This is a genomic window from Chryseobacterium sp. Tr-659, assembly GCF_011752975.1.
Classification (GTDB): Bacteria; Bacteroidota; Bacteroidia; order Flavobacteriales; family Weeksellaceae; genus Chryseobacterium.
Genome location: NZ_VWWP01000013.1, coordinates 57,672 through 103,819, shown reverse-complemented (window position 1 = coordinate 103,819; position 46,148 = coordinate 57,672). Strand labels below are relative to the sequence as shown.

The following is a 46,148-nucleotide window of genomic DNA, read 5'->3' as shown; positions in this document are numbered from 1 at the left end:
AAGTAACCTTAAGCTCTCTCTTAACCCTCAATCTCCTACTCCTGCGCTCCCATTATTTGGGACTGCAAAGATACAAACTCTTTTTTATCTCACAACTTTTATTTGATAAAAAGTTAAAGTTTTTTTTCGCCTGTTTCTTAAAGTAGACTCATGTTTTTGCTTATTTAAAAGCCTCTTCTGCGCTTACTGATAATCTCTCGTTTTCAGTGGGGCAAAGATAATAACTTATTAACACGCAAAACAAGTTTTGTTAACTTAAATTTCATATTACAACGCATTTTAAGCCTAATCCACTGAAACGCAGAAACAAAAATTTTAAACATTTGTTTGGAGGAAGGGCTCGGGCGTGGGCGGGGTGGGGGGAGAATAGGAAGAATGGTTATTAATGAGGTATGGCTTACGGCTTATTAACCTCCTCTACTCTAGCCCTGATAGAAATGGTTACCCCGCAGTAAACAAGGGACAGCTCTTGGTCTTGATGCGGGAACAACGGCGCGAGGAGTAGAAATGGATAGCAGGAAATAGCTCCTGAATAAAAAAGGAAAGGTGAAACCACACAATTAGAACATACTATTATTATATGTATCGATTATCAATCAAATAATCTTAATTGCTGATCTTTGGCTCCGGTAAAGTTTGCAGTGGAAAGCTTGGGAAATTCTTTTCCTTCAAAAAATTTCTTTCTTCCTATTTTAAATGTTGTATGAATCATCTCTGCAATATTCCCCTCTCCTCTTTGTCTCTCGAAATATCTTTTGTCACCAAGTTTCCCCCCACGCATAGAACGGATTAGGTTTAAAACCTTCTGAGCTCTGTCTGGAAAATGAGACTCAATCCAATTGACAAAAACCGGTTCAACCGTATCATTTAACCGTACCAACGTATATCCAAATCCTGAAGCTCCTGCATCGGAAATGGCTTTCAAAATATTCAAAGGCTCATCACTATTAAGCCCGGGAATGATAGGAGCTACCATAACATGTACCGGAATATTATGTTCTGAAAGAATTTCTATAGCTTTTAGTTTATTTTTTGCAGAACTCGTCCGCGGCTCCATCTTTCTTCTCAGCTCTTCATTGATTGTAGGAATGCTCAGTGAAACTGAAACCAGGTTTTGTTCTGCCAGGGGTTTTAAAATATCAATATCTCTCAGCACCAGAGCATTTTTTGTCAGAACATTGACAGGATGTCTGTAATCAAGACAAACCTGCAGTAATTTTCTGGTAATTTCAAACTGTCTTTCTGCGGGCTGGTAGCAATCTGTGTTTCCGGATAGTAAAATTGGTGCAGCTTTGTATCCTCTCTTCTGAAAAAATTTTTCCAATAACTCAGGAGCATTTTTTTTCACCATGATCTTTCTTTCAAAATCAATTCCTGCACTATACCCCCAATATTCATGAGTGGGTCTAGCAAAGCAATAAGAACAACCGTGTTCGCATCCTTGATAAGGATTCATGGAATATTCCATGGGGAGATCTTCGCTTTTCACCTGGTTTACAATTGTTTTTGGAAAAACTTCCGTAAAAGAAGTCTTTACCGTTTCGAAATCTTCATCATCAGGCTCATAGGTATACCTGTCGAAACGATTGATTACATTTCGCTGAGCACCCTGACCTTTTATGAAATTTTCGTTTTGCATTCTGATGTAAAATTAGACTGGAATTTTCATATAATAATGAGTTTTAACATTAAAGTTTTCCACAAAAAAAATCCAACACTTTCAAAAGCGTTGGATTTAAACATAATTAAATATATTTTTTTACTACTTCACTGCGTATAGTTCCACTCCGTGGTTTTCATCTTCGTGGTTTTTTTCATCAAAGTGTCTGTGATAATCCGAATAGGAATCACTATATTTTTTATTTTTTTTTGTCAATATCTTTTTTATACTTATTAAACTTAATACTGCCAAAAGACCAACTCCCCCTGCCAGTAAAACTCCAACTTCTTTTTTCATATTTTCTTTGATTTATTATTGATACCATTGCAAAAAGTATACCTATTTAATTTTTTTAAATTATAAATTTTGTTAACATTAAACTTTATCTTTAAGAAAATTATAATCTGTTATTTTTCTTATATTTAGAAACGCAATGGTGTAATTATTGTACATATTAAAAAAATATTATTATGGAAAATCCAGAAAACATCGACGGAATGACCACCTTAAGCCAAGTCATGCAAACGCTTTCTGAAAGAGGAATACACAGGGAATTCAGAATGAATTCAAATTCTGAAATGAAATTTGAAAATTCGGATAAAATTTACCTGCCAACTGAGCTGATCATTTTGAAAACATATCGTTTTGAAGGAGACAGTAATCCTGATGATAGTGCTGTGCTGTATGTAGTGAAAGATACAGTAGGAAACCGAGGTATGATTATAGATTCTTATGGAGCAGACAGTAATTATCCCGGTGAAAAGTTTGACGAATTCTTAAGAAATATTCCTGTACTGGAAAGTGATGAATTCAATTTTTAAATTCAAATATCTATATAGATTCTCTAAACCATTACTTCTGTTCGAATAAAATTCAATATATCAGCAAACATTTTATTCCTTAATGGTTTAGAGAGTTATTTTTTTATACTATCTTTTTCCTTTTTCTTAAATATATTATTCAAAAATCCTTTCTTCTCTTTTTTTTGCTCTTCTTCCGGCTTTGGAGCTTCTTTTTTATTTTTAATTTCCTGTTTAATCTCCTGGACAGAGTGCTTCATTTCTTTTACAGAGGAGACTGCATTTTTTACTGTTTTCTCAGTTTTCTCCACATTTTTACCAATCAAGGTTTTCTTTAAGCCTTGTTCAATTCCTTTCCAGAAAAGGTTAAAGAACGATTTTGTAGGATCGCGCTCTACATTTTCTACAGCAACTGACTCAGGAAATCTCCCGGAATCTGACTTCAGGAAAACATTAGCAACAGCAGTCAGAAAACCTTTCTTTTCATGGTTATGTTTATTTAAAACGGCAATTTTTAAATCTTTATGCTTAAGATTGAAGGTCCCATGCAATCCGGCAGGGTTTCCTTTAAAACTGAAAACCATTTCCTGAATAGTTCCGGCAGTCGCGGTAACGTGAAGATAAGGCCTGATAAAAGGGTTGATTCCGCTCGCAGGGAGATTAGAGGTTCTTCCTGAAATAACAAACGCATCTTTCTGATCAGCCACATCAAAGCTCCAGTTTACGGAAAGCGGAGACAAATTCATAAAAGAACAATTGATTTTGATATCCACTTTCGTGGGTTTTCCTTTTGTTTTGGCAGAATTCAGGTTTTTAACATTCATATTAAAATTACTGAATGTTAGTTTCCCCGGTCCCATACTCTCCGGGGTATCTTCTTCATATACCAGAATTGAATTTTTCAGATCAAGATTACTAACGGTCATTGGAATTTTGATGGAACGGAGCATTTTTGAATACAAAGCTTTTACTTTGGGATCATCTTTTGGAACTTTACTTCTGAAAATATTAGCATCTGCAGATTGAATCTCCACTCGGGAAGCATTGATAGATTTATTCCGGGAAAACAAGTCCCAGTATCCTTCTGCGGTAATCTGTGCTGCTTTCAAATCAAATAAATCTCTTTCAACGGGTATCATTTTGATAAACTGAGCTCTCGAAACAAGAGGTTTCATGGCAAAATTATTGATCTGAACTTTATTTTTATTCAGCTTCAGAAGCCCCACACTCATATTATAGAACTGTGTTTTGTAAGCAAAATTTCTGGTGGTAAGGAAATAATCTTTTACTTTAAAGGATAATCCCTGATTATTGGATTTTGGAGACAGTTCAATATTATTAAGTGTAGCATTGAGGTCATGAAAAGCCAGCGGTTCTTTTCCTTTATCATAGATAATATCAGAATTTCTCAAGGTGGTTTTTCTGATAAGAACGGATTGTATAATGCCTGAAGTTGAAGTTTTATCCGACTTTTTTTCTCCAGCCTTTATTGTCCCTTTTATATTTTCAACGAGAAGATCTTTAATATCCAGATTTAGTTTTTTATTGATGAATTCAAGCTTATTAATATTAAAAGCGATATGATCAGTTTTTACATCCATTGTTGTTTTACCATCAGCCGGAGTTTCTGATGTCATTGAGACATTTCTAATTTCTCCACTTTCAGGGCTTAAAGCCATACTTTCAACGGATATATTCTGATGGCTGGAATATTCAATACCTTTTCCTGAAAATAAGAAATCTTTATAACCAACAGGGATTACCTGCTCTGATGTTTCTTTATTAAACACCAATTGACTGATACTTAAATTAAGACTTCCGGCAGATAAAAGCTTATTTCCATCCGGTTTACTGATTTTAATAACTGCATTCTTGAGTTGAATATTTTGTAAATCGAGTTCAAAGTTTGATTTTTTCTCTGTTTTCTTGCCTTTTACTCCAGTATTATACACCGTTAAAACAGGATTTTGAAAATCCGCATTGGTAAGGGAAACTTTATTCTTATTCAAAGCCACACCTTTGAAATCCATTTTAGGAATAGAAAATTCAAACAGTTTACTTTTCTGAGGATAAAACTTTTTAAACTGCAGGAATGATAAAAGAGGAATCAATCTGAAATTTTCGACTGACATCTGCCCATCTGCTGTATTGATTGTACTGATCGTTATCGCATACGTTTCATTGGGCCGAAAAAAGAAATCTTTCCCTTTAATACTGTAACTGTCGAAAACTACGGGTAATTTATTTTCCAGAGACTCTTCTGTCATCTGTAAATTCTCTACCAACAGATCTAATTGCTGTACAGATAGAATTTTTTGTTTGGTGTGCCTGAAAATGGCAATCTTCCCTCTATTAATGCGGATATTTTCAAATAAAAACGGATTTCTTTTTTTTCCTGTTTTACGATCTACTGGTTTTGCAAGAATCACATTTAGATTAGGGCTGGCTAATAAGAGATCTGAAGAACTTATCCTTTTATTGAAAATAGCATCATAAATTCCAAAACGACTGATCTTTAAAGTATCAATAGTTCCCTGAAGACCTATTACGTTTGTATTTTGTGGATTTTTGCTGTTGACGGAAATACCGGAAGCCAAAATATTTCCGGTTCCAAGATCTACATCTAAGGTTTTATAAGAAATTTTATAATCCGTATTCTTTTTGATAAAGTCAGGAAGCTGGGTTTTAAGCCATATGTTCAGTCCGAAATTTGTAGCAAGAAGAACTCCCGCCAGGATTCCGAAACTTATCAATAGCCTTTTAACCCATTTTTTCATATTGTGATTTTAGTTTTACACACCTTAAATATAAGGATTTATCAGGAGACATTTTAATTCCACTCATGCTCTCGATGTTAAATTAACAAGAATCCATAAAATAATACTTTTATCGATATTCATTTTATACCGTTTTACTGATTAATAAAACAGGCTGCCTTTATTTTAGACTGCCTGTTTTTTAGAAATTAAGTCTTAATTCTACCAACTAGTCACTCTTAATAATCTTCTTGGAAATGATTTCATTTTGTTTGTTATTAACAACGACCATATATGTTCCGGAATTAAGTCCAGAAATATCTATTACCTGTTTTCCTTTTTTTAATTCTCCTTTTATTATTCTACGTCCTTCCATGTTATATAATACATAAGAAACATCTTCTTTGGAAGCAATCTGAATATTATTCTGGACAATTGTTGTGGGAATTTCTACAAAAAGATTTTTTTCCTTTTTTACATCAGCGACTGTTAAGACTGCATTAGGATCATATCTGTAGGTAAATGTTACAGGAGTACCATATTCACTATTAAAAGAGTCCACCGTATAATATTTTATTACATAATCAATAGGGAACGCTCCTGATCCGGCATCTAAATTCCACATGGTATACCCATTGGAAACTTCCGAATTGGCTCCTATATTAATTGCAGGCTTTGTATTAGCCGGATATATACCATTTGCCGAAACAAAAGGCAGACAGGTAGTCTGGTAGCAAAATTGAAAATCGCTTCCCGTTGCATTAACAATGCTTACCACCTTTATACGAACATTTACAGGAGAAGACGATATATTCTTAATTTTATAATGCAGATTTGCAGGCACTTCATTTGTTGTATTGAAAGTAATGACCTGTCCGTTATTTATGGGGGTACCATCTTCTTTTGCTAAAGCAATCTGGGCCTTTCCATAAAAACACAGAAAAGCGCACACTATATATATAAAATGATTTTTTTTCATAAGCTTTTTATAAATTCAGGAAGATCTTAAACAGTTCTCCCTGAATTTTGAAATTGTTATTTAATAATTAATTTTTTAGTTATTGGCTCTGAACCTTTTTCTTTTAAAGATATCAGGTAAACCCCTTTTATTAAGCTTTGTGTAGAAACAGAAGTATCAGGCTCTACTCCGGCTTTTTCCAAAACAATTCTTCCATTAGCATCAAGGATCTTTAAATCAACTTTTCCTTTTGCCTGTACTTTGATGTAATCTTTTGCCGGATTAGGATATATTGTGATCTCTCTGTTTTCTGCTTCATTAGTTTTTACACCTAATGAACCTGTAATAGCAAAAGGTCCTGCTGCATTAGCGATCTCGCCTGTTGCACTATCGATGAGAAGCAATACCGCCTTCATTTTATTTAGATTATAATTTGCCGGGATATCGGCTGTAAATGTATAATTCACAGTTTGCCCATCAGTAATCACAGCTGGTATTGAGCCCACCTGTCCGGCATAGCCTCCCAATAACATTCTTCCTACATGATCATAAACCATATCTGCAGCAGGCACTGGGTTAGGTTTATTTTCATATCCTCCCATAGGTCCCATAGCATTTCCCGCATAGTAATTAACCTGATTGTAAGCAGCAGTTGTACCTGTAACTCCGTTTTCTATCATTACTACTGCAAATCTATAGCTGGCGTTGGTGAAGTTCGATCTGAAAACTGCCGAAGCATTTAATGTAAGGGTTTGCCCTGCCAGTGTAGAAGTTGCACTTAACGCAGCTGGTACTATTAAAGTTTTTCTTGCATTAACTACAGGTGAAAAATCAGTAGAAACATCTTCTCCTAACAAGGTTCTGTCTACATTTAAGGTTGGAAAGCCCGGAAAGTTTGCGGCATCCGCATATTCCGTCACTTTCATTGGCTCACTATTACTTCCTCCATGCACTGCAATTCCAATAAAATCGTTAGGAAAATTATTAGTAGCATTCTGCATTGCGATCGCACCTCTAGGGCAATACCCGCACCATGTTCCTGTTCCCTCTTCAATCACAACTTTTTTAGGGGAATTCTGGCTTACAGTGGCAAATTTTGTAGCCATCGCATTATCCGCAGGAGAAGAATCTGACAACCCGTTTACCTGAGTAATAGTAAAATTGATATTTCGATCCGCAACTGAAGCAAAATTTACAGCAATCGGATGGCTAACTGTAATTTCCTGCCCCGTACCTAGTGGGGATGCTAATGGAATGGTAGAAAGATGATCCCCTGTTCCGTCAGTCCAGTTAACAGCCATATTGTTAACACTTTGTGCTCCATTATTTTTTACAGTTGCTTTGATGGTATAATTTGCATTGGCAAGCCCATACCGGTCTAAAGCAATTTTTTTAACCGTAATATCATTATCTCCAACAGTTTTTACCTTAACATTATCTATGATTAGATAGAAATTATCAGTACAGTCATAATGTCTAAATGAGACATACACCTGCTGTCCTATATAGGGAGACAGATTAATTGATTTGTTCTGTACCGCTCCTGAAGCAACCGTTTCAGTGTAAACCGGGGTAGAAGCAGTAATGGTAGCAGGAACATTGGATGAAGTTACGTAAACAGAATATTTCTCTGCTGGATAATTCGGATTTGTTGCCTGATCATAAATAAGATAAACATTACTTGCAGTAACCGTGCTTAAATCAATTAATGGCGAAGTAATTAAATTATTGGGAGTAAGTGCCTGATTATTTTGATAGGAAAAGGAAACCAAGGATCCACTTCCCAGGTTAGGGTCTATACTTGAGGCATTCAAGTTTGCCCATTGTTGTCCATCCCCGTCGAGATCTGTACTCACCCAGCCATTCAGTCCTGTTGTATTAAAATCCTGACTATAATAAGTCTGTGATTGATGTATTCCGAAGATCAGAATACATGCCATAAATAGAATCTTTTTCATTTAGTAGTTTTTTAAGTTGTTAATATTTAATGAAGTAAGTTTTATAAGAATTCATAGTTGTTGGTTATACCAATCTTTTCTTCTCTAACATTCAAAACGGAACCGCTTCCATCCAGTATCATCACGATTACTTTAAGATGATTGCGATTATAATCTGTAGGGATAGAAAATTGAAATGATCTTGAGTATTCATTTGAAATTACAGTTTCATTACCCGGGATATTTTCTCCCGCAATTGAAGAAGTCAATCTATTACGCAAAATATTATGATGGACATAGTCATAAATAGTAGGAGGTCCTAATGCCGGAATATAATTTTTTTGTTTACCGACCAGTTCATCCTCTACCATAAAGGCAGCAATTTTAAGACCTGTAAAATCCTGAGCAAATGAGATTTGCGCATTAATATTCAGCAAATTCCCAGAAACTACAGAACCTATTTTAATTCCTACTTTACTGAATGCTTTCAGCTGGGACAGCGGCACCGACATATCCGTATAGTTTTCTGTATCCTCCCACATTGTATTTCTGTTGATAAACATTGTTGGCCAGCCCAGATCCGCACCGGTAACATTCTTAAAAAGCTCAAGCTCTGTACTTGTTGTATTAGACCATGGATCTTGCCCGCTGGGACCATGAACCCCCATAAAAACAAAACCGTCATCAGTTTGTAATGCTAAGTTTTTAGCTCTTGCACCGGCACGGGTACAGTTTCCACACCATGTACCTGTAAAATCCTCATATAAAATTCTGTGTTTAAAATTTATACCTTCATTAATGAGTGCATTTACCAAGATGGGATTTACAGGGAGTTCCTGATATTTTGCATTCACAGTATAGACCCCTTTCTCTGGTGGAGTATATTGATTTCCGTTGATTAACTGTCCATTGATATAAATCTCCGTCATTGTAGTAATATCATGGTTCAGATTATCTTTTACTTTAAATGTAAATGTTTTTCCTAATAATTTCTCGTTACCTCCTTCCGAAGATATAATGATATAAGTTGCTACAGTATCACCTTCATCACTCTCAGATCCTTTGCACGAAAGGATTGACAGCATAAAAATAATCACCACGAAATGAAATAATAATTTTTTTTGCATTTTTTTATAAATTATTTAGTTAGAAAAGAGTGTTTTTAAAATTTTATAAAGTCAACATTAATAAAAAGTGTAAAATTTTCTCATTTTCATTGAAAATAAATCAATAAAAATGTGTTTTTGGAATGTTTTTCACAACAAAACTATAAATTTATTTTGATAATAGCAATAAAATAATATATTTGTAATCAAAAAAACAAACAATTATGTTGAAAATAATTTTAGCTGGATTTTTAATTCTAAGTCTGGATTTCTGTCTTGCTCAGGAAGTACCAAATGTATCTGTTAATACTTTAAATGGTGAAAAACTCAATGTTTCAAAAATTGATTCTTCAAAACCTGTTGTTATGAGTTTTTGGGCGACATGGTGTCTGCCGTGTATGGAAGAATTAACAACCATTAATGAGAAATATGAAGACTGGCAGAAAGAAAGCCAATTTAGTATGTATGCTGTTTCAACGGATGATGCACGTACTACTTCAAAGGTGAAAACTGTTGCAAAAAGTAAAGGCTGGCCCTATACCATACTTCTCGATCCTAATCAAACCCTAAAGCGGGCTCTTAATATCAATAGCATACCTCATGTTATTATTCTACACAAGGGAAAAATTGTTTATTCTCATGTAGGCTATTCTCCAGGGGATGAAGATGAACTGATAAAAAAAATCAAAGAATATAATACAACACCTTAATTGTTATGCAGAACAAGTTTATTACTGTAATAATGCTTTTTTTCAGTATTAAAGTCATTTGCCAATTATCCGTAAATCTGGAATCAAATTCACAATATTATGTTGATGACAACAAAATAAAACTTTCTGAAAGCGAAGCTGATCAAAGATTAAGATCAAACAATTACCTGAATATTAATTATAAACTCAACAGCTTTACAATTGGTGCCCAGCTCGAATCTTACGAGCCAAAAGCTCTCCTTAATTACTCTCCTGCATTAAACAAAACCAATCTGGGAACCTATTTTGTGAATTACAATAATGAAAAAGCAGGAATAGATGTTACTTTAGGACACTTTTATGAACAATTTGGAAGCGGTCTCGCACTTCGTGTGTGGGAAGATAAGCAGCTAGGGATTGCAAATTCCTTATTGGGAGGAAAAATAAAATATAATGATCCTGATCAAATTATAACTATAAAAGCCCTACTAGGAAGACAAAGATTAGGATTCAATCTTTCAAATGGGCTTGTTGCAGGATTGGATACAGAACTTAAGCTGGATTCTCTGACAAAAATGAAAAACTTCACATCAAGCATAGGGTTCAGCTATGTAAATAAATATGAAAATAATCAGGAAAATCCTTTATATCCCAAAAATGTAAGTATCTATTCTTCACGCATTAAAATGGAATATTCTAAGTTCGCTTTGGAATTTGAATACCTCTATAAGACCAAAGATAATATCAAGCAGGTTTCAGCATTGGATCCTAGCAATATATTTCCCGGAAATGCTTATCTAATCAACCTTTCTTATGCAACGGAGCGGTTTGGGATTATTGCCAGTTTAAGGAGACTCGAAAATTTTAATTTCTATTCTCAGAGAGATCAAATCGGAAACATCTATCATAACGCTGTTCTTAATTATGTTCCGGCTCTCACTAAACAATATGATTACAGCCTGGCTAACATTTATGTATATCAGGCTCAACCAAGGCTTGCCTTTCTTCCACAAAAAAAATCCGGAGAGATAGGTTCTCAGTTTGATATTTTTTACAAAATAAAAAAAGGAACATTGCTTGGTGGAAAATACGGAATGGATTTATCCTTAAATATTTCCAACTGGTATGGATTGAAAGGAACCTATCGTTCTTATATCAATAACGTCAGAGATTATACAACAGCCTTTCTCGCATTAGGAGAAAAATACTATTCTGACCAGAGTCTGGATATCAGAACCAGACTTAAAGACAACTGGAAAATCGCTTTAGTTCTTATTAATCAATTCTATAACACCTACAGAACAGAGGAAACTTCGGGTAAAGTAAAAGCACAAACTCTAGTTTTAGATAATATTTATAAATTCTCTAAGAATTCAGTAAAATTAGAACTTCAACATCAATGGGCAAATGGATATCATGGAAATTGGGCAGCCGGACTTTTCGAATACAATTTCAATAAAAACTGGTCCTGCTTTATCAATGACCTTTACAATTATGGTAACCCTGATAAAGAAAAACAAATACATTATTATACCGGAGGAGTGGTTTTCAGAAAAAACAGCACCCGGATTCAGGCTTCATATGGCAGACAAAGAGGAGGTTTACTCTGTGTAGGAGGAGTATGCAGATTTGTACCTGAAAGCGCCGGCTTTTCTCTCGGAATCAGTGCAAGTTACTAAACTTTTTATTTCTACCCCATATTTTAGCTGCATCAGTATTTTAGATTGCTTTATATACCCTAAACTTCAATTATTAAGTGAAATTCGCTCAATTGAATATTCAGCACTTTCATAACAACATGAATTATAAAAAAGCATTAGAGCTTTGGCTCTAATGCTTTTTTTATTGTATTCCTAGTTCTATCACATATCCTTCATGTCCTCTTACATTAATAAAGTTTCCTCCTTCAAATCCGAGATACTGCCCTTTGATCCCGACAAGCTTACCTGTAAATTCAGGCTTTTTATCTAAAGTAAACGAGCTTACTTTCTCAGGTTTTTCAAAAGGATAATCAAACATCCATAATTCTTCTCCTTCACTATAGAACTTCTGGAAATCTTCAGGAAAATATTCTTTGATCTTTTGTCTGAAGTCTGCAAGATCGATTTCTCCTTCGAAATCATCCTGAAGCATCTTTCTCCAATTTGTTTTATCTGGTAAATGGTCTTTTAAAGCAACTTCTATCATTCCGGCTTCGTACCGGTTTTCCGTTCTGGCAATTGGTAAAGCAAAAGTAGCTCCCTGATCAATCCATCTTGTCGGGATTTGTGTATTTCTGGTTACTCCTACTTTCACATCTCCGGTATACGCCAGATAAACCGTGTGCGGCTGAAGCTGAATTTCTTTTTCAACCTCAAGATCACGTTCTGCCACCCCTAAATGAGCGGTTGACAGCTCCGGACGAATGATAGTATCACTTGCATAAGGACTTTCAAAAAAGCAGCTTTTGCAAAAGCCCATTCTGTAAATAGGTTTATTTTCGCCACAGTTCACGCATTGAAATCCGATATGTTTTATACTGAGCTCCTTTCCAAATAACTCATTCATATGGATCAGATCCCCTGAAAGATTGAGATAATATTGGACCGGCTTTGCATCGTAGCTCGTCATTTTTAAAATTTGCCCCTGAAACTGCATATTATATTTATATTACTTTTTTAAGTAAATTTAATGATTATATTTTTCCAAAGGTAAAATTTATATTTTTGTGTTAATAAAAACTACAGATGATTTATCTTATAACAGGTGGCAGTGGATTTATTGGTTCCCATTTAATTGAACAATTATTAAGAAATGGACATTCTGTCATAAACATTGACAATTTTGATGATTTCTATCCCTATCAGGTAAAAATTAAAAATACTTTAGAGTCTATCGGGAAAATTTCGGATTTTGAATTCTCCGATAAAACCAAGGATATCAACCGTTTAATTTCTCTCTCTAACACCGGGCAATACACTCTTTATTATCAGGACATCCGGGATAAAAACGGACTTGAAAACATCTTTAAAAATCATTCCATCGATATGGTGATTCATCTTGCTGCGCTTGCAGGTGTCCGCCCATCTATTGAAAGACCTTTGGAATATGAAGAGGTAAATGTACGAGGAACAATGAACCTCTGGGAGTTATGTAAAGATTTTAATATTAAAAAATTTATTTGTGCTTCCTCTTCAAGTGTTTATGGAAATAATGAAAAAACTCCTTTTTCTGAAACAGATAATGTAGACAATCCTATTTCTCCATACGCATCAACTAAGAAAAGCGGTGAAGTAATAGGGCACGTTTATCATAAGCTTTATCATATAGATATGATCCAGCTTAGGTTTTTTACAGTTTATGGCCCAAGACAAAGACCCGACCTTGCCATTCATAAATTCGCAAAACTAATTTCCAATGAACAAGAGATCCCTTTCTATGGTGACGGAAATACCGCGAGAGATTATACTTATATAGATGATATAATTGACGGAATACTCCGATCCATCCTTTATCTTGAAAAGAATAACGGAGTTTATGAGATCCTTAACCTTGGAGAAAACGAAGTAGTCACTTTATCCGAAATGGTAACAACGCTGGAAAATGCTTTGGGAAAAACTGCCAATAAAAAAATTCTGCCAATGCAGCCCGGAGATGTCATAAAAACCAATGCCGATATTACCAAAGCGAAAGATTTAATAGGATATCACCCTGGCACAGACTTCCAAAATGGCATAAAAAAATTTGTGGAATGGTTTTTGAGAAAACGACATTAAGTAAATTGATGACATAGCTGCCATCCGGTTATGACAGTCATTTATAAGAAAAAATTATAAAAAGAATTGAAAATCAAGTATAAAAAAGTTTATTATACAACCTATTTTTATACTTTTGCAAAAAATTAGAAAATTATGTACTGGACATTAGAATTAGCTTCATATCTAAGTGACGCACCTTGGCCAATGACAAAAGCAGAGCTTATTGACTACGCAATCAGAACTGGTGCACCAATGGAAGTAGTTGAAAACCTTCAGGCTATTGAAGATGAAGGAGAAATTTATGAATCTATCGAGGAAGTTTGGAGCGATTATCCAACAGATGAAGACTTCCTTTGGAACGAGGACGAATATTAATAAAGCGATAAGCTTTAGGCTGCATGCTTAGAGCTTTTTTGCCCTTTTTTATATATTAATTTACACGATAAGCGTGTTATTTAAAACGCTTAAAGCATTTTGCATTAAGCATAAAGCAAATAATTTATGAGTTTTTTAAACAAAGTTCTTAAAGGGTTTTTGGGAGACAAAAAAGCGCAGGACCTAAAAGAAGTAAAAAAAGTTGTAACAAAAATCAAAGCTGTAGAACCTAACATTCAACAATTGTCGGATGATGGGTTGAGACAAAAAACGGCTGAGTTTAAAGAGAATATAAAATCTTCAACCAGCAAGATCACAGCTCAAATAGAACAGATTAAAGAGCAGATAAAAAATTCAACAAACGTTGACGAAAAAGAAGCTCTTTTCTCAAAAATTGAGTCTCTAAAAAAAGAATCATATGAGATTGAAGAAAAAGTTCTGATTCAGGTTCTTCCCGAAGCTTTTGCATTGATAAAAGAAACGGCAAGAAGATGGGCTCAGAATGGAGAAATCCGTGTAACAGCAAGTGACTGGGATAGAGAACTCGCTGCTGCAGGGAAAGATTTCGTTGAAATTCAGGGAGACCAAGCTGTTTGGAAAAACTCATGGGACGCAGCCGGAACTCCTGTAGTTTGGGATATGGTCCACTATGATGTTCAGTTTATCGGAGGTATTATTCTTCACAGCGGTAAAATTGCCGAAATGGCAACCGGTGAAGGTAAAACTTTGGTAGGAACATTACCTATTTACTTAAATTCACTTCCTGAAAGAGGAGTACACGTTGTAACCGTGAACGACTATCTTGCGAAGAGAGACTCGGCATGGATGGGACCTCTTTACCAGTTCCACGGAATGTCTATCGATTGTATCGATAACCACCAGCCTAACTCTGACGGAAGAAGAAAAGCATACAACTCAGATATTACTTACGGAACGAACAACGAATTCGGTTTCGATTACCTGAGAGATAACATGGTAACTTCACCTTCAGAACTGGTACAAAGAGAACTTAACTTTGCTATCGTGGATGAGGTTGACTCTGTATTGGTAGATGATGCAAGAACACCTTTGATTATTTCCGGTCCGGTTCCTCAGGGAGACAGACAGGAGTTTGATGTTCTTAAGCCTTCTATCGACAGAATCGTTGAAGTACAAAAGAAAACAGTTTCTGCCATTTTCAATGAAGCGAAAAAATTAATCGCTGCAGGAAATACCAAAGAAGGAGGATTCAAATTGCTTCAGGCATACAGAGGTCTTCCAAAAAACAGACAATTAATCAAATTCTTATCGGAAAGCGGAAACAGAGCATTGCTTCAGAAAGTTGAAGCGCAATATATGCAGGACAACAACCGTGATATGCCGATCGTAGATAAAGATCTTTACTTCGTTATCGAGGAAAAGAACAATCAGGTTGACCTTACAGACAAAGGTGTTGAATACATGTCTCAAGGAAACTCTGATCCTAACTTCTTCGTACTTCCGGATATCGGAACTGAAATTGCTGAAGTGGAAGCTAAAAACCTTTCTAAAGAGGATGAATTTGAAGCTAAGGAAAGACTTTTTGCTGATTTTGCTGAAAAATCTGAACGTGTTCACACGATGAGCCAGCTATTGAAAGCTTATACATTATTTGAAAAAGATGATGAGTATGTAGTTATTGATGGGGAAGTAAAAATCGTTGATGAGCAGACAGGTCGTATCATGGAGGGACGTCGTTATTCAGACGGTCTTCACCAGGCGATTGAAGCGAAAGAAAATGTAAAAATTGAAGCGGCTACCCAAACTTTTGCTACCATTACCCTTCAGAATTACTTCCGTATGTACAACAAACTTGCGGGAATGACCGGTACTGCCGAAACTGAAGCAGGAGAACTTTGGGAAATCTATAAATTAGACGTAGTGGTCATTCCTACCAACCGTCCTATTTTAAGACATGACAGACAAGATTTAGTGTATAAGACTAACAGAGAAAAATATAATGCCGTAATTGAAGAGGTTGAAAAATTAACAGCAGCTGGAAGACCAGTATTGGTGGGTACCACTTCTGTTGAAATTTCTCAGTTACTTTCAAAGGCACTTCAATTAAGAAAAATTCCACACCAGGTACTGAACGCGAAACTTCACAAAAAAGAAGCAGAAATCGTAGCAGGTGCAGGACAACCGGGAGTAGTAACGATAGCAACAAACATGGCAGGTCGTGGTACCGACATTAAGCTTTCAAAAGCAGTAAAAGATGCGGGAGGTTTAGCTATCATCGGTACAGAAAGACACGATTCAAGACGTGTTGACAGACAGCTAAGAGGTAGAGCGGGACGTCAGGGAGATCCGGGAAGTTCTCAGTTCTATGTATCTCTTGAAGATAATTTAATGCGTTTGTTCGGTTCTGAGAGAATCGCTAAAATGATGGACAGAATGGGTCATAAGGAGGGAGAAGTTATTCAGCACTCTATGATCAGTAAGTCTATTGAAAGAGCTCAGAAGAAAGTAGAAGAAAACAACTTCGGAACAAGAAAGAGACTTCTTGAATATGATGACGTAATGAACAAACAACGTGATGTTATCTACAAGAGAAGAAAGAACGCTTTATTTGGAGACCACCTGAAATATGATATCACGAATATGATTTTCGATGTTGCTAATTCTATCGTTGCGAAAGGAAAGGCAAATGGAAATTATAAAGATTTCGAATATGAGATCATCAAGACTTTCACCATGGAATCTCCTGTTTCTGAAGACGACTTCAAGAGCAAAACGGTTCAGGACCTTACCAATATCCTATTCAAAGCTGCTCAGGAAGACTACAGAATGAAATTGGACCTATTGAAAGAAAAATCGTTCCCAATCATTGAGAATGTATACCAGAATCAGGGTTCAATGTTCAAAATGATTCAGGTTCCTTTCACAGACGGGCACAAAACAATGACTATCGTAGCTGATTTAAAAGAAGCTTATGAAACGCAGTGTGAAAGCTTAGTAAACGATTTTGAAAAGAATATCACATTATCAATCATTGATGAAAACTGGAAACTTCACCTTCGTGAAATGGATGACTTGAGAAGATCTTCTCAGGGAGCCGTATACGAGCAGAAAGATCCATTAGTGATCTATAAGCAGGAATCTTTCCACTTATTCAGTGAAATGATCGATAAATTAAATAAAGAAATCATTTCTTTCTTATACAAAGGAGAAATTCCAGCGTAAGGAAAAATTAACAATACTACACAAAACCCGCTTCAGCATTGACTGGAGCGGGTTTTTACTATTCAGTATATAATAATTTCATGATAAATATCAATTTGATTATTTATTTAGAATAGTTAAAAATAATATATTTGCAGAAAATTTGACTTTCATGAAAAATGTACTGATCTGTGCTTCCGCATTGGGAACAATGCTGGTTTCTGCCCAAAAAAAAGATTCTTTAGCCACAAAAAGCATTGACGAGGTAGTCATCAATACATATGTCAAGAAGGATAGTGATTATTCTAACAAAATGCCTCTGAAGGCGATAGAAGATCCGCAGGTATATTCTTCAATCGGGAAAGGAATTTTAGAAAACCAGCTTTTATTCACAGTAGATGATGCTTTCAGGAATGTTGCCGGAGCTCAGAAAATGTGGAGCGCTACTAACAGAGCCGGAGATGGAGGAATTTATATTAACTTAAGAGGTTTTGTAGCTGGAAACTCCATCAGAAATGGAATGGTAGCTCCTATTACCACCTCAATGGATGCGATAAACATTGAACGAATAGAAATCCTAAAAGGTCCATCAGCCACTTTGTTCGGAAGTAATGTAACCTCTTATGGAGGGGTTGTGAACAGAATAACAAAAAAACCTTATGAAACTTTTGGTGGAGCGGTTTCTTTAGCGGGAGGAAGTTATAACTATTACAGAGTTCAGGCCGATGTAAATGCTCCCCTTACTAATGATAAAAAGTTATTATTCCGATTAAATACCGCTTATACTAACCAGGGAACTTTCCAGAAGACCAATGCTAAAAATTCATTCTATGCATTCACTCCTTCCCTAACCTATCGCCCCACAGATAATTTAGAAATTAACACTGAGCTGGAAATGTTCGAGACGAACGCTTACCCGGAAACTGCATTTTTCTTCTATTTTCCGGGCTCTCAATTAGGAGCAGACAGCATGGATAAAATGGAAAAACTGGGATATGATTATAAACAAACGTATGCGGGTGACGGTCTTAAAACTACGGCCAAAGCAAGAAATTTTTTCGGACAGGTTAATTATAAAATCAATGAGCATATAAAATCATCAACTAATGTAAGTACGTCATACTCTTATTCAGATGGTTTCAATCCTTATTTCTATTTTGCTCCCAATCCGAATAATTCTGCAGAGATAGGAGTACAAAGAGCTGACCAATCTACGAAAGACAGCAAAAGAACTTATTTGCAGCTGCAACAGAATTTCAATGCTGATTTTAAAATCGGAAGTGTAAGAAACAGAACAGTAGCCGGGTTTGATTATATGCGGGTGAATGATAATCAATATTTCATGTTTACTGATTTTGACTGGGTTCCGTTTGGAGGAAACTATTCAAATTTAAATGGACAAACACTAGCAGAGAAATACAAAACTTTACAAAGCCAATCAGGTTTCGCCACTAATAACACTTATATAAACGTAGGAAAAAAAGACATTTACAGTGCCTATATTTCCAATGTTATAACTCCCTTCACCGGATTGAATATCCTTACTTCCTTACGTTATGAAAATGTAGATTTCAAAGGTGGCCAGACTGGGCAAATCGTTACTTCAGCATATACGCAGGGAGCATGGTCTCCAAAACTTGGAATTGTATACCAAATTATTCAGGATAAGATGTCTGTCTTTGGAAATTATCAGAACAGCTTTACGAGCAACGGATACTATGTTTCCGATACGGATTCAAATCTTACGCTTTCTGATCCTGAAAGAGCCAACCAGTTCGAAGGAGGGTTCAAAGCCAGCCTTATTAAGGGAAGAATTAGTACGACTTTAAGTTATTACAATATCAAAGTAAAAAACACCCTTCTTAATATTGGATATACAACTCAAGGGAGAGCCATCCAAAGACAGGCCGGTTCATTAACCAGCCAGGGAGTTGAACTGGAAGCAAATGCTTATCTGATTAAAGGGTTCTCCGTAATTGCCGGGGTGAGCTACAACGATATGAAATATACAGAAGCTGATGATTCTGTAATTGGCAGAAGACCTGCAACAGCATCATCTCCATGGTTAGTTAACTTCAATGCCAGCTACCAGTTCTTAGATGGGAACTTAAAAGGACTCGGATTCGGTGTGGGAGGAAATTACGCCAGTGATAACAAGATCGTAAATTCTACAACGATGGGAACATTCATTCTTCCAAAATATCTGGTTATGAATGCCAATGTATTCTACGATGCTCCAAAATTCAGAGTCGGAGTAAAAGTAGACAACTTTACGAATGAAAAATACTGGAACGGATATACAACTGCGAATGCTCAGCCTCTTGCCAACGTAGTCGGAAGCTTTACTTATAAATTCTAAACTGTTAAAATAATTACTTCCCCCTTTATAAACAATGAAAAAAATAACAATAGGAGCTGCCTTATTAACTTCAATATTAAGTTTTGCTCAAAAAAAGGACAGTATCAAATCTAATGACATAGAAGAAGTTGTTGTCAGCGGAAGGTATTATCAAAAATATAAACTGAATGAAGTTTCCGGATCATTAAGAATCCAGACTCCGATACTTGAGCTTCCTCAAAACGTACAATCTGTAAGTTCTCAGGTTCTTGCGGATCAGCTTACACTCAATATGTCTGAAGGTATTGTTCGTAATGTAAGCGGAGCCAGAAAAGTGGAACATTGGGACAATGTTTACTCTAACGTTTTCATGAGAGGAGCCAGTATAGCCACTTTTATGAACGGAATGAATGTATCATCTACCTGGGGACCTATTAATCCTGATGCTTCCATCATTGACCGAGTAGAGTTTGTAAAAGGCCCTGCCGGATTTATGGGCTCTATGGGAGATCCTGCCGGATTTTATAATGTGGTAACCAAAAAACCTACCGGAAAGTTTGCCAATAGTGTACGCTTCACCACTGGAAGCTACAATCTTTTCAGAGGAGAAGCTGATCTGGATGGAGTACTTATTAAAGACGGAGTTTTAGACTACCGTATCAATTTAATGGGAAGCTCCAATAAATCATGGGTAGAAAATGATAAAACGAGCAAAATAATAATTGCCCCTTCCATTACTTTCAGGCCTACAAAAACAACAACGTTTACTGCTCAGTACAATTACCAGCATTTAAAGTTCAACCAGCCCGGGGCATACATCATGTCAAAAGAAGGATATGCAACTTTAGGAGTTCATACCAACTTCAATGATCCGAATTTCAAAGAAACTAAGGTGAAAGATCAAAGTTTATTCTTAAGCCTGGATCAGAAACTTTTCAAAGACTGGGTATGGAGTACGCAATATGCTTATATGGACTTGAATTATGACGGAGGTTCATGGTGGGGAGATTTCAGAACTCCGGGTAACCCCAACTTATTTTCAAGAGACCTTAGCAACTGGCAGGCTGTAGGGAAAAACCATATTTTCCAGACGTATTTAAGAGGAAGTCTGAAAACAGGAAACATCGTACACAAAATCATTGCCGGATTCGATTACGGAGATAGAAAATACAATGCAGATTTTTCTGCCATGGGAAGCGGCGGTACTATCAATATTCAAAATATTGTTTATGGAGTTGATCCAAGCACACTTCCGCCTCAAAATGCATATTATCTGAACAGAAATGCCGCATTCTATGATGATGAAGGTGTAAAATATACTTCGTACTATGCTCAGGATCAAATAGAAATGTTCAATAACAAGCTTCGTGTTACTTTAGCAGGAAGATATACCAGTGGTACAACGTATGCAGGATATCCGAACCTTGGAGTAGTGAAACCGGATACTGCGGGAGAATTCACACCAAGAGTTGGTGTTAGCTATTCCATTAATGAAAACTTCTCAGCCTACGGGATATTTGATAAAACATTTACTCCACAGTCAGCCAATACTATTTCAGGTTCTATAACAGCTCCTTTAAATGGGCAGAATATTGAATTCGGGTTAAAGAAAGACTGGTTCAACGGAAAATGGAATACGACCTTCGCAGTATATGAAATCAGAAGAAAAAACATTCTTACCAAAGATTTTGTAAACAGTACTCCTTCGCAAACCTTTTATTATGCTTCCGGAGAACAGAGAGCCAGAGGATTTGAAGCAGATCTGAAAGGTGAAATTGTAAAAGGGCTTAATGTTATTATCAATTATGCTTACACCGATGCTAAAACAATTAAAGACAATGACCCTCAGCTTATTGGAGCAGCATCTCCGGGTAATGCCAAGAATGTTCAGAACACCTGGGTTACCTACCAGTTTGGTAACAATATTCTGAAAGGTTTCGGAATTTCAGCCGGATATCAATATCAAGGAGGAAGAGTTTCCTGGTTTGGAACAAATTCAGGCAATCAATCTCTTCCTGATTATTTCGACACCAATTTTGGGATTACATACAGAGCTAAAAAGTTTGATATCAACCTGATGCTCAATAATGCATTCAACAGAAAATTATTCAGCGGTTACTATGATCCGGGTTACAATACACCTAATGACAAAAGTGATGATAAGTATGTATGGATCTATAATGCACCACGTAACTGGAGATTATCAATCGGATATAAATTTTAAAAATAAAGGTTAGCCCTGCGAAGGGTTAACTTTTTGCTATGAAGAAAAAGCATCATCATAAAAAGAAAGTTTCACCCATAAAGAAATGGTCTGCCAAGCTGCATTTGTGGTTTGGTTTGTCTGTTGGTCTCATTGTTTTCATAGTCTCTCTTACGGGGACTTTATATGTTTTTAGGGAAGAAGTACAGGCCAGCCTTCGTAAGGAGGTAATTTATGTAAAAAAAGAAGATACGGATAAAACACCTTTATCCATCAATCTGCTTCGTGAAAAAGTGACACTGGAGCTGAATGAAAATTACCCGCTAAGTTCAGTTGAAATTCCTTTAGACAAGAATAAATCTTACCGTTTTTTATACTATGAAAAAAATAAAAAAGGCTGGAATTATTTTCAGGAAGTGCTCATCAACAAACAGGTATATGTTAATCAATATACCGGTGAGATCATTGCCGTTTACAACGAAAAATATGATTTCTTCAACATCTTAAAATATATTCACTGGGGACTTCTTCTGAATTCGGACTGGGGGAAATACGTAGTGGGAATTCCTACCGTACTTTTCATATTCATGCTGATTACCGGGATCATTATTTGGTGGCCGAAAAATAAAAACGCAAGGAAAGGACGCTTCTGGTTCAGTTGGGAAAACGTAAAAACGTGGAAGCGTAAAAACTATGATCTTCATAATATCTTAGGATTTTATGCATCATTCATCGCTTTGCTGTTAAGCGTTACCGGAATTTATTTTGCTTATCCGTACGTTAAAAACACGTTCAATCTTGCTTTGTCCGGATCAATAGACCTTCCAAAGGAGAAAGAGATCAAGTCCCCGGATTCATTAACGGTAAAAAATGAGGACGTTTTGGATATCGCTGCATTACAGACTCAAAAATTATATGCCGGATCATCCAGCTTTAGAATTTCTTTAAATGGAAAGAACAAAAAAGGAAAAGATCTTAAAAACCTTCCGGTAACCATTTATGGGCAAGATGGAAGATTCAGCGAAAGAAATCTACTGACCTTTGATAAATACTCTGGAAAACTACTAGCCAATAAACCTCATCAACAGCTTAACAACGCAGAAAAATATGCCAACGCCAATTATGATATCCATACAGGTTCTTATTTTGGACTGTTTGGAAAGATCATCTGGTTTATAACCGGTCTTATCTGCACCTCACTTCCCGTAACCGGATTTCTGATCTGGTGGGGAAAAAGAAAGAAACAAGGAAAAAAAATATAATGAAAAAAGCACTTTTATCGGCTGCCTGTCTGGGAACTACTACCATTTTCGCACAGGTTAAAGATAGTTTACAGACCAAAAATGTTGAAGAAGTGGTGATGACTGCTTCAAGAAAAAAGGAAAATATAAAAGAGGTTCCCAGTTCCATTACGGTTGTAGCAGAAAAACAAATTCAGTCTCAGCTTACTGTCAATTCAGATATTACCAGCATTCTGCAATATACCGTTCCCAGTTTAGGAACGAATTCGGGGCAGACCTCCAATACGGGCCAAACTTTAAGAGGAAGACAGGTTTTGGTTTTGATTGACGGAATCCCACAGTCTACTCCACTTCGTAACGGAGCAAGAGATTTAAGAGTAATTGACCCCTCGGCAATTGAAAGAATTGAAGTAATAAAAGGAGCATCTTCCATCTACGGAAACGGAGCCGACGGGGGTATCATCAATTATATTACAAAAAGAAATAAAACAGATAAGAACATCTCCGGAATTTCACAGATAGGTCTTACCGGACAGCCTTATGGCGGGACTTTAGGGGTAAGGGCAAGCCAGCTTTTATCCGGAAAGATTAAGAAATTTGACTATACCCTTTCATTAGCTTATGAAAGAACAGGGTATATGAAAGATGGTGATGGTGTTATGCTGAGCCCTACTTACAGCACAGCAAAGATGGACAACTATAACGGAATGCTGAAACTGGGGTATGATATCAACGAAAACCAGAGAATTGAAGCCTCTTACATTGGATATTCTTCAAGATCAAACCTGAATTTAGGATTAAAAACAGGAAAGTACGGTATTACTCCTACCATTGGAGAAGGTCTGGGAAAAGGACTGGAAACCACTCCACAAGGAACACCAAAGAACCACAACATCAGGGTAAGTTATGACAATAAAAATTTATTTGCCGGAACTTCACTGAATATTAATCTCTATTATCAGGATTTTAAAACCGTTTACGGATACAGCGATACTTTTTTCAATGGCGGACAATCCAATGTTCTTTCCAAAAAAACTGGAGTAAGATTTAATTTAGATACACAACTTTGGAATACTGCCAACTCTCAGGGAGAAATTATCTACGGAGCCGATATCCTGAATGATAAAACCGTACAAAAACTCGAAGACGGCCGTTTCTGGACTCCCAATATGAGTATGACCAATATTGCTCCTTTTGTTTTGGCAAAAATTGATCTGTTCAAAAAACTGACTATCAAAGGAGGCCTTCGTTATGAAAACATTAAAGTTAATGTTGATGATTTCAATACGCTTTCTGTTATTAAAAGTGACGGAACTTTTACTAAAAGTATTCCAGTAGCAGGCGGTAAGTTAAACTATAATGCTTTGGTTGGAAATATTGGTATACGTTACAATATAGAGCCTTATATCAACCTATTTACAAGCTTTTCACAAGCCTATTCTATCAATGAATTGGGAAGGATATTGAGAACCTCAACTTCGGGAACCATTCAGCAGCTGGAAACCAAACCGATCATTGTTAACAATTATGAATTGGGAGCCACAGGACAGCTTTCCAACTGGCTTAATTATGAGCTGACTTCATATGTGAGTACTTCTAAATTAGGCGCCTCATTCGTACAGAGCCCAGACAGAGCATTGATGATCCAAAGATCTCCTGAAATAGTATATGGTGTAGAAGGGTTTTTACACTTCACTCCTTCCAAATGGATTCAGTTTGGCGGAAGTTACAGCTGGATGGAAGGAATCACTTCTGTAAAAGACGATGGTGATTACTCTACAAAGATCAACAACAGCAGGATTTCTGCTCCTAAAGTTCTGGCCTATATTCAAGGAAGACCAATTCCTGCGTTATCTATAGGTATTGACATGTTACATTCTTTCCAGCAAAACAGATTTGAACCTAATGCAAAAGGATTATACGTATATGGTGAAGGATATGTTCCGGATTATACTGTCTTTAATTTCAAATCGAGTTATGAAGTGAACCACAACTGGAAATTATCTTTAGGAATAGAAAATCTTTTCAACAGGTTGTATCAGCCTTCAATTGCCTGGTGGTCTGCAAGAGACAGCGACTTCACCAATTCACTCGGAATGAGAGGAACCTTCATGATTGAATATAAATTTTAATTAATCTAAATAAAAAGTAAAGTTTATCTTTGCAGAACGTTATTACTGTTTTATGAAGAAAAATCACCATCATAAAAAGAAACCAGGATTTTTTAAAAAATGGTCTGCCAAACTACACCTTTGGTTTGGCCTGGGAATCGGGTTTCTGATCTTTATCATTTCCATTACGGGAGCATTATATGTTTTTAAGGATGAAGTAGAAAATATCACCCGAAAAGATGTTATGTATCATCATGAACAGAATATCGAGCAAAAGCAGGTTCTTCCCATCAGAATTATGGAAAAAACTGTAGCAGCACAAGTGAAGGAAAAATATCCTATCCATTGGGTCAACATTCCTATTGACAAAAAGATGTCATACATGTTCTTCTGGTATGAACACAATACAAAAGGCTGGAATTATTTTGATGAATTTCCTATCTATAAGCAAGCCTATGTAAATCCTTATACAGGAAAAGTATTAAGAGTTTATGATGAAAAAAACGGCTTCTTTAATATTGTAAAAATGATACACTGGAGCTTCCTTCTGAAACAGGATTGGGGGACCTATGTAGTAGGAATACCGGTCATTATATTTGTGATCATGCTGATAACAGGAATTGTTTTATGGTGGCCTAAAAATAAAGCCGCAAGAAAACAGCGTTTCGGTTTCAAATGGAAAAATATTAAAAGCTGGAAAAGAAAGAACTATGATCTTCACAATGTGCTGGGTTTTTATGCTTCTATCTTTGCATTGATATTCTCTATTACAGGATTATTTTATGCTTTCTTCGTTGTACAGGCAATGATTTATGTAATCTTTTCAGGTGGAGAAACAAAATATCCGGATTTCTCCCACATCAAAACAAAAGCTCCTATTGAGCTGAGAACAGAAGGAACACTGGACAAGATCATCAATACAGTAAAACAAAAATATCCGGACTCTTACGGTTTTGCCATTGATCTGGGGCATGAACATATGGATGATCACGAACATCCGAACTTTGAAGTGTATGTAAAACACCTTTCATATTCTTACCACAAAAGCAGCAGCCTTATTTTTGATGAAAACTCAGGAGAGCTTCTTCATACTCGTGATCCTAAGGATAAAAATTTTGGGGAAAAGGTGGTGAGTGCCAATTATGATATTCACGTAGGTGCTATTTTAGGACTTCCCACCAAGATTATTGCATTTATTGTAAGTCTTATCTGTGCTTCTCTTCCGGTTACCGGATTTATGATCTGGTGGGGAAGGAAGAAGAAAAAAACAGTAAAAACAGCTTAACATATTAAATAAAACTCAGTTAATAATCTATTAATACAATCTTTTTTATAATTTTAGCCCTTAGAATTTAATAATAGAAATGTCATTAATAGATTTATCAAAACAAGTTGCCCTTGGAGTTGACATCGGCGGAACCAATACGAAGTTCGGAATTGTAAACCACCGTGGAGAGGTTCTGGATAAAGGAAACCTTAAAACCGATGCTTATGATAAAGTTGAGGATTTTATAGATGCTTTATATGAAAGTGTTTATCCGTTAATGGAAAAACATGGTGCTGAAAAGCATTTTGATGGAATTGGTGTAGGGGCACCCAACGCAAACTATTATAAAGGAACTATAGAGCTGGCTCCTAACCTTCCTTGGAAAGGAGTAATCCCTTTTGCAGAGCTGATGACAGCAAAATTCGGCCTTCCTTGTACTGTAACCAATGATGCAAATGCGGCAGCTTTGGGAGAAATGCTCTTCGGAGCAGCGAGAGGAATGAAAGATTTCATCATGATCACTTTAGGAACAGGGGTAGGCAGTGGAATTATCGCTAACGGAAACTTAATCTACGGACATGACGGCTTTGCAGGAGAACTGGGACACACCATTGTAAAACCAGGCGGAAGAAAACACTGGAGCACAGGATCTGAAGGAAGTCTTGAAGCTTACGCCTCTGCAACCGGAATTACGATTACTGCAAAGAAAATGAGAGCCGAATTTCCTGAATCTATGCTGAACCAGTATCCGGAAGATGAGGTCAATTCTAAAACAGTGCATGAATGTGCTATAAAAGGAGACCCGATTGCTATTGAGGTTTTCAGATATACGGGACAAAAACTGGGTGAAGCATTAGCTAATTTTGTAATGTTCTCTTCACCGGAAGCTATTCTTCTATTCGGAGGAGTAATCAAAGCAGGAGACTTCATCTTAAAACCGGCTAAACTTCACATGGAAAGAAACCTTCTTCCTATCTTCAGAAATAAAGTAAAACTCGTATTCAGTGAACTGGACGAGGCAGATGCCGCCATCCTGGGTGCAAGTGCTTTGGTTTGGGAAAAATAATTGAAAGCTATTGTAAATAATATAAAGCATCCTTATTTCAGGGTGCTTTTTCTTTTTTACCACAGATTGCATAGGTTTTTACAGATCATTAGTTGTATTCTCTTGTGCTGATTTGTGAAAACATTTGTGTTATTCTCTTTTAAAAGGCATTTGTCACATCTATAATTGTAATTCGAGTTTAAAACGTAAAATGATGTTTAAATGAAAAACTTTTTCCTACTTTTGATAAGTTTTTTCTGGACAGAAAAAGGGAAATAAAACAATATAATTACCAAAAATGGACAACAATAATTTAGAACAGATTACTTTCGGTGGCGGATGTTTCTGGTGTGTGGAAAGCTGTTTCAATTTGCTGAAAGGGGTTAAATCGGCCATTTCAGGATATTCCGGCGGACATAAAGATAATCCTACTTATCAGGAGGTATGCACCGGCGAGACCGGACATGCAGAAGTGGTACAAATCACTTATGATCCGGCCATTATTTCTTATGAACAATTGATGGATGTGTTTTTCTTCCTTCACGATCCAACCCAGCTGAACAGACAGGGCAATGATATCGGAACTCAATACCGTTCCGTTATTTATTATAAAGATGCTGCTGAGAAGAGTAAAGCTGAGGAAGCTGTTAAAGTGTCTCAGGAATCCGGAAGATGGGCCGGCACATATGTTACGGAATTAACTCAATTCGATAGATTCTGGCCTGCAGAGCAATATCATCAGGGCTATTATAATGAGAACCCTACACAACCTTACTGCAGTGCTGTAGTAGGTCCCAAAATTCAGAAATTCAAAAAACATTTCGGAGAACTGGGAATGCTGAACGCGGAATAATACCATAAAAAAGCGAAGAGGAATACCTCTTCGCTACTTGTTTACGCAAAAATTGTTTTATATGAAGTAACTAGTACCCTGGATTTTGTGTGAAATCTTTTGATGCGTCAATGGCTGACTGAGGAATCGGAAAAATTCTTCTGAAAGGCTGAGATGCAGCTTTAGCAGTTCCCGGCAAATCAAACTTTCCGAATCTGATCATTGCTTTTCTTCTGTACATTTCCCAATAGAGTTCATACCCTGATTCTTTAAACAAAGTATTTGCATCCAAAGAAGCAATTGCAACTCCGGGAGCATTATTGTAAAGAGCCTCACGAGATCTGCTCGTTCTTAGCTTATTAACATCTGCCAATGCCGCTGAAACATTACCGTTTCTGAAAAAAGCTTCTGCTCTCATCATATAAATCGTACCCAATCTGTATAATGGCACGTCCATTCCACTTGTTCCGTTGTTTCCATAGCCCGGATCGAATTCAAACTTGAAGTTTCTAACTCCTCTGTTGATCTGAGCTTGTGTAAATACAGCTTCCGAAGGATTATCAAAATTTAATTCCGGAGTAAAATCGGCTGCGAGAGTTGTATTTTTTTCGGTGAATAATTTATATACTTTAATCCTTCCGTCGGAGGTCATATCGAAGTTACCGTTTGCAAGAATTTTAGGCCCATACTGCTGCCCCACCTGTAATCCTCTGTTGAAGTGAAACCATGGCTTTCCAGTACCTTCCACTTTACTTGTTGAGGGTACACTTACATCCGTTCCATCATTTTTGAACCATGTTCCGTCTTCATATTGATAAGTTCTCTGGAAACGCGGATCGTCATGATTTCCGTTCCAAGAATAATAAAATTCCGGAGTGATACAAGATGCATTAGTTCCTCTGTTATCCGGCGATGGCTTCTGGATCCTTTCCATAGACATATACGCCAGGTCATTATCCGCATTTCTAAGTGAGTTTTTCTTCTGAACAATCGTAAAGATCATTTCCTTACTTGTATCATTATTGATATCGAAGTTGTGGAAATAATTTGACTCTAAACTAAACAGACCTGCATTGATCAACATATCGGAGTACTTGATTACTTTATCCATATCATTTCCTCCTCCGCTTACAGCTTGTTCTGTAAAGTTGAAAGTTCCTGCTGTCTTGTTCTTTAAAACAGCTCTGTTAAGATACATATCTGCCAATAATGCATAAGCAGCCTGTTTTGTAAACCTTCCTGCATGCGTATTCTGAGTCTTGATATCAGCTAAGTTCGGAATAAGGCCTTCCACTTCAGTGATGAGTCCGTCAATTGTGGCATCCGCCTTTCTGATCTCAATTGGAGCATTCAAATTATTGGGATCTCTGTAAGGAGCCTGTCCATATAAGTCGATTGTTGTATACGTATAAAATGCCAGCAGTCCTTTTGCTTCTGCCAGGAATAAGGCTTTGTTAGCAATACCACTTTTGCTGATAGTAGCTATTGCTGATAAAGATTTTGTGATCCCGGAATTCAGCTGATTCCAGGTTGTTTTTACTACGTCATTGTTCGAATCCCAGGTAAATTCGTGCATGGCTCTCCATTTTCCACCATCTCCCCAGTCACTTCCCCTTGTAGGTAAAATCGCTTCATCGGTAGAATATTCCTGTAATGCAAATACACTTCCGTGGTCTACAAACGTTCCGTCACCAAGCTGTCCGTATGCTGCTGCCAAAACACCTTCTGCATCTGTACTTTCAGAGCCCAATACCTCATCAATTACTTTCTCGTCCAGATTGGTACATCCCACTAAAGATAATGCAGCGATAGACAAAACAATTGTATTAATATTTAAAAATTTAGATTTCATGATTTCTTTTGACTTTAAATTAAAACTTAACAGTAGCTCCCAAAATGAAAGTTTTTGCAGACGGATACGTCGTGTAGTCAACTCCCAGAGACTGGTTTCCTCCTACCTGTTTATTAGTATCAACAAGTGGGTCATAACCTGAATAATTGGTTATTGTGAGTAAGTTTTGTGCACTTACATAAAGATTGATACTTTTCAGGAATTTCAATTGGTTCATATCGAAAGTGTATCCTAATCTTACGTTGTTCAAACGGATAAAATCCGATTTTTCAAGATATAGAGAAGACAACTGCGGCTGATTGGTAAAGCTTGCTCCGGAATCATAATAAGTTTTCAAAACGTTTCTATCAGAAGCTAAACTGTTGATATTTAAATCCAATGCCGTATTGTTCAGCAAATAACCTCCGGTTTGCCCGATGAGTGAAAATGCAAAATCAAACTTCTTGTACTTCATATAAGAATTGATTCCGAATGTAAAGTTGGGAATAGCTCCTTCAAAAATCTTTTTGTCATTTTGATCTATCTTTCCATCTCCGTTCCGATCTTCATAAATATATTTTCCGTTGGCATCAATTCCTAAGTAATTGTACATATAAAAAGATCCTGCTTCATAGCCGTTTTTATAAATATTAGCCGTAACTCCGGAAAAACCTGGTCCTGAAACTTCTCCGGAATAAATTTCTGATACCGGAAGCCCCTTCACAACGTTATTGACAGTAGCTCCGTTCACATCAAGATTCCAGGTAAAATTTTCGTTCTTAATAATTTCCGATCCTAAAGTGAATTCAAAACCTTTATTAACAATTTTTCCGGGTGCGTTTACCCAGTATTTTTCTGTAGGGCTTAATGGAGGAGCCGTAATGAACAAGATCGGATCTTTTGTTACCTTGTTATAATATTCCAATGATCCGTATAATTTATTTTTCCACAAGCTGAAATCTGCCCCAATATTGGTTTGTTCCACTACTTCCCATTTTAGATCGGGATTAGCGGTTCTGGTGATGGTAACTCCGTTAATGAGATTTAAATTATCATATAAGTAATATCCTGCGGAAGGTGATGATGATGAACTTGCTTTTGTAATTTTATTCTGAACTTCCTGGTTTCCGGTCTGCCCCCAGCTTCCTCTTAATTTCAATTCGTTAATAAGTTGAGAATCTTTAAGGAAATTTTCATTTGAAATCGTCCATCCTACCGCTACAGAAGGGAAATATCCATATTTATTATTGTCTCCAAAACGTGTAGAACCATCGGCTCTTAATGAAGCTGTTAATAAATATTTTTTATCAAAATTATAGTTTACCCTTCCGAAATAAGATTGTAGTTCATTTTCCTGTGCAAATCCTGCTCCTGGAACAATGGCTTCCCCTGAAGATCCGGGATTGATTTCCGGAGGAATTCCAACCCCTTGTTTTGCAATGTTTTTCACTCCAAAATACGTCCCGGAGTTCTTGAACTTCTGGTAGGAAAATCCTCCAAGTAAACTAAAATTATGTCTGTTTAAACTAAAATCGTAGGTTAAATAGTGTTCAAGCAAAACATTATAAGAATCCAGATTGGCCTGAACATATAATCCTCCCGGAGTTCTATCGGTAATATTCGGGTACATTGTTGTATTTCTTTCCGACATTGTTTTATCAATACCCAAATTGAATTTATAATTTAATCCCGGCAAGATCCTCAGTGTGGCTTCCGTATTCCCCAACACCCGGAATGTATTGGTTTTATCGGTATACACGCTTAACAGATATAAAGGGTTGTAGTGAGCAGGCATATTAAAGTTGGTGAAATTTCCGTTCTGATCGTATACTGAACGTGTAGGATTAGCCATTAGCGCATGAATAATCACCTGTCCATCAGAACCTGCATTGGCGCCATTGGGAATTCCCGTTTCTCTGATATCACTTGCTGTAAGATTAAGTTTAATCTTTAACCTTTTATTATCAAAGAAAGATTCTTCAGCGTTCAAACGGGCTGTTGTTCTTTTAAAGCTGCTGTTCAGGACAATACCATCCTGATCCATATGGGAAAGGGAGGCAAAATAATTTCCAGTCTCCGTAGATTTTGAAAACGAAACCGAGTGATTGGAGGAAACCGCATTTCTGTAAATTTCATCCTGCCAGTCTGTATTCCCTCCGTGATCAAATAGTTTGTCTACTCCTGCTGCTCTGTACTGATCAGCTGTTAACAGATCTAATTTCTTAATTACAGAAGAAAATCCGAGATATGTATCGTATGTGAACAACGGTTCTCCCTTTCTTCCTCTTTTTGTTGTTACCAAAACAACACCGTTTGATCCTCTTGCTCCGTAAATGGCCGCAGCAGAAGCATCCTTCAATACTGTAATGGATTCAATGTCGCTGGTATTTAAAAAGTTTAACGGGTTTTTTGCCTGAGCATTTCCAAGACCGATATTCGGACTTGTTGCACTTACGGCATCGTTACTCAAAGGAACTCCGTCTACAACGAATAATGGGGTACTTCCGCTTCGGATAGAACCGATCCCTCTGATAGAAACATTTATTCCTGCTCCAGGTTCACCGCTCGACTGAACGATACGAACACCCGCGATTTTTCCCTGCATCAGGTTATCAACGGAGATATTCATTCCTTCTTTAAAGTTCTCGGCTTTCAGCTGGCTTACTGCTCCGGTTAAATCAGATTTTTTCTGGGAACCATATCCTACCAGTGTTACTTCTTCAATAGAGGTTGATTCTTTCTTAGGTTCTAATTTTACCGAAACTGAGGTCCCGGAGATTTTCACCGTTTGTACTCCATATCCTTCGTAGGAAATGGTTAAGGTCTGCCCTATTCCGGCTGAAATTGAGAAATTTCCCGAAGCATCAGTTGAAACAGTATCGCCAGTTTCTACAACAGTGACTTTTGCGCCTTCTATTGGTGAACCGTTCTGATCCGTTATATTTCCGGAAATGGTTTCATTTACCTGCGAAAAGACAGGATAGTTTGAAGTAAATCCTTTAGCATCAGCTTGGTGAGCCACCAAAAAAATTAATGCAATCGGGATTAGCTTTTTAAACTTAAAAAAATTAATTTTGTGGTACATATCAATAAGTAAAGTAATTGCAAGACGTTACATTGCTTATTTCAAAAGCCACTGTTGCTCCCGCAACGGTGGTTTTCTTTTCAGGCAATTGTTAGTTTTTATTTCGGCATACAAAGTAAAAGGATATACCACAAATCTATTTTAACATAATATTATCTTAAAATCAACAAAATATAAATATCTCAAATTGAGAAAATAAAAACTCATTAATTATCAAATATTTATAATCCTCAATTTTCATAATATTTACAGAATTTTAAAAAACACTTAACATAATATATAAAACATCCCTTCTAAAGAGTTAGTAATTTCGTGTTTAAAAATATATCGAAATGAAAAAGGCTGTTTTCCTGGGCTTCTGTTTATCTTCATTCCATTTGTTGTGGTCACAATCTCAGCTTCTCAATGAGTTAAAAATCAATGAAATTCAGGTTATCGGTTCACACAATTCTTATAAAAAAGCAATTCTTCCTGAAGTATACGGCTACTTATCTCAGAAAGATACACTCAATGCTTTACCAAGGATTCAATATGAACATATTCCCATCCCCGGGCAGCTGGATCTTGGGCTTAGAAACCTGGAAATTGATGTTTATGCAGACAGTAAAGGAGGGAAATATGCTCATCCAAAAATTCTGGACATAGTAAAAACAACTGAGCCTTTTGATCCGGAAGCTAAAATGAAAAAACCTGGCTATAAGATGATCCATATTACGGATATCGATTATCAAACCTGGTATTATACGTTGGAAGATTGTCTTAAAGACTTAAAAAAATGGTCTGACCAGCACCCTGATCATGATCCTGTTTTTATAACTCTTGAACCCAAAGACGGAAAACCCAATCTATTCGGAACGGAACCTGAGCATTATACTTCAAAACTGTTCAACGATCTGGATGATGAGCTTAAAAAGCATCTGGGAAAGAATAAGATTATTACTCCGGATGATATTAAAGGTTCTTATAAAACATTGAATGAAGCTGTTTTAAATAAAAACTGGCCCCAGGTGAAAGATGTAAAGGGTAAGTTCCTTTTTGTTCTGGATAATCATGGAGAAAACAGAGATTTATATGCTAAAGATCATCCTTCTTTGAAAGGAAGAATGATTTTTACAAATTCCACACCGGGAACTCCGGAATCAGCAGTTTTATTGATGAATGAACCTCAAAAAGACTATGCTATAATCCAAGATCTGGTAAAACAAGGGTACATCATCCGCACCAGAGCTGATGCAGATACTATGGAGGCACGAAGTGAAGATTATTCAAGATTCGAAAAAGCAAAAGAAAGCGGTGCTCAGATCATTACAACAGATTATTATTATCCAAGCAGATTATTCAAATCCAATTATAAGGTAAGCTTTGACAACAACACCTATGAAAGGAAGAATCCTGTAACAGGAAAATAGCCCTGTTTTTGCTATTAGATTTATAATTGAGGAGGCTGTCAGACTGACAGCCTTTCTTTTTAAATGGTCCACCAAAATATTTCAACTCACAGCTTTCTTATTTCTTTTCTTTTTAAATCTATCTCAAAATGGTCTGTCGGGTCTCCATGGGAAATCAATGAAAGGATTTTAAAAAGAGATTTGAACTGTTGAACAAATGGATCATCTTTCGAGTTATTCTCCTTATAAAGCTTTTCCAATATCTGATACTGCTCCAGTCTTTCTTCCGGAATATCCTTTTTTGCCAGTTCATCCGCTGATTGAAATTTATACAAATCCAATAACAGGTCATCAAATGTCCATTTTCTAAATGATTCAGGCAGAACTCCTTTTTGTTTCAGAAGCTTTATCGCCTCTTCCCTCTCCGAATTTTGAGATAATAAAAGGATATCTTCACCATTCAGCTTAGTTCCTTTTTGGATAAAATCCTTTGGCCAGTCGTCGGGAATCATTCGTAGACGAACCAATTCTTTTAGATGAAAAAGCATAAAATCGTGATAGGATTTTGTTTTTAGAATATCTTTATTCCAGAATATTTTGGTTGTATCATCCCGTAAAGCTTCGTATTCTTTTTCATACAGAGGAAACAGTTCATCAAAATGAGGGATTTCATTCAAAACTTCAGTTTGAACCTCCATCTTATCCGGAGTGTGTATGGTCAGAATCTTATATGCGGGTAAATAAGCCGCCAATGAAGGCACCTGAACATTCACCAGAAAGCTCTCACCTACTTTTCTGATTCCTGTATCATTGATATGCATATGGCCGGCAAAGTGAATCTTCAATCCTGCTTCAGCAAATACTTTTGCTACTTCTTCCTGAGGAACACGTTCTGACTGCCACTTTTTTTGTCCCAGAAGACTTTTAATTTCATGGGTTGCCCCATCATTGAAATCGATCATCGGGTAATGGGTAAATGCAATCAGAGTTTTATTCTTTTTCTTTGCTTCATCAGCTAATTTTCTTACCCATGCTATCAAATGTTTCTTATTGGTTAATACGTTATTATAACCAATGCTTGCTCCTTTATAGTTGGATGTGTTTTCAGAACTTTCATTCAAATCTTTTGGAATATATGTATTTCCATCAATAGCAATCATCCAGATATCTTTCACCGGTTCTACAACATAACTTAAATCCGGAACATAAAAGCCTTTGGCCACTTCATACATCCTTTGGGAATAATCTGCTGACTGTAATGCTTTTTTGTAAGTGTAATTCTTAAAAGGATCTTTTGCAAAAGGTGTACTCCAGAACAAGTCTTCTTTTTTAGGATAAAAGCCAAAATCTTTTAATTCATTTAAAATTTCAAGATATCCGGATTCTGCAATATCTTTTGTAATTACTTTATCGGTAGATTTCCCAATATTTTCTTTGCTGTAAATTCCTAACGGACTTCCTTTCTCTCCAAGAAAATCATCTTTTCCACTATCATTTCGGAAAGGACCGACCGGATCGTGGTTTCCGGTTGTTAAATAAAACTTAATTCCATATTTCTGGTGATATTCATCTAAAATTCTGTGGAGCCCACGAAGGTTATATGCCTGTCCATCATCTGAAAAGTCTCCGGGCATAGCTATTATTTTAATTCCTTTGGCAGCAATATCATCCAAGGCTTTAAGGAAGGCAAAATAGTTCTCATTGAAAATCCTTGTGGAATGCAGTTGAGAATTCATGGTTCTCAGAATCGTGGGCTTTCCTGTTTTAGGATTCATAATTCCTTTAAAATCATGATCTGAAAAACTTCCATACAAATCCTGAAAATGCACATCGGAAAGAAACGCAATTTGTACCGGTTTTTGTGCGGAAAAAAATGAAAATACACAAATAAAAAAGGAGAATATTTCTTTATTCATCTTAAAATAAGACGAAATTACAGGAATAGATGAGGAATTGTTTTAATTGAATTTTAAATAATTGTGAAGGAAGATTATTCTTCTATCAGTAAAGGCTTTGCATTTTCTCCTGCATATTTCGTGATCATGTGTCTGGTTGCATTCTTTAAGATCTTACCATTGTCAGGGCTTGTACCTCCCATTGTAAAAAATTCAACTACATTATCATATTTTGTATACCAGGAATTACCTAAGCCATTTTCTATAGTCAAAGTATCTGGTCTGGTAATTTTCTTAAAATATTTTAGCTTAAGTGTATCAACCGGCATTAATTGATGCTTGGGATTTCCATCATTACAAGTTGTTATCTTATATTCATCTCCGTCCCAATACATACACTCCTTTTCAGTGGCGGCGGCATTGAAAAAGCCGGATGGCATATTTCTATTATTCCCGGATGAGCAGTAATAATTTCCAACTAAAAGACTTCCCAGAATAAGTATTCCAACAAGACCAAAGCTGTTTTGTTTTGCGAATTCCGGCATTTTGAAGTGCTGTTCATTGATGATATTGATATTTATTTTGGACAGCCTTTCTGATATAACCTCTTCATCCTGATCTACACTTATCTTTACTGTTGTCAGATTTTTTTTTCCATCATTTTTGATGAAAGTCCGGGAAAATTCAGTGAAATTCTTATAACCAATATACTGACTCATTTTATTTAGTCTTTCCGGCTCTATATTCCTGCTGCTATTTCCTTCTACATAATCTTCATAATATCGTATGAATGTTTTCTCTGAAATATCATAGCATTTCAGATTATCAATAAAACAAAGATGCAGATAAGACGCTAATCCACTTTTTGTGGTTTTCTCTGACTCTTTTCTTGCCTGCTCAAATACTTCATTAATTAGTAGTTTTTTCTTAGACATATACAGTGTTTTCGGGCAATACAAAGTAGATAATTTTCAATCATATCACATTACGGATTTCCGTAATAATTCCACCCTGATTCTCTGTCTATCGGTGTCTGTATTTTGTCTAATACATAAGCCATCTATTATTGCAAATTTGCTCTAGAAATCAGGAAAAAATAAAAATATTTCAAAAAACTGATTTCCAAAAGGCCAGAGAAAACAGAGGTAAAACTCCGGATTGGGAAGCAGATGTTTCTCCTCCGTTTTTAAAGGTTCACTTCCCAGAAAAATTAAGAAGCGCTTCGAAATTTTAATAGTGTACAGCTCGCGATAATGACTTCGTGAGAGGAAGAAATACGGTTTCAACTTCGAAAATTTTAAAGGAAATGATCCAACTTATATTGATGCTATTGAGTTTAGCATTTTCAGATAACAATGCCAATACACCAACCACTGATAACAACAGTTATAAATCTTCAACAACGCACTCTTTTATTCCAACTGGAGGAGCTGCATTCGAAGATACAAGTGGCGAAACGGGGCAGATTTTGCCACCAAAAAAATAATTAAATAAAAGGGCAATGAAAATTGTCCTTTTTTTAATACCTTTAGTTGCTATCAATTATTATCATGTATGCCGGCTTAAAATTTCTAGGAATCCTTCTTTTATTCATTGGCTGCAATTTTTCCGAGAACCCTATGCCTACGGTAAAAATCCCTTCAAAAGAAGCGGATAAAATGTATAATGATGCTGTATCCCAGTACAATAAAGATAATGAAAAGGCATTCACACTTTTATCAAAAGCAGAAAGCATCTACAAATTAAGCAATGATTCACTTAATATCGCATCGTGCTTAATAACCAAATCTATTATCCTGAATGATATTGGCGATTATCTAAGCAGCAATGAAAGAGCCATAGATGCACTGAATTTTTTAACCCTGCCGAAAGATTCTGCGTATTTACCGTCCATCTATAATAACCTGGCCATCTCTGAAAAAAATCTCAAACATTATGATGAGGCGCTCAGCTGGTATCATAAGGCATTAAGAACAAGTTCAGATAATTATCAGAAAATTATTATTAAAAATAATATTGCTAACACTTATGGAAAGCTGAAAAGTTATTCACAAGGGATCCGTTTATATGAATCTCTGCTTAAGGACAAAAGCTTGCCTCAGCATCAGGCAGATTATGCCAGAATTTTAGATAATTATAACTACATCAAATGGCTTGAAAATAACTCTTATAAAGCAGAAGAAGGTTTATTAACAGCGCTTGCATTGAGGAAAAAAATAAGTGATAAGCCCGGGCTCATATCCAGCCACTCCCATCTTGCTGAGTTCTACTTATACTCTGATAAAAAGAAAGCATTGGATCATATCAATGAAAAATATCAGTTGGCGAAAGTGGTTAAAAACCCTAATGATACATCAGAAGCATTGGAATTCCTGATAAAAAATGATACAGGCGCGCATTTACAGAAGTATTTTTTGGAATATCAACATCTTAACGACAGCATACACCTTTCGAGAGATAAAGCAAAAAACAGATTTGCTCTCATAGAATTTGACGTAGAAAAAAAGAATGCAGAAAACCAACGCTTAAAAATCATTACTGTTCAGAAACAAAACAGAATTCTGAAGCAGAATGTTATTCTTGGTATACTTTCTTTAAGCCTGATTGCTGCCTGGATATGGTACAAAAGAAGAAAGAAAGGTCTGCAGCAGGAAAATGAACTAAAAATAAAGGAAAATCAGCTCCACCTTTCTAAAAAAGTGCATGATGTGGTAGCCAATGGGATTTATCAGGTAATGACTAAAATAGAAAATCAGGAATATTTTGATAAAGAAAAAGTTCTTGATGAGTTAGAATTTGTGTACGAAAAGTCCAGAGATATTTCCTATGAAAAGACATCTTCTGAAAACAAGCTTGAGTTCAGCAAAAGAGTATCTATCCTGACCGCCTCTTTTAACAATGAAAATGTAAAAACTTATCTGGCCGGGAATGATGAAAACATATGGAAAACCCTGAACGATTTTAAGCGGGAAGAAATTTATCAGGTGATGCGGGAGCTTCTTATCAACATGAAAAAGCATAGCTATTCCACACATGTCGCTTTTAAATTTGAAAGAAAAAATGACATTATACAAATTCAGTATACAGATAATGGAATCGGTATTCCGGGAGGAATTACTTATAAAAATGGTTTAACAAATACGGATTCCCGTATTGAAGCTATCAATGGAGAAATTATTTTTGACACCGGAATCGAAAAAGGGTTGAAAATTTATATTTCATTTCCTGCTTCTTAAAAAAGAAAAAGAATGTTCAAAAAAATTTTAATAGCTGAAGACCACGAAAGCAGCAGTATTTCTGTACAAAAAACATTAGAAGACCTTACTATTTCCAATGCAGATTATGTTTACTACTGTGATGATGCCTTAGCTAAAATTCAGAAATCCATTCGTGAAGATGATCCTTATGATTTGTTAATTACCGATCTCTCTTTTGAAGAAGACCATCACATACAGAAAATTAAAGACGGCAAAGAACTCATAAAAACAATTAAACAACTACAGCCATCTTTAAAAATTATTGTTTTTTCTGCAGAGCACAGATCCGGAATTGTAGATAATCTTTTTAATGAATACGGAATCAATGGTTTTGTTCGTAAGGCTCGTAACGATTCAAAAGAACTTAAAAGGGCAATTGCTTCTACCTATGCAAATGAAGATTATCTTTCTCTTGATCTCAAACAGGAAGTAAAGAAGCTTAATAATTATGAATTTTCAACGTATGACATCACTTTAGTATCTCTTTTATCCCAAGGTGTTTTACAGAAAAACATACCGGTTTATCTTCAAAACAATGATATCAAACCCAACAGTTTAAGCAGTATAGAAAAAAAGCTTAACAGCATGAAAGAAGACCTTCAAATTACAAGCAACGAACAACTTGTAGCCTTTTGCAAAGATTTAGGGATTATTTAATATGCATAAAGTTTGTTGGTTGAAAGAAAATAATTTTGAAAAAATTCCATTCAAAATTTATTTTTTTCCGTTTTACGGTTTCCCGTAAGGATATTTTTTTCAATAACATTAATTTTGATGTAAGAGATGATGAGGAAAAACTAATAACACCCAATATAATTTTATACGACAGTTCGAAAAAAGGTATCTCGTTTGAGATACCTTTTATTTTCTTATCATTTCCGTATGCGGAATATCATCTTCCAGATATTTCTTTCCTGTATCCTCAAATCCGAATCCACTATAAAATCTTAACAGATAATCTTGGGCTGAAATCCTGATTTCAGCAGTATGAAAACGGTTTTCAATAGTTTCAACGGCATATTGTATCAACTGTTTTCCTAAGCTCTTGCCTCTTGCCTGCTCTGTCGTAAGAACCCTTCCGATAGAAGTCTCATCATACTTTATTCCTTTATCGAAAACACGGCAGTATGCTAAAACCTGTCCATCTTCTTCGGCCCAGATATGAACCGCTTTCTGATCATAATTATCCTGGTCAGGATACGGGCAATTCTGCTCGATCACAAAGACATCTATGCGAGCTTTCAGTACCGCATATAATTCAGGAACAGTAAACTCATCAAAAGTTTTGATTTTCCAGACTATATTACTCATCGAAGCTTATATTATTGAGTGTTAGAAAATCATTGGTCTTTTCAATAAAGTTCAGAATTTCATCGCCCCCTTCTTTCTTTTCTGCTGAGGTAACATACAGTTCCGGCAAATCTTCCCATGTTTTATGAAGCTCAGCTTTATAATCTTCAACATTTTTGATAACGGCATTCGGCTTCAGCTTGTCTGATTTTGTAAAAACAATTGAAAAAGGGATTCCGCTTTCTCCGCACCATTGGATAAATTCCAAATCAATCTTCTGAGGATTGTGTCTTACATCTACCAGTACAAAAAGATTCACAAGATTTCTTCTGTTCAGGATGTAGTTTGTAATTAGTTTCTCAAAATCTTTTCGCTGAACTTTTGAAACCTTTGCATAACCATATCCCGGCAAGTCGGTAAGATACCAATTTTCATTCACCAAAAAATGATTGATCAGCTGGGTTTTTCCCGGTGTTTGTGAAGTTTTAGCCAGATCTTTGTGATTCATCATGGCATTGATGAGTGATGACTTTCCTACGTTTGATCTTCCGATAAAAGCATATTCGGGAATATTGGGTTCTGGGCATTCCTGCCATTTTCCGCTACTCTTTACAAACTCTGCTGTCTTAATAATCATTTTTGAATGTATTTTAGAAAAATAAACCATTAAGAAAAGCTCTTAATGGTCATTGATTGTATTTAAACTTTATCTTTTATCCAGTTATACAGGATTTCATTGAATTCATCCGGTTTTTCCATCATGGCTGCGTGGCCGCAGTGGTCAATCCAGAACAGATCCGAATTAGGAATAAACTTATGCATATCTTCCGCTACTTCCGGAGGAGTTACATTATCCTGTTTTCCCCAGATCAGACACGTAGGTGTGACAATCTTCGGCAGGTCATTCAACATATTGTGTTTGATGGCACTTCTAGCCAGCATTACTGTTTTTATTCCTTTCATTCTGTCATTCACCACTCCGAAAACTTCATCTACAAGATCTTCTGTTGCAATCTTTGGATCGTAGAATACTTCTTCTGTTTTCTTTCTGATGTAAGAACGGTCATTCTTCCTTGGAAAACTATCCCCGAAAGTTCTTTCATATAATCCCGAGCTTCCCGTCAGAACCAGATTCTTTACCAAATCAGGTCTTGCAAGGGTTAGAATAAGTCCTACATGACCTCCCATTGAGTTTCCTACAATAGTTACAGGTTCTGAAATATGACTTTCTATAAACTTGATGATATATTTTGCGATGGTGGTAAGATTCGTATTGAGTACCGGCAGATCATAGATGGGCAACTGAGGAACAAATACCTTGAATCCTCTTTCCGAAAAAAAATCTACCATTTTATCGAAATTGCTCAAACCACCCATTAACCCGTGCAACAGCACTAATGGATGTCCTTCTCCCGCCTCTACATAGGAATATTTCTTTTCTTTTTTTGTACTAAATATCATAAAACGCCTTAATAAAGCCCTGCAAAAATACAAATTAAACCTCAAAAAAATTTTGATTATCCTAATTTAAGATAAAAATAATATAATATTCCGCTTTTTAACTTTTTTTTTCAAAACCGCTTTATTATGGCACAAATAGCACTTTTAACAACTGCTTACATATCAGTATTTTACATTATTGAGATTCAATCTTTAATAAAACTTATTAACATTGAGTCAAAAAGTGGGAAAAAGTGGGAAATTTTGGAAATTATTATATAAATTTGTCCCAAATGAAAAATTTCATTGGGACATATGAGTGTAAAATTGACGACAAAGGCCGCTTAAAAGTTCCTTCATCTCTGATCAAGCAGATGGAAAACTTCGACGATAAGGTGTTTGTAGTCAAAAGATCTGTGTTCCAACCTTGCCTGGAAGTCTATCCTATGAATGCATGGGACAAGCTGATGGGCAAAATTAATAAACTGAACAGGTTCATAAAAAAGAATGCTGATTTCATACGAATGTTTACGGCAGGAGTAAAAACAGTAGAATTGGACAATGCCGGAAGGTTACAGATCTCCAAAGACCTGACGGTTTTCGCAAATCTTCAAAAAGATATTGTGATTACCAGCGCAGGGGAACTTTTCGAGATTTGGGATAAAGATGCCTATGAAAAGGTAATTGCTACCAACGAGACTGATTTTGCAAGCCTTGCCGAAGATGTAATGGGCTCTTTCGATGAAGAATAACTGTAAGGTTATTTAGGATTATATTAAATAAAAAACACAATTAAGCATGTATCATAACCCCGTTTTGTTGAAGCAGAGTGTTGATGATTTGGTGACGAATCCTGACGGAATATATGTGGACTGCACCTTTGGAGGAGGAGGCCACTCAAGAGAAATCCTGAGCAGACTTTCCGATAAAGGGAGATTGTTCAGTTTTGATCAGGACCTGGATGCCCTTAAAAATACAATTGATGATCCACGATTTACATTAGTGAATCAGAATTTCAGATTTCTGGAAAACTCTTTGCTGATGTACGGAGTTTCACAGGTTGATGGTGTTTTGGCAGACCTGGGAGTTTCATCTCATCAGTTTGATGAGGCAGACAGAGGATTTTCTACCCGAAGCAATGCACCTTTGGATATGAGAATGAATGTGATGCAGAATCTTGATGCCAAAAGAGTGATCAATGAATATGAAGAAGAAGAACTTGCAGACCTTTTCTACCATTATGGAGAATTAAGAGAAGCGAGAAAGCTGGCGAGGGAAATAGTTCACCACAGAAAAACCAAAAGCATAGAAACCACTGAGGACCTGAAGAAGCTTTTCAGCTATATTCCTCCTCATAAAGTAAATAAATTCTATGCCCAGCTTTTTCAGGCAATAAGAATTGAAGTGAACCAGGAGCTGGAAGTATTGAAAGAAATGCTTGTTCAGGCTTACAATGTGTTGAAACCGGAAGGAAGATTAGTTGTTATCTCTTACCATTCTTTAGAAGACCGTCTTGTAAAAAGATTCCTGAAAAACGGAATGTTTGAAGGAGAACCGGAAAGAGATATCTACGGAAATTATAAAAAGGCATTTGAATTGATAAAGAGTAAAGCGATTATTCCGGATGATCAGGAAATCGAAGAAAACTCAAGAGCAAGAAGTGCCAAAATGAGAACAGGAATAAAAGTATAAATGTGAATAAGTGAATTGTCAATAGTGAATTTTAAAAACAAGATTAACAATTGACAACGAAGTGAATTCACTGCGAAACAAATTGAATTGGCTTAACTAAAGTGGCAAAAAGAACAACAAATCGCCCCCAGAAAAGACTCACTTTTATAGACATTATAAAAGGAAACTTTCTGAATCGTGATGAGATCAAAATACATTACAAGTATTTCCTCTTGTTGTTTGTGCTCATGATGGCCATGATTTATACCAACCATCTCGTCAATAAAAAAATTAAAATTGTAAACGCCTTAAAGGAAGAAACAGAAGAATATAAATCTAGAAACGCTTACGCCCAGAGTAAGCTGATCAAAGTAAAAATGGAATCAGAGCTGGGGAAAGAGGTTGCCCGGGATTCATTAATGACCCTGGAAAACCACCCTCATAAATTGCTAATAAAACTGGACAGTACAGATGCAAAAGCAAAATGAATACGACAATAAACGTAAAAAAACGTTACGATGGGGCTACCTCTTTGCAGTGGTAGCTTTGTGCGTGTTTGTAATGTTCTTGGCAAGGATCGTTATCCTTCAGAATACCAATGTTCAGGAAATTAAAGATGATTACATTAATAAAAACTACCGTGAAGCCACTTTAAAAGCTGCCCGCGGTAATTTATTCGCTTCTGACGGTTCTATTCTCGCAACTACAGTAATGCGTTATGACATCTATCTTGACTTCAAAACAATGAAAGATACGGTCTACAGCAATAACATTGGCGCATTAACGGATTCTTTGAGCAAAATGTTCGGAAAATCCAGAGGAGAGTTCAGACAGAAGTTCGACGAACAGAAGAAAAAGAAAAACCAATACTATACTTTGGTAAAAGGACTTGATTTTGACCAATACGACAGAATCAGAAAGTTCCCGATCTTCAAAAGAGGTAAGAATAAAGGAGGTTTCATTGTAGACAGAAATTATAAGAGAGAACTGGCTACTTCAGAAATCGGAGCAGGAACCATCGGGATGGATAACGGAGAATTAAGATCTGGACTTGAAGGAGCTTTTTCAAAATATCTCACCGGTACAGACGGAAAAAGATTAGAACAAAGAATCAACTCTTCTCAATGGAAACCAATTGACTTCTGGAAAGTTAAGGAACCGGTAGACGGAGAAGATGTTTATACGACCTTAGATCTTAGAATTCAGGACATTGCACACTCCGCACTGGAGAAGCAGCTTATCAATTTTGAAGCAAAGCATGGCACAGTAATCGTAATGGAGGTTGAAACCGGAAAAGTGCGTGCGTTGGTCAACTTAAGACGAACAGAATCAGGAGAATATGAAGATTCTTACAACTACGCACTGAAAGATAATATTGAGCCGGGCTCCACATTTAAGACCATTTCGCTTTTAGCAGCAATGGATGACGGATTCATTGATGAAAATACAACTGTAAATGTTGGAAACGGAGTCTGGGTATATGCAAAACAAAGAATTTCGGATGGTCACGGTGGAGGAACTTATGACATCAGTGATGTTTTGGCCAAGTCCAGTAACGTAGGAACTTCAAAGCTTATCACAAAATATTATGCTGAAAAGCCACAGATCTTCCTTGATCATTTGAAACGTTGGAAATTATTTGACAAAATGGACATCGAACTTCCCGGAATTACAAAGCCGAAGATCGTAACTCCTGAAAATAAAAGATGGAACGCAGCAACTCTGGCTTCTATTTCTTATGGATACTCTTCCAATATTAACCTTCTTCAGTTAACAACATTCTATAACGGAGTAGCTAATGGAGGTAAGATGCTTAAACCTTTATTCATCGATAAAATCATGAAAGATGGTAAAGTGATGTATCAGGCAAAGCCCGAAGTGATGGTGAGCAAAATGGCTTCTGAAAAGGCTATTAAGATGATGACCAGCGCCTTAACCAAAGCGGTAGAAAAAGGAACAGGACGAAGCATCTTCACCCCGAACCTTAAAATGGCAGGAAAAACAGGAACCGCAAGATTTGAATACTGGCTGCCTGGTCCAATGAAGTACCGAGCAT

At 36.3% G+C, this 46,148-nt stretch carries 35 protein-coding genes (1 of these 35 only partly in view); 21 read left to right on the top strand and 14 right to left on the bottom strand.

Going from position 1 to position 46,148, the window contains the following annotated elements; translation table 11 throughout:
- Window positions 1-592 precede the first annotated feature (592 nt).
- Entirely contained in the window at window positions 593-1,639 is a 1,047-nt protein-coding gene (locus F3J23_RS20705) for a PA0069 family radical SAM protein (protein ID WP_167033322.1), read from the bottom strand.
- 123 nt (window positions 1,640-1,762) lie between these two features.
- Window positions 1,763-1,957 carry a hypothetical protein gene (locus F3J23_RS20700; RefSeq protein WP_167033320.1) on the bottom strand — a complete coding sequence of 65 codons (195 nt, stop codon included), beginning with the start codon at window positions 1,955-1,957 and terminating at the stop codon, window positions 1,763-1,765.
- A gap of 173 nt (window positions 1,958-2,130) precedes the next feature.
- On the opposite strand from F3J23_RS20700, the gene F3J23_RS20695 reads away from it, so the two are divergent.
- Entirely contained in the window at window positions 2,131-2,481 is a 351-nt protein-coding gene (locus tag F3J23_RS20695) for a hypothetical protein (protein WP_167033318.1), read from the top strand.
- Between the two features lie 95 nt (window positions 2,482-2,576).
- On the opposite strand, the gene F3J23_RS20690 is transcribed toward F3J23_RS20695, so the two are convergent.
- From F3J23_RS20690 to F3J23_RS20675, 4 genes are all read right to left on the bottom strand, one after another.
- Window positions 2,577-5,237 carry a hypothetical protein gene (locus F3J23_RS20690; protein ID WP_167033316.1) on the bottom strand — a complete coding sequence of 887 codons (2,661 nt, stop codon included), beginning with the start codon at window positions 5,235-5,237 and terminating at the stop codon, window positions 2,577-2,579.
- Window positions 5,238-5,445: 208 nt separating this feature from the next.
- Entirely contained in the window at window positions 5,446-6,195 is a 750-nt protein-coding gene (locus F3J23_RS20685) for a T9SS type A sorting domain-containing protein (RefSeq protein ID WP_167033314.1), read from the bottom strand.
- 56 nt (window positions 6,196-6,251) lie between these two features.
- Window positions 6,252-8,132 carry a choice-of-anchor J domain-containing protein gene (locus F3J23_RS20680; RefSeq protein ID WP_167033312.1) on the bottom strand — a complete coding sequence of 627 codons (1,881 nt, stop codon included), beginning with the start codon at window positions 8,130-8,132 and terminating at the stop codon, window positions 6,252-6,254.
- A gap of 41 nt (window positions 8,133-8,173) precedes the next feature.
- Window positions 8,174-9,238 carry an Omp28-related outer membrane protein gene (locus F3J23_RS20675; RefSeq protein ID WP_167033310.1) on the bottom strand — a complete coding sequence of 355 codons (1,065 nt, stop codon included), beginning with the start codon at window positions 9,236-9,238 and terminating at the stop codon, window positions 8,174-8,176.
- A gap of 203 nt (window positions 9,239-9,441) precedes the next feature.
- On the opposite strand from F3J23_RS20675, the gene F3J23_RS20670 reads away from it, so the two are divergent.
- Both F3J23_RS20670 and F3J23_RS20665 read left to right on the top strand, forming a co-directional pair.
- On the top strand, window positions 9,442-9,927 hold the full coding sequence (locus F3J23_RS20670; RefSeq protein WP_167033309.1) for a TlpA family protein disulfide reductase: 486 nt from the start codon (window positions 9,442-9,444) through the stop codon (window positions 9,925-9,927).
- A gap of 5 nt (window positions 9,928-9,932) precedes the next feature.
- On the top strand, window positions 9,933-11,585 hold the full coding sequence (locus tag F3J23_RS20665) for a DUF6029 family protein (RefSeq protein ID WP_167033307.1): 1,653 nt from the start codon (window positions 9,933-9,935) through the stop codon (window positions 11,583-11,585).
- Window positions 11,586-11,748: 163 nt separating this feature from the next.
- Here the strand turns inward: F3J23_RS20665 and F3J23_RS20660 are convergent, their stop codons facing one another.
- Window positions 11,749-12,543: a DUF2797 domain-containing protein gene (locus tag F3J23_RS20660; protein ID WP_167033305.1), complete on the bottom strand. Its 795-nt coding sequence runs from the start codon at window positions 12,541-12,543 to the stop codon at window positions 11,749-11,751.
- An 89-nt stretch (window positions 12,544-12,632) separates the two neighbouring features.
- Here F3J23_RS20660 and F3J23_RS20655 point away from each other — a divergent pair, with 89 nt between their 5' ends.
- The 10 genes from F3J23_RS20655 (at window position 12,633) to msrA (ending at window position 28,256) form a co-directional block, all read left to right on the top strand.
- On the top strand, window positions 12,633-13,661 hold the full coding sequence (locus F3J23_RS20655; RefSeq protein WP_167033303.1) for a GDP-mannose 4,6-dehydratase: 1,029 nt from the start codon (window positions 12,633-12,635) through the stop codon (window positions 13,659-13,661).
- 135 nt (window positions 13,662-13,796) lie between these two features.
- Window positions 13,797-14,018 (top strand): DUF2795 domain-containing protein, encoded by a 222-nt coding sequence (locus F3J23_RS20650; RefSeq protein WP_002662059.1) that lies wholly within the window; start codon window positions 13,797-13,799, stop codon window positions 14,016-14,018.
- Window positions 14,019-14,144: 126 nt separating this feature from the next.
- The gene (gene secA / locus F3J23_RS20645) at window positions 14,145-17,219 is read left to right on the top strand and encodes a preprotein translocase subunit SecA (RefSeq protein WP_167033301.1); all 3,075 of its coding nucleotides are present in this window, start codon (window positions 14,145-14,147) and stop codon (window positions 17,217-17,219) included.
- A gap of 151 nt (window positions 17,220-17,370) precedes the next feature.
- A complete protein-coding gene (locus tag F3J23_RS20640) occupies window positions 17,371-19,557 on the top strand; it encodes a TonB-dependent siderophore receptor (RefSeq protein WP_167033299.1) in 2,187 nt (728 codons plus the stop codon).
- 34 nt (window positions 19,558-19,591) lie between these two features.
- Window positions 19,592-21,760, top strand: coding sequence for a TonB-dependent siderophore receptor (locus F3J23_RS20635; protein ID WP_167033297.1), 2,169 nt, complete (start codon window positions 19,592-19,594; stop codon window positions 21,758-21,760).
- Between the two features lie 38 nt (window positions 21,761-21,798).
- Entirely contained in the window at window positions 21,799-23,001 is a 1,203-nt protein-coding gene (locus F3J23_RS20630) for a PepSY-associated TM helix domain-containing protein (protein ID WP_167033295.1), read from the top strand.
- Window positions 23,001-25,112: a TonB-dependent receptor gene (locus tag F3J23_RS20625; RefSeq protein ID WP_167033293.1), complete on the top strand. Its 2,112-nt coding sequence runs from the start codon at window positions 23,001-23,003 to the stop codon at window positions 25,110-25,112. The genes F3J23_RS20630 and F3J23_RS20625 overlap by 1 nt, the downstream gene beginning before the upstream one ends.
- Before the next feature lie 52 nt (window positions 25,113-25,164).
- On the top strand, window positions 25,165-26,376 hold the full coding sequence (locus F3J23_RS20620) for a PepSY-associated TM helix domain-containing protein (protein ID WP_167033291.1): 1,212 nt from the start codon (window positions 25,165-25,167) through the stop codon (window positions 26,374-26,376).
- A 79-nt stretch (window positions 26,377-26,455) separates the two neighbouring features.
- A complete protein-coding gene (locus tag F3J23_RS20615) occupies window positions 26,456-27,424 on the top strand; it encodes an ROK family protein (RefSeq protein WP_167033289.1) in 969 nt (322 codons plus the stop codon).
- 277 nt (window positions 27,425-27,701) lie between these two features.
- A complete protein-coding gene (msrA, locus tag F3J23_RS20610; RefSeq protein ID WP_167033287.1) occupies window positions 27,702-28,256 on the top strand; it encodes a peptide-methionine (S)-S-oxide reductase MsrA in 555 nt (184 codons plus the stop codon).
- A gap of 70 nt (window positions 28,257-28,326) precedes the next feature.
- Here msrA and F3J23_RS20605 read toward each other — a convergent pair whose 3' ends face one another.
- Window positions 28,327-30,087: a RagB/SusD family nutrient uptake outer membrane protein gene (locus F3J23_RS20605; RefSeq protein WP_167033285.1), complete on the bottom strand. Its 1,761-nt coding sequence runs from the start codon at window positions 30,085-30,087 to the stop codon at window positions 28,327-28,329.
- Window positions 30,088-30,106: 19 nt separating this feature from the next.
- The gene (locus tag F3J23_RS20600; RefSeq protein WP_167033283.1) at window positions 30,107-33,151 is read right to left on the bottom strand and encodes a SusC/RagA family TonB-linked outer membrane protein; all 3,045 of its coding nucleotides are present in this window, start codon (window positions 33,149-33,151) and stop codon (window positions 30,107-30,109) included.
- Window positions 33,152-33,483: 332 nt separating this feature from the next.
- Between F3J23_RS20600 and F3J23_RS20595 the strand changes: the two genes are divergently transcribed.
- On the top strand, window positions 33,484-34,560 hold the full coding sequence (locus F3J23_RS20595) for a phosphatidylinositol-specific phospholipase C1-like protein (protein WP_167033281.1): 1,077 nt from the start codon (window positions 33,484-33,486) through the stop codon (window positions 34,558-34,560).
- A gap of 86 nt (window positions 34,561-34,646) precedes the next feature.
- On the opposite strand, the gene F3J23_RS20590 is transcribed toward F3J23_RS20595, so the two are convergent.
- Complete coding sequence (locus F3J23_RS20590) at window positions 34,647-36,455, bottom strand: metallophosphoesterase family protein (RefSeq protein WP_167033279.1); 1,809 nt, start codon at window positions 36,453-36,455, stop codon at window positions 34,647-34,649.
- Window positions 36,456-36,529: 74 nt separating this feature from the next.
- On the bottom strand, window positions 36,530-37,369 hold the full coding sequence (locus F3J23_RS20585) for a hypothetical protein (protein WP_167033277.1): 840 nt from the start codon (window positions 37,367-37,369) through the stop codon (window positions 36,530-36,532).
- 371 nt (window positions 37,370-37,740) lie between these two features.
- Here F3J23_RS20585 and F3J23_RS20580 point away from each other — a divergent pair, with 371 nt between their 5' ends.
- From F3J23_RS20580 to F3J23_RS20570, 3 genes are all read left to right on the top strand, one after another.
- Complete coding sequence (locus F3J23_RS20580; protein ID WP_167033275.1) at window positions 37,741-37,920, top strand: hypothetical protein; 180 nt, start codon at window positions 37,741-37,743, stop codon at window positions 37,918-37,920.
- Between the two features lie 133 nt (window positions 37,921-38,053).
- Window positions 38,054-39,670 (top strand): tetratricopeptide repeat protein, encoded by a 1,617-nt coding sequence (locus F3J23_RS20575; RefSeq protein WP_167033273.1) that lies wholly within the window; start codon window positions 38,054-38,056, stop codon window positions 39,668-39,670.
- Window positions 39,671-39,682: 12 nt separating this feature from the next.
- On the top strand, window positions 39,683-40,348 hold the full coding sequence (locus F3J23_RS20570) for a response regulator (protein ID WP_167033271.1): 666 nt from the start codon (window positions 39,683-39,685) through the stop codon (window positions 40,346-40,348).
- 204 nt (window positions 40,349-40,552) lie between these two features.
- On the opposite strand, the gene F3J23_RS20565 is transcribed toward F3J23_RS20570, so the two are convergent.
- The 3 genes from F3J23_RS20565 to F3J23_RS20555 all read right to left on the bottom strand — a co-directional run bounded on the left by F3J23_RS20565 (window position 40,553) and on the right by F3J23_RS20555 (window position 42,442).
- A complete protein-coding gene (locus F3J23_RS20565) occupies window positions 40,553-41,002 on the bottom strand; it encodes a GNAT family N-acetyltransferase (RefSeq protein WP_167033269.1) in 450 nt (149 codons plus the stop codon).
- Window positions 40,995-41,618, bottom strand: a complete 624-nt coding sequence (gene yihA / locus F3J23_RS20560) for a ribosome biogenesis GTP-binding protein YihA/YsxC (RefSeq protein WP_167033267.1) — start codon at window positions 41,616-41,618, stop codon at window positions 40,995-40,997. The genes F3J23_RS20565 and yihA overlap by 8 nt, the downstream gene beginning before the upstream one ends.
- Window positions 41,619-41,680: 62 nt before the next feature.
- Entirely contained in the window at window positions 41,681-42,442 is a 762-nt protein-coding gene (locus tag F3J23_RS20555; RefSeq protein ID WP_167033265.1) for an alpha/beta fold hydrolase, read from the bottom strand.
- A gap of 272 nt (window positions 42,443-42,714) precedes the next feature.
- On the opposite strand from F3J23_RS20555, the gene mraZ reads away from it, so the two are divergent.
- From mraZ to F3J23_RS20535, 4 genes are all read left to right on the top strand, one after another.
- Complete coding sequence (gene mraZ, locus F3J23_RS20550; RefSeq protein WP_167033263.1) at window positions 42,715-43,173, top strand: division/cell wall cluster transcriptional repressor MraZ; 459 nt, start codon at window positions 42,715-42,717, stop codon at window positions 43,171-43,173.
- A gap of 46 nt (window positions 43,174-43,219) precedes the next feature.
- Window positions 43,220-44,113 (top strand): 16S rRNA (cytosine(1402)-N(4))-methyltransferase RsmH, encoded by an 894-nt coding sequence (gene rsmH, locus F3J23_RS20545; RefSeq protein ID WP_167033261.1) that lies wholly within the window; start codon window positions 43,220-43,222, stop codon window positions 44,111-44,113.
- Between the two features lie 101 nt (window positions 44,114-44,214).
- Entirely contained in the window at window positions 44,215-44,580 is a 366-nt protein-coding gene (locus F3J23_RS20540) for an FtsL-like putative cell division protein (RefSeq protein ID WP_002981890.1), read from the top strand.
- On the top strand, window positions 44,564-46,148 hold the 5' portion of the coding sequence (locus F3J23_RS20535) for a penicillin-binding transpeptidase domain-containing protein (protein WP_167033259.1). It continues 407 nt past the right edge of the window; the window shows 1,585 of its 1,992 coding nt (coding positions 1-1,585); the start codon lies at window positions 44,564-44,566; its stop codon lies off the right edge, out of view. Before F3J23_RS20540 ends, F3J23_RS20535 begins: the two co-directional genes overlap by 17 nt.

What these genes read in the sequence shown, in the direction of transcription:
- F3J23_RS20705 (WP_167033322.1), bottom strand. Translation starts at nt 1,639, where the DNA reads ATGCAAAACGAAAATTTCATAAAAGGTCAGGGTGCTCAGCGAAATGTA.
- F3J23_RS20700 (WP_167033320.1), bottom strand. Translation starts at nt 1,957, where the DNA reads ATGAAAAAAGAAGTTGGAGTTTTACTGGCAGGGGGAGTTGGTCTTTTG.
- F3J23_RS20695 (WP_167033318.1), top strand. Translation starts at nt 2,131, where the DNA reads ATGGAAAATCCAGAAAACATCGACGGAATGACCACCTTAAGCCAAGTC.
- F3J23_RS20690 (WP_167033316.1), bottom strand. Translation starts at nt 5,237, where the DNA reads ATGAAAAAATGGGTTAAAAGGCTATTGATAAGTTTCGGAATCCTGGCG.
- F3J23_RS20685 (WP_167033314.1), bottom strand. Translation starts at nt 6,195, where the DNA reads ATGAAAAAAAATCATTTTATATATATAGTGTGCGCTTTTCTGTGTTTT.
- F3J23_RS20680 (WP_167033312.1), bottom strand. Translation starts at nt 8,132, where the DNA reads ATGAAAAAGATTCTATTTATGGCATGTATTCTGATCTTCGGAATACAT.
- F3J23_RS20675 (WP_167033310.1), bottom strand. Translation starts at nt 9,238, where the DNA reads ATGCAAAAAAAATTATTATTTCATTTCGTGGTGATTATTTTTATGCTG.
- F3J23_RS20670 (WP_167033309.1), top strand. Translation starts at nt 9,442, where the DNA reads ATGTTGAAAATAATTTTAGCTGGATTTTTAATTCTAAGTCTGGATTTC.
- F3J23_RS20665 (WP_167033307.1), top strand. Translation starts at nt 9,933, where the DNA reads ATGCAGAACAAGTTTATTACTGTAATAATGCTTTTTTTCAGTATTAAA.
- F3J23_RS20660 (WP_167033305.1), bottom strand. Translation starts at nt 12,543, where the DNA reads ATGCAGTTTCAGGGGCAAATTTTAAAAATGACGAGCTACGATGCAAAG.
- F3J23_RS20655 (WP_167033303.1), top strand. Translation starts at nt 12,633, where the DNA reads ATGATTTATCTTATAACAGGTGGCAGTGGATTTATTGGTTCCCATTTA.
- F3J23_RS20650 (WP_002662059.1), top strand. Translation starts at nt 13,797, where the DNA reads ATGTACTGGACATTAGAATTAGCTTCATATCTAAGTGACGCACCTTGG.
- secA (WP_167033301.1), top strand. Translation starts at nt 14,145, where the DNA reads ATGAGTTTTTTAAACAAAGTTCTTAAAGGGTTTTTGGGAGACAAAAAA.
- F3J23_RS20640 (WP_167033299.1), top strand. Translation starts at nt 17,371, where the DNA reads ATGAAAAATGTACTGATCTGTGCTTCCGCATTGGGAACAATGCTGGTT.
- F3J23_RS20635 (WP_167033297.1), top strand. Translation starts at nt 19,592, where the DNA reads ATGAAAAAAATAACAATAGGAGCTGCCTTATTAACTTCAATATTAAGT.
- F3J23_RS20630 (WP_167033295.1), top strand. Translation starts at nt 21,799, where the DNA reads ATGAAGAAAAAGCATCATCATAAAAAGAAAGTTTCACCCATAAAGAAA.
- F3J23_RS20625 (WP_167033293.1), top strand. Translation starts at nt 23,001, where the DNA reads ATGAAAAAAGCACTTTTATCGGCTGCCTGTCTGGGAACTACTACCATT.
- F3J23_RS20620 (WP_167033291.1), top strand. Translation starts at nt 25,165, where the DNA reads ATGAAGAAAAATCACCATCATAAAAAGAAACCAGGATTTTTTAAAAAA.
- F3J23_RS20615 (WP_167033289.1), top strand. Translation starts at nt 26,456, where the DNA reads ATGTCATTAATAGATTTATCAAAACAAGTTGCCCTTGGAGTTGACATC.
- msrA (WP_167033287.1), top strand. Translation starts at nt 27,702, where the DNA reads ATGGACAACAATAATTTAGAACAGATTACTTTCGGTGGCGGATGTTTC.
- F3J23_RS20605 (WP_167033285.1), bottom strand. Translation starts at nt 30,087, where the DNA reads ATGAAATCTAAATTTTTAAATATTAATACAATTGTTTTGTCTATCGCT.
- F3J23_RS20600 (WP_167033283.1), bottom strand. Translation starts at nt 33,151, where the DNA reads ATGTACCACAAAATTAATTTTTTTAAGTTTAAAAAGCTAATCCCGATT.
- F3J23_RS20595 (WP_167033281.1), top strand. Translation starts at nt 33,484, where the DNA reads ATGAAAAAGGCTGTTTTCCTGGGCTTCTGTTTATCTTCATTCCATTTG.
- F3J23_RS20590 (WP_167033279.1), bottom strand. Translation starts at nt 36,455, where the DNA reads ATGAATAAAGAAATATTCTCCTTTTTTATTTGTGTATTTTCATTTTTT.
- F3J23_RS20585 (WP_167033277.1), bottom strand. Translation starts at nt 37,369, where the DNA reads ATGTCTAAGAAAAAACTACTAATTAATGAAGTATTTGAGCAGGCAAGA.
- F3J23_RS20580 (WP_167033275.1), top strand. Translation starts at nt 37,741, where the DNA reads ATGATCCAACTTATATTGATGCTATTGAGTTTAGCATTTTCAGATAAC.
- F3J23_RS20575 (WP_167033273.1), top strand. Translation starts at nt 38,054, where the DNA reads ATGCCTACGGTAAAAATCCCTTCAAAAGAAGCGGATAAAATGTATAAT.
- F3J23_RS20570 (WP_167033271.1), top strand. Translation starts at nt 39,683, where the DNA reads ATGTTCAAAAAAATTTTAATAGCTGAAGACCACGAAAGCAGCAGTATT.
- F3J23_RS20565 (WP_167033269.1), bottom strand. Translation starts at nt 41,002, where the DNA reads ATGAGTAATATAGTCTGGAAAATCAAAACTTTTGATGAGTTTACTGTT.
- yihA (WP_167033267.1), bottom strand. Translation starts at nt 41,618, where the DNA reads ATGATTATTAAGACAGCAGAGTTTGTAAAGAGTAGCGGAAAATGGCAG.
- F3J23_RS20555 (WP_167033265.1), bottom strand. Translation starts at nt 42,442, where the DNA reads ATGATATTTAGTACAAAAAAAGAAAAGAAATATTCCTATGTAGAGGCG.
- mraZ (WP_167033263.1), top strand. Translation starts at nt 42,715, where the DNA reads ATGAAAAATTTCATTGGGACATATGAGTGTAAAATTGACGACAAAGGC.
- rsmH (WP_167033261.1), top strand. Translation starts at nt 43,220, where the DNA reads ATGTATCATAACCCCGTTTTGTTGAAGCAGAGTGTTGATGATTTGGTG.